General features: G+C 57.8%; 51 protein-coding genes, 1 pseudogene and 1 riboswitch (1 of these 53 cut by a window edge). Of the genes and pseudogenes, 27 read left to right on the top strand and 25 right to left on the bottom strand.

Annotation, left to right across the window (positions count from 1 at the left end; translation table 11 throughout):
* The first annotated feature begins 85 nt into the window (after positions 1 to 85).
* From pstB to ON16_RS03085, 4 genes are all read left to right on the top strand, one after another.
* On the top strand, positions 86 to 841 hold the full coding sequence (pstB, locus tag ON16_RS03100; protein WP_040659297.1) for a phosphate ABC transporter ATP-binding protein PstB: 756 nt from the start codon (positions 86 to 88) through the stop codon (positions 839 to 841).
* 17 nt (positions 842 to 858) lie between these two features.
* Complete coding sequence (phoU, locus tag ON16_RS03095) at positions 859 to 1,506, top strand: phosphate signaling complex protein PhoU (protein ID WP_040659295.1); 648 nt, start codon at positions 859 to 861, stop codon at positions 1,504 to 1,506.
* A gap of 96 nt (positions 1,507 to 1,602) precedes the next feature.
* A complete protein-coding gene (locus ON16_RS03090; protein WP_040659292.1) occupies positions 1,603 to 2,271 on the top strand; it encodes a response regulator transcription factor in 669 nt (222 codons plus the stop codon).
* On the top strand, positions 2,268 to 3,935 hold the full coding sequence (locus ON16_RS03085; RefSeq protein WP_040659287.1) for a sensor histidine kinase: 1,668 nt from the start codon (positions 2,268 to 2,270) through the stop codon (positions 3,933 to 3,935). The genes ON16_RS03090 and ON16_RS03085 overlap by 4 nt, the downstream gene beginning before the upstream one ends.
* 264 nt (positions 3,936 to 4,199) lie before the next feature.
* Here the strand turns inward: ON16_RS03085 and proS are convergent, their stop codons facing one another.
* Complete coding sequence (proS, locus tag ON16_RS03080) at positions 4,200 to 5,639, bottom strand: proline--tRNA ligase (RefSeq protein WP_040659284.1); 1,440 nt, start codon at positions 5,637 to 5,639, stop codon at positions 4,200 to 4,202.
* Positions 5,640 to 5,743: 104 nt separating this feature from the next.
* Entirely contained in the window at positions 5,744 to 7,099 is a 1,356-nt protein-coding gene (locus ON16_RS03075) for an MATE family efflux transporter (RefSeq protein ID WP_040659282.1), read from the bottom strand.
* Positions 7,100 to 7,404: 305 nt separating this feature from the next.
* On the opposite strand from ON16_RS03075, the gene ON16_RS03070 reads away from it, so the two are divergent.
* The 3 genes from ON16_RS03070 (at position 7,405) to ON16_RS03060 (ending at position 9,406) form a co-directional block, all read left to right on the top strand.
* On the top strand, positions 7,405 to 7,734 hold the full coding sequence (locus ON16_RS03070; protein WP_144032038.1) for a hypothetical protein: 330 nt from the start codon (positions 7,405 to 7,407) through the stop codon (positions 7,732 to 7,734).
* A 126-nt stretch (positions 7,735 to 7,860) separates the two neighbouring features.
* Positions 7,861 to 8,070 carry a hypothetical protein gene (locus ON16_RS03065; protein ID WP_040659278.1) on the top strand — a complete coding sequence of 70 codons (210 nt, stop codon included), beginning with the start codon at positions 7,861 to 7,863 and terminating at the stop codon, positions 8,068 to 8,070.
* 280 nt (positions 8,071 to 8,350) lie between these two features.
* Positions 8,351 to 9,406 carry a hypothetical protein gene (locus ON16_RS03060; protein WP_040659276.1) on the top strand — a complete coding sequence of 352 codons (1,056 nt, stop codon included), beginning with the start codon at positions 8,351 to 8,353 and terminating at the stop codon, positions 9,404 to 9,406.
* A 202-nt stretch (positions 9,407 to 9,608) separates the two neighbouring features.
* Here the strand turns inward: ON16_RS03060 and ON16_RS03055 are convergent, their stop codons facing one another.
* Positions 9,609 to 10,574, bottom strand: coding sequence for a LysR family transcriptional regulator (locus ON16_RS03055; RefSeq protein WP_040659274.1), 966 nt, complete (start codon positions 10,572 to 10,574; stop codon positions 9,609 to 9,611).
* A 306-nt stretch (positions 10,575 to 10,880) separates the two neighbouring features.
* Between ON16_RS03055 and megL the strand changes: the two genes are divergently transcribed.
* A complete protein-coding gene (megL, locus tag ON16_RS03050) occupies positions 10,881 to 12,077 on the top strand; it encodes a methionine gamma-lyase (protein WP_040659272.1) in 1,197 nt (398 codons plus the stop codon).
* 69 nt (positions 12,078 to 12,146) lie between these two features.
* Here the strand turns inward: megL and ON16_RS03045 are convergent, their stop codons facing one another.
* The 4 genes and pseudogenes from ON16_RS03045 to ON16_RS03030 all read right to left on the bottom strand — a co-directional run bounded on the left by ON16_RS03045 (position 12,147) and on the right by ON16_RS03030 (position 16,960).
* Positions 12,147 to 13,097: an L-lactate dehydrogenase gene (locus tag ON16_RS03045; RefSeq protein ID WP_040659270.1), complete on the bottom strand. Its 951-nt coding sequence runs from the start codon at positions 13,095 to 13,097 to the stop codon at positions 12,147 to 12,149.
* Between the two features lie 170 nt (positions 13,098 to 13,267).
* Positions 13,268 to 15,010 (bottom strand): L-lactate permease, encoded by a 1,743-nt coding sequence (locus tag ON16_RS03040; RefSeq protein WP_040659268.1) that lies wholly within the window; start codon positions 15,008 to 15,010, stop codon positions 13,268 to 13,270.
* 108 nt (positions 15,011 to 15,118) lie between these two features.
* The gene (locus ON16_RS03035) at positions 15,119 to 15,367 is read right to left on the bottom strand and encodes a hypothetical protein (RefSeq protein ID WP_040659266.1); all 249 of its coding nucleotides are present in this window, start codon (positions 15,365 to 15,367) and stop codon (positions 15,119 to 15,121) included.
* A 377-nt stretch (positions 15,368 to 15,744) separates the two neighbouring features.
* Positions 15,745 to 16,960: pseudogene (locus tag ON16_RS03030) on the bottom strand (IS110 family RNA-guided transposase).
* A 288-nt stretch (positions 16,961 to 17,248) separates the two neighbouring features.
* On the opposite strand from ON16_RS03030, the gene ON16_RS03025 reads away from it, so the two are divergent.
* Entirely contained in the window at positions 17,249 to 17,641 is a 393-nt protein-coding gene (locus ON16_RS03025; protein ID WP_040659265.1) for a hypothetical protein, read from the top strand.
* Between the two features lie 60 nt (positions 17,642 to 17,701).
* On the opposite strand, the gene ON16_RS03020 is transcribed toward ON16_RS03025, so the two are convergent.
* Entirely contained in the window at positions 17,702 to 18,337 is a 636-nt protein-coding gene (locus tag ON16_RS03020) for a flavin reductase (RefSeq protein ID WP_040659263.1), read from the bottom strand.
* 227 nt (positions 18,338 to 18,564) lie between these two features.
* Between ON16_RS03020 and ade the strand changes: the two genes are divergently transcribed.
* The 5 genes from ade (at position 18,565) to ON16_RS02995 (ending at position 25,188) form a co-directional block, all read left to right on the top strand.
* Complete coding sequence (gene ade, locus ON16_RS03015; RefSeq protein ID WP_040659261.1) at positions 18,565 to 20,289, top strand: adenine deaminase; 1,725 nt, start codon at positions 18,565 to 18,567, stop codon at positions 20,287 to 20,289.
* A gap of 242 nt (positions 20,290 to 20,531) precedes the next feature.
* Positions 20,532 to 22,787 carry a hydratase gene (locus ON16_RS03010; RefSeq protein WP_040659259.1) on the top strand — a complete coding sequence of 752 codons (2,256 nt, stop codon included), beginning with the start codon at positions 20,532 to 20,534 and terminating at the stop codon, positions 22,785 to 22,787.
* Positions 22,769 to 23,998, top strand: coding sequence for an NADP-dependent isocitrate dehydrogenase (locus ON16_RS03005; protein WP_040659257.1), 1,230 nt, complete (start codon positions 22,769 to 22,771; stop codon positions 23,996 to 23,998). Before ON16_RS03010 ends, ON16_RS03005 begins: the two co-directional genes overlap by 19 nt.
* 178 nt (positions 23,999 to 24,176) lie before the next feature.
* On the top strand, positions 24,177 to 24,506 hold the full coding sequence (locus tag ON16_RS03000) for a PadR family transcriptional regulator (RefSeq protein ID WP_040659255.1): 330 nt from the start codon (positions 24,177 to 24,179) through the stop codon (positions 24,504 to 24,506).
* Complete coding sequence (locus tag ON16_RS02995; RefSeq protein WP_051131498.1) at positions 24,499 to 25,188, top strand: hypothetical protein; 690 nt, start codon at positions 24,499 to 24,501, stop codon at positions 25,186 to 25,188. The genes ON16_RS03000 and ON16_RS02995 overlap by 8 nt, the downstream gene beginning before the upstream one ends.
* Positions 25,189 to 25,283: 95 nt before the next feature.
* Here the strand turns inward: ON16_RS02995 and ON16_RS02990 are convergent, their stop codons facing one another.
* The 9 genes from ON16_RS02990 to metK form a co-directional block, all read right to left on the bottom strand.
* Entirely contained in the window at positions 25,284 to 26,078 is a 795-nt protein-coding gene (locus ON16_RS02990) for a TIGR04255 family protein (protein ID WP_040659252.1), read from the bottom strand.
* 62 nt (positions 26,079 to 26,140) lie between these two features.
* The gene (locus ON16_RS02985) at positions 26,141 to 26,938 is read right to left on the bottom strand and encodes a cell wall hydrolase (RefSeq protein ID WP_040659250.1); all 798 of its coding nucleotides are present in this window, start codon (positions 26,936 to 26,938) and stop codon (positions 26,141 to 26,143) included.
* 236 nt (positions 26,939 to 27,174) lie between these two features.
* The gene (gene cysK, locus ON16_RS02980; RefSeq protein WP_040659848.1) at positions 27,175 to 28,104 is read right to left on the bottom strand and encodes a cysteine synthase A; all 930 of its coding nucleotides are present in this window, start codon (positions 28,102 to 28,104) and stop codon (positions 27,175 to 27,177) included.
* A gap of 492 nt (positions 28,105 to 28,596) precedes the next feature.
* Entirely contained in the window at positions 28,597 to 29,364 is a 768-nt protein-coding gene (locus tag ON16_RS02975) for a sulfite exporter TauE/SafE family protein (RefSeq protein WP_040659248.1), read from the bottom strand.
* Positions 29,361 to 30,896, bottom strand: a complete 1,536-nt coding sequence (locus ON16_RS02970) for an O-antigen ligase family protein (RefSeq protein ID WP_040659246.1) — start codon at positions 30,894 to 30,896, stop codon at positions 29,361 to 29,363. Before ON16_RS02970 ends, ON16_RS02975 begins: the two co-directional genes overlap by 4 nt.
* Positions 30,897 to 30,917: 21 nt before the next feature.
* The gene (locus ON16_RS02965; protein WP_040659244.1) at positions 30,918 to 31,934 is read right to left on the bottom strand and encodes a glycosyltransferase family 2 protein; all 1,017 of its coding nucleotides are present in this window, start codon (positions 31,932 to 31,934) and stop codon (positions 30,918 to 30,920) included.
* A gap of 100 nt (positions 31,935 to 32,034) precedes the next feature.
* Positions 32,035 to 32,685, bottom strand: coding sequence for an HAD family hydrolase (locus ON16_RS02960; RefSeq protein ID WP_040659242.1), 651 nt, complete (start codon positions 32,683 to 32,685; stop codon positions 32,035 to 32,037).
* Positions 32,686 to 32,694: 9 nt separating this feature from the next.
* The gene (locus ON16_RS02955; protein ID WP_051131497.1) at positions 32,695 to 33,387 is read right to left on the bottom strand and encodes a DUF6198 family protein; all 693 of its coding nucleotides are present in this window, start codon (positions 33,385 to 33,387) and stop codon (positions 32,695 to 32,697) included.
* Positions 33,388 to 33,510: 123 nt separating this feature from the next.
* Positions 33,511 to 34,695: a methionine adenosyltransferase gene (gene metK, locus ON16_RS02950; RefSeq protein WP_040659240.1), complete on the bottom strand. Its 1,185-nt coding sequence runs from the start codon at positions 34,693 to 34,695 to the stop codon at positions 33,511 to 33,513.
* A 101-nt stretch (positions 34,696 to 34,796) separates the two neighbouring features.
* Positions 34,797 to 34,891: riboswitch (SAM riboswitch) on the bottom strand.
* A 184-nt stretch (positions 34,892 to 35,075) separates the two neighbouring features.
* On the opposite strand from metK, the gene ON16_RS02945 reads away from it, so the two are divergent.
* The 5 genes from ON16_RS02945 (at position 35,076) to ON16_RS02925 (ending at position 43,953) form a co-directional block, all read left to right on the top strand.
* Positions 35,076 to 35,945: a rhomboid family intramembrane serine protease gene (locus tag ON16_RS02945; RefSeq protein WP_051131496.1), complete on the top strand. Its 870-nt coding sequence runs from the start codon at positions 35,076 to 35,078 to the stop codon at positions 35,943 to 35,945.
* 254 nt (positions 35,946 to 36,199) lie between these two features.
* On the top strand, positions 36,200 to 41,020 hold the full coding sequence (locus tag ON16_RS02940) for a nicotinate-nicotinamide nucleotide adenylyltransferase (protein WP_051131495.1): 4,821 nt from the start codon (positions 36,200 to 36,202) through the stop codon (positions 41,018 to 41,020).
* Between the two features lie 4 nt (positions 41,021 to 41,024).
* A complete protein-coding gene (locus ON16_RS02935; RefSeq protein WP_144032037.1) occupies positions 41,025 to 41,648 on the top strand; it encodes a hypothetical protein in 624 nt (207 codons plus the stop codon).
* 4 nt (positions 41,649 to 41,652) lie between these two features.
* Entirely contained in the window at positions 41,653 to 42,900 is a 1,248-nt protein-coding gene (locus ON16_RS02930) for a lactate dehydrogenase (RefSeq protein ID WP_040659236.1), read from the top strand.
* A gap of 12 nt (positions 42,901 to 42,912) precedes the next feature.
* Positions 42,913 to 43,953, top strand: a complete 1,041-nt coding sequence (locus ON16_RS02925) for an NAD(P)H-dependent oxidoreductase (protein ID WP_040659234.1) — start codon at positions 42,913 to 42,915, stop codon at positions 43,951 to 43,953.
* Positions 43,954 to 44,038: 85 nt separating this feature from the next.
* Here ON16_RS02925 and ON16_RS02920 read toward each other — a convergent pair whose 3' ends face one another.
* The 5 genes from ON16_RS02920 to ON16_RS02900 all read right to left on the bottom strand — a co-directional run bounded on the left by ON16_RS02920 (position 44,039) and on the right by ON16_RS02900 (position 48,091).
* Complete coding sequence (locus ON16_RS02920; RefSeq protein WP_040659232.1) at positions 44,039 to 44,740, bottom strand: hypothetical protein; 702 nt, start codon at positions 44,738 to 44,740, stop codon at positions 44,039 to 44,041.
* Positions 44,737 to 45,480, bottom strand: a complete 744-nt coding sequence (locus ON16_RS02915) for a permease prefix domain 1-containing protein (RefSeq protein WP_040659230.1) — start codon at positions 45,478 to 45,480, stop codon at positions 44,737 to 44,739. Before ON16_RS02915 ends, ON16_RS02920 begins: the two co-directional genes overlap by 4 nt.
* 10 nt (positions 45,481 to 45,490) lie before the next feature.
* Positions 45,491 to 45,832, bottom strand: coding sequence for a PadR family transcriptional regulator (locus ON16_RS02910; RefSeq protein WP_040659228.1), 342 nt, complete (start codon positions 45,830 to 45,832; stop codon positions 45,491 to 45,493).
* Between the two features lie 126 nt (positions 45,833 to 45,958).
* Positions 45,959 to 46,867, bottom strand: a complete 909-nt coding sequence (locus ON16_RS02905; protein ID WP_040659226.1) for a DUF3298 and DUF4163 domain-containing protein — start codon at positions 46,865 to 46,867, stop codon at positions 45,959 to 45,961.
* A 15-nt stretch (positions 46,868 to 46,882) separates the two neighbouring features.
* Complete coding sequence (locus tag ON16_RS02900; protein WP_040659224.1) at positions 46,883 to 48,091, bottom strand: tRNA(Met) cytidine acetate ligase; 1,209 nt, start codon at positions 48,089 to 48,091, stop codon at positions 46,883 to 46,885.
* A gap of 173 nt (positions 48,092 to 48,264) precedes the next feature.
* On the opposite strand from ON16_RS02900, the gene ON16_RS02895 reads away from it, so the two are divergent.
* The 7 genes from ON16_RS02895 to obgE all read left to right on the top strand — a co-directional run bounded on the left by ON16_RS02895 (position 48,265) and on the right by obgE (position 53,522).
* Positions 48,265 to 49,464 (top strand): acetate/propionate family kinase, encoded by a 1,200-nt coding sequence (locus ON16_RS02895; RefSeq protein ID WP_040659222.1) that lies wholly within the window; start codon positions 48,265 to 48,267, stop codon positions 49,462 to 49,464.
* Positions 49,465 to 49,682: 218 nt separating this feature from the next.
* On the top strand, positions 49,683 to 50,366 hold the full coding sequence (mtnN, locus tag ON16_RS02890; protein WP_040659220.1) for a 5'-methylthioadenosine/S-adenosylhomocysteine nucleosidase: 684 nt from the start codon (positions 49,683 to 49,685) through the stop codon (positions 50,364 to 50,366).
* An 11-nt stretch (positions 50,367 to 50,377) separates the two neighbouring features.
* Positions 50,378 to 50,968 (top strand): DUF3841 domain-containing protein, encoded by a 591-nt coding sequence (locus ON16_RS02885; RefSeq protein WP_040659219.1) that lies wholly within the window; start codon positions 50,378 to 50,380, stop codon positions 50,966 to 50,968.
* A gap of 146 nt (positions 50,969 to 51,114) precedes the next feature.
* Complete coding sequence (gene rplU, locus ON16_RS02880) at positions 51,115 to 51,426, top strand: 50S ribosomal protein L21 (RefSeq protein WP_040659216.1); 312 nt, start codon at positions 51,115 to 51,117, stop codon at positions 51,424 to 51,426.
* Positions 51,427 to 51,429: 3 nt separating this feature from the next.
* Complete coding sequence (locus tag ON16_RS02875; RefSeq protein ID WP_040659214.1) at positions 51,430 to 51,759, top strand: ribosomal-processing cysteine protease Prp; 330 nt, start codon at positions 51,430 to 51,432, stop codon at positions 51,757 to 51,759.
* A gap of 44 nt (positions 51,760 to 51,803) precedes the next feature.
* The gene (rpmA, locus tag ON16_RS02870) at positions 51,804 to 52,085 is read left to right on the top strand and encodes a 50S ribosomal protein L27 (RefSeq protein WP_040659212.1); all 282 of its coding nucleotides are present in this window, start codon (positions 51,804 to 51,806) and stop codon (positions 52,083 to 52,085) included.
* Between the two features lie 153 nt (positions 52,086 to 52,238).
* A complete protein-coding gene (gene obgE, locus ON16_RS02865; RefSeq protein ID WP_040659210.1) occupies positions 52,239 to 53,522 on the top strand; it encodes a GTPase ObgE in 1,284 nt (427 codons plus the stop codon).
* 118 nt (positions 53,523 to 53,640) lie between these two features.
* On the opposite strand, the gene ON16_RS15735 is transcribed toward obgE, so the two are convergent.
* Both ON16_RS15735 and ON16_RS02860 read right to left on the bottom strand, forming a co-directional pair.
* Positions 53,641 to 53,814 carry a hypothetical protein gene (locus tag ON16_RS15735; RefSeq protein WP_158441601.1) on the bottom strand — a complete coding sequence of 58 codons (174 nt, stop codon included), beginning with the start codon at positions 53,812 to 53,814 and terminating at the stop codon, positions 53,641 to 53,643.
* A 60-nt stretch (positions 53,815 to 53,874) separates the two neighbouring features.
* Positions 53,875 to 54,309 carry a hypothetical protein gene (locus ON16_RS02860; protein ID WP_040659208.1) on the bottom strand — a complete coding sequence of 145 codons (435 nt, stop codon included), beginning with the start codon at positions 54,307 to 54,309 and terminating at the stop codon, positions 53,875 to 53,877.
* 131 nt (positions 54,310 to 54,440) lie between these two features.
* Between ON16_RS02860 and ON16_RS02855 the strand changes: the two genes are divergently transcribed.
* Positions 54,441 to 54,977, top strand: coding sequence for a DUF5662 family protein (locus ON16_RS02855; RefSeq protein ID WP_040659844.1), 537 nt, complete (start codon positions 54,441 to 54,443; stop codon positions 54,975 to 54,977).
* Positions 54,978 to 55,027: 50 nt separating this feature from the next.
* On the opposite strand, the gene ON16_RS02850 is transcribed toward ON16_RS02855, so the two are convergent.
* Positions 55,028 to 57,671: the 3' portion of a diguanylate cyclase domain-containing protein gene (locus ON16_RS02850; protein WP_051131494.1), read on the bottom strand. It continues 782 nt past the right edge of the window; 2,644 of the gene's 3,426 nt are visible here — the last part of the coding sequence; the start codon falls outside the window, past its right edge; its stop codon occupies positions 55,028 to 55,030.

The raw sequence follows: 57,671 nt of genomic DNA, 5'->3' as shown, positions 1-57,671 counted from the left end.
TGCACACCGCATATCCAGCCTACCCAACCCCGCCGACATTTTCAAGACTGCCCAGGCAGTCTGAACCAGACAAGGAAGTGAAGCCATGGACCCCATTCTCTCTGTTAAAGATTTAAACCTGTGGTATGGCGACCATCAGGCGCTGCGCTCCATCAACGTGAACATCCCCGCCAACCAGATCACGGCCCTGATCGGCCCGTCCGGCTGCGGAAAGTCCACCTTTCTGAAAACGCTGAACCGCATGAATGATCTGATTCCAAGTGTGCGCATCACCGGAGAGGTCAATTTTCGGGATCAGAATATCTATGACCCGTCGGTGGATGTGACGGGCCTGCGCCGCCAGATCGGCATGGTTTTTCAAAAGGCCAATCCCTTTCCCATGAGCATCTATGACAACGTGGCCTATGGTCCCCGGACCCACGGCGTCCGCAACCGGGCAAAGCTGGACGAGATCGTGGAGACTTCCCTGCAGTCCGCCGCCATCTGGGACGAGGTGAAGGACCGGCTGAAAACCTCTGCTCTGGGTCTTTCCGGCGGGCAGCAGCAGCGGCTATGCATCGCCCGGGCGCTGGCGGTGGAGCCGGAGGTACTTCTGATGGACGAATCCACCAGCGCGCTGGACCCCATTTCCACATCCAAGATAGAAGATCTTGCAGCAGAGCTGAAAAGCAGGTATACTGTGGTCATGGTGACCCACAACATGCAGCAGGCCGCCCGTATCTCTGACAAGACCGCCTTTTTCCTTTTGGGTGAACTGGTGGAATTCGGAGGCACGGAGCAGATGTTCTCCGATCCCACAGACAAGCGGACAGAGGACTATATCACCGGCAGATTTGGTTGAGAAAGGGAGCGGATAACATGAGAACACAGTTTGACGAACAGCTGGAACGGCTTCATCTGGAGTTGATCCGCATGGGCGCTTTGTGCGAAGACGCGATCTCCGCCGCCGCCAAAGCCCTTTTGGAGCAGGACGCGGCTCTGGCGGACAAAGCCCGTGAGGCTGAGGAGGAAATCGACCGGGCGGAGAGCGACGTGGAGCGGCTGTGCTTGCAGCTATTGCTGCGCCAGCAGCCTGTTGCAAAGGACCTGCGGGAAATTTCCTCGGCACTGAAAATGATCTCCGATTTGGAACGCATTGGCGATCAGGCGGCAGACATCGCAGAGTTGAGCGGCTACGTAGCCGATGCGTCCGATGCCGGGCGAACTCACATCGGAGATATGGCCCGCGCCACCATCTCCATGGTGACAGACAGCGTGGATTCCTTTGTAAAGCGTGATTTGGAGCTGGCCCGCGCCGTGTGCGCGGCGGACGACAAGGTGGACGCTTTATTTCAGGACGTGAAAAAGGAAATCGTCGGCATGATCTCCACCGACAGCAGTAAGGGCGAGCTGGCGCTGGACCTTTTGATGGTGGCGAAGTATTTCGAGCGGATCGGCGACCACGCCACCAATGTCGCCGAATGGGTGGAGTATTCCCTGACGGGTGTCCATTCGAACAACAATTAAGGCAACGCCGCATGATTTTTGGCGCTGAGCGCCAATTACGCGGTGCTGTCTTGGCCGGTTGAAACCGGCAGTTCATTTTTTCGGGAGGGGCCAAGGATGATCTATCTGCTGGAAGACGACGACAGTATCCGGGATTTTGTAATCTACACGCTGAACAGTCAGGGCATGGAGGCGAAGGGTTTTGAACGGCCCTCCGCATTTTGGGATGCCTGCGCCGAGGCGCTGCCTTCGCTGCTGCTGCTGGACGTGATGCTTCCGGAGGAGGACGGCCTCACCATTTTGAAAAAACTGCGGGCGGACGGAAAAACCGCCCGCCTGCCCATTATCCTTTTGACCGCAAAATCCACGGAGTACGACAAGGTGCTGGGTCTGGACGGCGGGGCGGACGACTATGTGGCCAAGCCTTTTGGCATGATGGAGCTTCTCTCCCGCATTCGGGCGCTGCTGCGCCGAACGGAGACGACAGAAGAGCAGTTCCGGGCGGGGGACCTGACGGTAATCCCCGCCAAGCACATCGTCCGCGTGGGCGAGCGGGATGTGGCATTGACCCAGAAGGAGTACGAAATGCTCTGCCTTCTGATCCGCAGCAAGGGAAAGGTCTTCTCCCGGGAACAGCTCATTGAAAGTGTTTGGGGCTATGCCTTCACCGGCGAGACGCGGACTGTGGACGTTCACGTCCGCACCCTGCGCCAAAAGCTGGGAGACGCGGGAGAGTGCATTGAGACAGTCCGGGGCTACGGCTATAAAATTGGAGAGACAGTATGACAAAACGAATTTTTCGCTCCATCCTCGTCGTGTCGCTGGCGGCGCTGTTGGCGGCGCTGGCTCTGGTCGTGGGTGTGCTGCACGGGTACTTTGAAAGCCGAACGGAAGCGGATTTGAATCAGCAGGCCGTCACCATCGCCCGGGGCACGGCTTTGGGCGGCATCGATTATTTTGAAGGGCTGAATATTTCCAGCCGCGTGACTTGGGTGGGACAGGACGGAACTGTCCTTTATGACAACTGGCAGAACGCCTCCACCATGGAAAACCACGCCTCCCGCGAGGAAATTCAAGAAGCCATGTCGCTGGGCAAGGGCACCGCCGTCCGCTGGTCCGACACACTGGGCCAAACCGCGATCTACTGCGCCGTTCGGCTGGACGACGGAACCGTCGTCCGGGCGGCCAGCACCCAGTATTCCGTCTGGGCGCTGGTTCTGCAATCGGTGCAGCCCATTTTGGTGGTGGTCATCGCGGCGATGATTCTGGCGGCAATGCTGGCCTCCCGTCTGTCCAAGAGCATTGTCCGCCCCATCAACGAGTTGGATTTAAATAATCCCGGCGGGACTTCCGAGGATTTTTACGAAGAGCTGACCCCCCTTTTGACCCGCCTGCGGATGCAAAACCACGAGATTCGTCAGCAGATGGATCAGCTTCGCCGCCGTCAGGAAGAATTTTCCGCCATCACAGAGAACATGAGCGAGGGCTTTTTGGTGCTGGATATCCGCACCCGGGTTCTGAGCAACAACTCTGCGGCGCTGCGCCTGCTGGAAACGGACTGCGTTCCGGTTCCGGGCGAAACCAGCGCTTTCGTTCTCAGCCGGGAGGAAGGCTTCCGCCGCTGCGTGGAAGAGGCGCTGGCCGGTCGGCGCAGCGAACGGATGGTACGCCGGGAAACCCTCTGCCGCCAGATCATTGCCAGCCCCGTCATGCAGGATGGGCACTTAGGCGGCGCGGTGGTGGTGATTCTGGATGTGACGGAACGCGAACAACGAGAGAGTTTGCGGCGGGAGTTCACCGCCAACGTCTCTCACGAGCTGAAAACGCCTCTCACCGCCATTTCCGGCACGGCGGAGATTTTGGAAAACGGTATGGTGAAGCCGGAGGACGTGGGCCATTTTGCGGGCAATATCCACCGGGAAGCCGGACGTCTCATTGAGCTGGTAAACGACATCATCAAACTCTCCCGTCTGGACGAGGGCGGCGCGGACGGTCCTTGGGAAGAGATGGATCTGTACCGTCTGTCAAAGAATGTGCTGGAGCAGGTGCGCCCCGCCGCGGAAAAACGGAATCTGACCCTCTCTCTGAAGGGTGGCCCGGCAATGGCCTGTGGCGTTCCTCAGATTCTTGAGGAGATCGTCTACAATCTCTGCGACAACGCCGTGGCCTATAACCGAGATGGCGGCAGTGTCACCGTAACCGTTGAGGACACAGGCAAGGGCGCGCGTCTCACCGTGGAAGATACCGGCGTTGGGATTCCCGCCGAGGCCCGGGATCGGGTGTTTGAACGGTTCTACCGGGTCGATAAAAGTCATTCCCGAGGCGGAACCGGACTGGGCCTTTCCATCGTAAAGCACGGCGCGGCCTATCTGGGGGCCACCGTGGTTTTGCGCAGCGAGGTTGGAACCGGCAGCACCTTCATCTTGAATTTTCCACCTGCGGAGCACTGAGCAGCAAGCACTCCGCCGAAAGTGCGGCAATTTCAACATTTGAACTGTGGAACCCATCCATTTTTACCTACCCGTGAACAAAGCAGGAGGCCGTCCCTATCCGGACGGCCTCCTGTTTCCTTGCTTGCCACGATATCGGTCCCCATGGTCCGCACAAAAAAACCGGGCTGAGAGCAGCAATGCTCTCAGCCCGGTTTGATGGTTCACAGTCCGTGAAATAATTTGGTCTGGTCTTTTCCGCAAAGCGGACGCTCCGTCAGGTGCTTAATAGGCCACGCCCCAATAGATGTCGGTCTTGCAGGGCTTGCCGCACACGGGGCACACGCCCTCGGTGCCGCTCTGCTCCAGCGGCATGCAGCGGGAGGTAACGCCCGCCTGCTCCTTCATTGCCATCTCGCACTCCAGCGCACCGCACCACTTGGAGCGGAGGAAACCGCCCTTGCCCTCGGCAATGGCCTTAGCCTCGGCGGGGGACTTGATATCAAAGGTGTTGTCCTCCCGGTTCTTCAGCGCCATGGCATACATGTTGTCGTGAACTGCGTCCAGCAGCTCCTTGATTTTGCTCTCCAGCTCTGCCAGAGGCACGAATACCTTCTCACCGGTGTCCCGCCGCGCCACGACGCACTGCTCTTTCTCGATATCCTTCGGTCCGATCTCCACCCGCAAAGGCACGCCCTTCATCTCGTACTCGGCGAACTTCCAGCCGGGGGAATTGTCGGAATCGTCCAGCTTCGCCCGCAGGCCCGCATCCAGCAAGCGCTTTTTCAGGCCGTCCGCCGCATCGAGAACGCCGTCCTTGTGCATCGCCACAGGAATGACCACCACCTGCACAGGGGCGATCCGGGGCGGCAGAACCAAACCGTTGTCGTCGCCGTGGGTCATGATGATGCCGCCGATAATCCGGGTGGAAAGGCCCCAGGAAGTCTCGTAGGGATGAGTCTGCTGGTTGTTTTTATCGGTAAAGGTAATGTCAAACGCCGTGGGGAAGCCGTTGCCGAAATAGTGGCTGGTGCCGCCCTGAAGCGCCTTGTGGTCGTGCATCATGCACTCAATGGTATAGGTGGCCTCCGCTCCGGCGAACTTTTCCTTTTCGGTCTTCCTGCCCCGGACGACGGGCATGGCCAACACATTTTCGCAGAAAGAAGCATAGCACTCCAGCTGCTGCTCCGTCTCGGCGATGGCCTCCTCAGGTGTGGCGTGGATGGTGTGACCCTCCTGCCACAAAAACTCCCGGTGACGCAGGAAGGGGCGGGAGGTCTTCTCCCACCGCAGCACGCTGCACCACTGGTTATAAAGCATGGGCAGGTCCCGCCAAGAGTGAACCACCCGGCTCCAATGGTCGCAGAACAGCGTCTCAGAGGTGGGGCGGACGCACAGCGGCTCCTCCAGCTTCTCACTGCCGCCCATGGTGACCCAAGCGCACTCCGGCGCAAAGCCGGAAACGTGGTCCTTCTCCTTCTGGAGCAGGGATTCGGGAATCAGCATGGGCATGGACACGTTGGTGTGGCCTGTCTTCTTAAAGTCGGCGTCCAGAATGTTCTGGATGTTCTCCCAAATGGCGTAGCCGTATGGCCGCAGGACAAACATCCCCTTCGTGCTGGTGTAATCAATCAGTTCCGCCTTTTTGCACACGTCTGTGTACCACTGGGCGAAATCGGTATCCCGGGACGTGATGGCGTCCACTTGTCTTTTGTCCTGTGCCATATTCTTCATTCCTTTATATTTAATAGGTTCTACTTATTTTCTGTTTTCACTGAACTCTTATTGTATCCAGTCCGGGCGAAATTGTCAACTGCTTCGCGGCTGCGTCAGTTTTTTCCGGTTTCCCGCATTTTCCCCAGCGCCCGCAGCATCAGCGGCACCGCCACGGCAAACGCCAGAATGTCCGATACCGGCTGCGCCAGAATCACGCCCCACAAATTGAACAGCCGCGGCAGGATCAGCACCGCCGGAATAAAGAACACACCTTGCCGCGCGGCGGCAAGAAACGTGGCGGGGCCGGTATCTCCAATGGTTTGCAGGGTCATATTGCTGATGACCACCCAGCCTGAAAGCGCAAAGCCCACGCACTGACACCGCATGGCCAGCGCACCCACCCGGATCACCTCCGGGTCGTTGCGAAACAGCGCCACCAGCTCCGGCGCGAAGACCGCGCCCAACGCGCACACCACCAACAAAAACGCAGTGCCCCACTTGACGCAAAACCAAAAGCCCTGCCGCACGCGATGATAGAGTTTTGCCCCATAATTAAAACCGCACACCGGCTGAAATCCCTGCCCAAAGCCGATCAGCGCGGAACCACCGAACATCATCACCCTTGTCACCACCGCCATAGCGGCGATCACCGTGTCGCCGTATCCCCGGGCAGAGCGGTTCAGGCAGATGGTGGCAAGACTGGCGAGGCCCTGCCGGGCCAGAGACGGCAGTCCTCCCCGGGCAATCTCCTGACAATAGAAGCGCTTGATCTGCGCGTCCTTCAAATGGGGCCGCAGATTTCCGCCCCGGCCGCACTGCCACAACAGCAGGCAGAAGCTGGCGAACTGACTCAGCACGGTTGCCAGTGCGGCGCCGGCAACGCCCATTTTCAGGGCAAAAATGAACACCGGGTCCAGTGCGATGTTCAGCACTGCTCCGGCGGAAATACCCACCATGCCATAGGCCGCACTGCCCTGAAACCGCAGCTGGTTGTTCAGCACCAAAGACGCCGTCATCCACGGTGCGCCAATCAAAATGATGCGCATATAGTCTCTGGCGTAAGGCAGAATGGTGGGCGTGGCGCCCAGCAGATTCGCAAGAGGCGTTAAAAAAATCTCCCCCAGCACACACAGCACCGCGCCCGCCAGCAGCGCCAGCGTAAACCCGGTGGAGGACATCCGCCGGGCCTCGGCTCCGTCCTGCTCGCCCAGCTTGCGGGAGATATAGTTGCCGGATCCGTGTCCAAAGAAAAACCCGATGGCTTGTATCACCGCCATCAGGGAAAATACCACACCCACCGCGCCGGTGGCGCTGTTGCTATCCAGCTTTCCGACAAAATAGGTGTCCGCCATATTGTAAATGGACGTTACCAGCATACTAATGATACACGGCACAGCCAGTTCGCAGATCAGCCGCCCCACCGGCTCTGTGGTCATCCGAATATATTTTTCTTCCTGACGGCCTTCCACCCCGCACCTCACTCCTCTTTTTTACAAGATCTAAACATGTTCTTATAATGTATCATAATCAGCACACTTTCTCAAGAGGTCCGCATTTTGTTTCTTCCAACGGGGCGGCAGCGGGAAATCATTGCCGTCTCGAAATGTCAAAGCGGCTTTCGCAGAATCATTCCATACTGGCTCTAACCGGCTGCGGAAAGCAGAACACAAATCCCCAGACTCCGCCCGCAAATGCCTCTGGCTCTTCCAACTTCTCCGGCTCCTCCGTGTCCGGCGGAGCAAGTTCGGCTCCCGGAGAGACAGGCGGCCAAACGGTGCCGAGCGGCTCTCTGACGGCGGTTGCGGATCTGTTGGGAAAATCGGACGCAGACGTGAAGGATCTCTTCAACGGCGGAACCGAGAACCCGACGGAGGACGGCTCCACCCTGCTGGGCCGCTCCTATACGACCTCACTGGACGGAACCCCCGTGACGTTGGAACCTGTTTATGCGGAGGATCAGACCGTGAGTTCCGTTTCTGCTTCTTTCACCGATAAAACCCCGGAGGAAGTGAAGTCCATCATGACCGCCGTCTTTGGCGAGCCTCGGGTTGCCGACGAGACGCAGGCGATGGACTCCAAGACCCTCACATGGACAAAGGATTAGGTTTCCATTATTATGAACGAAAGCTACGGAATGTCTATCGTGGAATTCATGTCGGTCGGCAGATGATGATATAAAACAAAACGGCGGCGTGTCATCAGGCGTGCCGCCGTTAAATTAGGAGATTTTATGAAAAAAATTGCAAGTCTTTTGATCGGCGTTTTGCTGATTGCTTTAACCGGCTGCGGCGCACAAACGCAGCCTGCACCGGAAAGCAATCTGTTGGATTACAACTTGGGGGAAGGCACACTGACCGACTCCAACGGCAGAGAGATTGCTTATGAAATGCAGGGTCTGGTTGGAATCCCGGCAAAAAAAGCTGCCCGGTGGTGGTGCTGATTCATGGCTCGCACCCCATTGAAAAAGCCTCCGAGTCCCGCTATGACACCGGCTTTGACTATCTTGCGCGAGCCTTGAGCGAGCAAGGCAATCTGGTCGTCAGCCTGAACGTGGCCATCAACTATTCCTTTGAAGACGGCGAACCCAACGGAAACGAACGCACCCGGCAAGTCGTGGCACAGCAGCTGGCCCTTCTCAAGAAGGCAGTGGACGGCGACAAAAAGGTGTTTGGCTACGACCTCTCCGGTCCTGTGTTGGTGACTTCAGCAAGATCGTGCTCATGGGACACTCACGCGGCGGCATGGACGTGCTGGAATGCGCGAAAAGTCTTCCGGATGGGATGCAGCTGGCAGGCGCAGTCTGTGTTGCCCCCGCCACCTATAAGGAGTGGGAAATCCCGTTCCCAAATGTGCCGGTGGGCATCATCATTCCCCAGATGGACGGCGATGTGATCTCGCTGGACGGCAGCGACATATATGAAGACCTGATCGCGGACACGCAGTATACCAGCACTGCGGAGCTGATCTGTCTAAAAAACGCCAATCATGCCTATTTCAACACCCAACTAACTCAGCCCGATCTGAACCACGAGGAGGCCAATTTGGCAAAGCTGATGCCCGCCCAGCAGCAGCGCGATTTTCTGGCGGGCTATCTTACCGACTTTGTAAAAAGCGCCGTCACAACGGGACAGTCGGTTTTTGCGTCAGCTTCTCCGCTGGAGAGTTCTGCCTACGGCTGTGACGTTCTGCTGCGGGTCCACTCCGGCACGGCAAAGATGCTCTATACGGCGGAAAGTGACGATTTGCTTACCTGCGCTGGGAGCGCGGCCGCCACCAGAGAGATTGCCAGCTATCTGCCGGATCAGAACACGGTGGAAACCTTCAAACTGCCCGATGGGTCCAGTCTGGGACGTTATGACTTGCAGCGCATTGTCTGGAGCGGGACGGATTCACATGTGACAATTCCGGCGGCGGGCGATATTACAGTCTGCCGTTTTCTGGATATTGACATGGCGCTTGACAGTACAGACTCCCAAAACAGCGGCGGACAGCCCCTGACGCTGCTCTTGACGGACGCGGACGGAAAAACCGCCCAATCCGCTATTGACCCCAGCGCTGCCGCCCTCCTCTGGCAGGAGGGCGAGCTGACGGAAAAAACCGGCTGGGACGGCAATCCCACTCAGGAATATTCCACCTTTACCCCGCTGGTCACGATGCGTCTTGATCTGAGCAAGCTGGACAGTATTGATCTAAGTCGTCTTGCAAACCTGCAAATGTCCTTTGGCAGTTCCGGAGGCGACAGCATGATGCTCCGCAGCATCAGCGCCGCCGCATGACAGCGATGGGCCGCAGCCTTTTTTCCACAAAAATATAAAATTGTGGAAAAGTGTCCACAGAACGGTTCCCCCACGGGAAACCATCCATAGCAACACAAACAGGAGGCGGGCAAAAAATGCCCGCCTCCTGTTTACATCTGCCTTTTCAAGCGGGCGGGAAGATTCGGGCCGCATCCCGCCCCCTTCTAATTTCGACCCACGATCATCCCCGGTGGACGATCTGCCGCTTTTGAACGGTGCGGGTATAGGCCGCAGCCTCCGCTGCGGCCTCCGCCAGCAAACGGAGGAATTGCTCCGCCTGCGGCGAGGTCTTCTTGCTTTTCGCCCGAATCCAGCCCAGCCGCACATTGCCCCGTCCCTCCAGCGGAATGGAGATCACCCGTTCGTCGCTCAGCCCCGCAGTCAAAAGGCCGCTGCCGGTGGTAAACGCATTCGAGGCCGCCAGCACCTCCATCATCGCCGTGCGGCTGTTCACGCAGATGGTCTTGGCCGGCTTTCGCTCGGGCAGCAGGCGGTATTCCTCCGAGAAATCCGCCGCAGCGCCCTGGTCGTGTTCAAAACAGGCATAGGGATATTCCGCCAGTTTCGCCTCCGTTAAAGACGCGCACGCCGTCAACGGGTGATCCCGGCGGAGGTAAACACAGGGGGGCACCGCTTCCAGCTCATGGAATTCCACATCCTGCGCGTCCATCCGGCGGCGGATAATTTTCTCCGTCAGATCGGAAAGAAAAATCACGCCCACATCCGCCCGATGCTCGCATACGTCCTGAATCACCGCGTCCATTCCCGTCTCCCGAATAGACAAATTGTACCCCGGTGCGTCCACCTCTTTTAAAAGACGCAAAAATGCGTCCTCCGCAAAGGGATAGCGCTGGGTGGAAACGGCAAAGCGCACCGGAGTCGGAGCAGAGCGGGCGCTGGTATACAGGCTCTCAATCCTGCTCTTTTGCTCCAAAAGTGAAACGGCGTAGGACACAAATTCCTCGCCCTCGGGGGTAAATTCCACGCCCCGGTTGCTGCGGTTAAAAAAGTGAACGCCAAGCTCGTCCTCTAAATCCCGGATCGCAGTGGAAATTCCGGACTGGGACAGGAACAGGTTGTGCGCCGCCTTGTTAATGGAGCCGCATTTACTGACCTCCACCACATAAGTAAGCTGTTGGAATGTCATCCGACCCCTCCTTCCGAATCTGTTCTTTGAACTTATTATAAAAATTTTCGGGAACGTTGTCAATTTATTATCTGAATTTTAGGCAACTGATTTCCGAAAACACATGCTAACGCCCGCTTAAAAATCATGCTATATTGTTAATAGATCATATAAATTACATTTTTGCTTCCTATTTATATGTGGTTATTGCACAATTTCGTTTTAACAAATTGTCCCTGTTTCCAATCCGAAAGAAACCGGATTGGCCCTGTCATCCACCGTTAAAAATTTGCCCGCCCTGCGCGGGCCTGATGAAAGGATGGTACCATGAAAAACGAAAAGCAGCTGGGCTTCTCTACCCGCCAGATCCATGCCGGAAAGGAAGCCAATTCCGCCGGTTCCCTGTGCACACCCATCTACCAGACCTCCACCTTTGAATTTGCCTCGGTGGAGCAGGGCGGCGCCCGCTTTGCGGGGGAAGAGGGCGGCTATATCTATACCCGCCTTGGCAACCCCTCCCTGACCCAGGCAGAAGCAAAGCTGGCCTCTTTGGAAAATGGCGAAGCCGCGCTGGCCGCCGCCTCCGGCATGGGCGCCATCTCCTCCGCCCTGTGGACATCCGTGGTGGCGGGGGACGAGATTCTGGCAGACGAAACGCTGTACGGCTGCACCTATGCCCTGCTGGTCCATGGGATGGGCAAGTTCGGCGTCCATGTGATCCTCACCGACCTGAGCAATCCCGAAAATCTGAAAAAGCACTTGAGTAGCAAGACCAAGGTGGTCTATTTTGAAACGCCCTGCAACCCCACCATGAAGGTGATCGACATCGCCGTTACCTCCCAGATGGCCCACGATTTCAACCCCGCCATCCGGGTCATTGTGGACAACACCTTCTGCTCGCCCTACCTCCAGCGGCCTTTGGATCTGGGCGCGGATGTGGTGGTCCACAGCGCCACCAAGTACATCAATGGCCACGGGGACGTGATTGCCGGCTTCGTGGTGGGCAAGGCGGACTTCATTGGTCAGTGCCGGATGTTTGGTCTGAAAGATATGACCGGCGCGGTCATGAGTCCCTTTGACGCATTTTTGATTGCCCGGGGTCTGAAAACCCTCAGCATCCGCATGGACCGCCACTGCTCCAACGCCCAAAAGGTGGCGGAATTCCTCCACGGTCATCCCGCCGTCGCCAAGGTCTACTATCCCGGTCTGGCGGATTTTGAGGGCCGGGAAATTGCCCAAAAGCAGATGTCGCAGCCCGGCGGCATGATGTCCATTGAGCTGAAATCCGACCGCGCCGCCACCGCCGCCGCGCTGAACAAGCTGGAACTGTGCACCATCGCCGTATCTCTGGGCGACGCGGAGACGCTGGTGGAACACCCCGCCTCCATGACTCACTCTACCTATACACCGGAGGAGCTGAAAGCCTCCGGAATCAGCGAGGGGCTGGTGCGCATCAGCGTGGGTCTGGAGGACCCGGAGGACATCATCGCGGACCTCAAGGCCGTTCTGGACACCCTGATTTGATTTCAAATCGTATAAAAAGGCTCGTGGATAACTAAAAGTTATCCACGAGCCTTTCTTTTTCAGGGGAAATCAAATTTCCTTCAGATGCTCCATATTGTGCCGCACTTCCTCACAGCAGTTGTGGAACGCAGCCTTTTCCTCGGCGGAAAGAGGCAGTTCCACCACTTCCTCCACGCCGTCTTTTCCGATGACGCAGGGAACGCCCACATAAATGCCGCTCTCGCCATACTCCCCGCACAGCTCTGCGGAAGCGGGCATGATCTGCTTTTCGTCGTGCAGAACGATGTGTACCATTCGGGCGGCGGTTGTGGCAATTGCGTACTCCGTGCAGAATTTTCCGGTAAACGTGGCCCAGCCCGCGCCGATGGACTCCTTCTGAAGCGCCTCCCGGTCAAACTGGAAGCGGGGATCGCCGGTGGCAGCCCAATCATCCAGACTGCGGCCCCGGAAGGACACGGCGGACCAAGCCGCGATCTGGGCGTTACCGTGCTCGCCCAGCATATAGGCGGTAATGGACTTGTGGTCAATCCCGGTCTGGCGGGCCAGCGTGGAAATGAGCCGGGCGGTGTCAAGCCCCGTACCGGTGCCGAAGACCCGGCCCTTGGGAAGGCCCAGACCCATAGCCAGCTCCCTCGTCACAATGTCGCAGGGGTTCGTGATGTTCACCAACACGCCGGAAAAGCCGCTGGCCTTGATTTTTTCCACATAGCCCCGAACGGCGGGGATGGTGAAGTCCATCTCCGTGACCCGGTTATGATTGCCCCGGAGCAGGTCGATCTTTCCGGTAGAGTTGACGATCACGTCGCAGTCTCCCAAATCCGGAAAATCGCCCACGCTGACCTTCACCCGATGGGGCAGGTACGCCACGGCGTCAAACAGGTCCTGACACTCGCTTTTGACCTTGGCCTCGTTTTGATCCACCAAAACAATCTCGTCCGCAATGCCCTGCACCGCCAGAGAATACATTACATGTGCGCCCACGTGGCCCAGGCCGATAACTCCGACTTTTCTTGTTTTCATAGTTTGTTTCCTCCTGTTGTTCACGCGATTTTTTCAATTGGTTCAGGCCGCGGCGTGTACGTGGTCTGAACGCCCCCGCCAGCGTCCGCATGCGGACGCTGGCGGATATTGCACTTCCGGCAACGCCGGAAGCATGTATCTAGGGGGGACTTTGTCCCCCCTAGAGCCGGTTACATCCCAAAATTAGGGAACATCACCAGCGTATACACCATGGAAAGCACCATGTACAGCGCCACCAAAATGCCGCAGGCGGGAAGGGTTTTGCGCATAACCTTGGATTCGTTGCCCACTTGGCCAACGGTGGCACAGGCGGCCACGGTATTGTTGGCGCAGATTAGATTTCCCAGAGACGCGCCAGCGTTCTGTCCGGCAAACACCGTGATGGGATTCATGCCCAGCGTTGTGGCCGCCTGCGTGTGCATGCCCGCGAACATAATGTTGGAACCGAGGCCCGTGCCGGTGATAAAGGAGCCCATGGTGCCGATAAACACGGCGGCGGCGGGATAGAACGTCCCCGCAAGATCGGAGATGTCGCCCGCGATGAGGCTCATCATGCCGGTGGTGGAGGACTGCATGATATAAGCAAGAACCAGAAGACTTCCCATCGTCACCAAAACAGGGCAGACAGAACCGATTGTGGTTTTGCAGACAGAGCCAAACTCACTGCGGCGCAAAGCTTTTCCCACCGCGACCGGGAAGTTTTTCACACAGGCTGAGGCGTCGGAGAAGAAGGTATGGCCCTCCATGGCCCGGGCCTGCGCCACGCTGACCTGCTCATAGACAGTCTCCCCATTTTTGCCCGCGCGAGCCACAGTGACGGAGCCGCCCCCGGTAATCCCGCTGAACGCGCCGCCGAAATCCTCGGCCCGCATCCCCAGCGTGATGGCGCCCAACACGGCGCAGAGGAAAATCACCACATCCACCCAGACGATATAGCCGAAGGTACACATGAGTGCAAAGCCGTTTTCAACAAAGGCGGGCACACCGTACCGCACGGCGGGGAGCAGGATCAGCATGTAGAGATAAGGAGACATGGCGCGCCATGCGCTGTATTTCCGCTCCACCTTTTCGGGGGCCTTGTAACGGAATTCCTCCGGTGTCTTGATGGGAACCAGCTTCACATAGGCCACGGAAAACAGCATGGATAAGATGCCGGTGCCCATGGAGGTGATCTCCGGGCCGACAAAGTTGCTGAGGAAGAACATGGTGGCCCCGGTGGTAACGCCTGTATAGCAAAGGTAGGGAACGATGTTTTTAAAGCCCTTGCGGCCAAACGCGATCGCCACCATGATGAAGGGAATGACCATCACGCCGAACATATGGATGCGGCCCACCATGGCGGAGTTCAGCGCTGCGGTGGAAATGCCTGCATCTACCAAGGCCGCGCCGCCGGAGATGGTGGTCAGGCCCGCTCCGCCCCAAGAGCAGGGAGTCGCATCGCCCAGCAGAGCTACCGCAATGGCCACGATCGGGTCAAAGCCCAGCGCCACCAGAAACGGAGCCGCAATGGCTGCGGGAGCGCCCGCACCCGCAGCGCCCTCCAGAAAAATGGGAACCATCAGACCCACCACGATCAGCTGCACCCGGCGGTCATTGCCGGAAATGCGGGCCACGGTGTTTTTCACGTCTTCAATCGCGCCGGTCTTTTTCAGAGTGTTGAGAATCACGAACGCTCCGAATACCATGGCGACGATTTTGCCGCCCTCCTTGATCCCTTTCCAGAGCAGCGCGTCATAGGCCGCCACATTCTCCTTAAAGGTAAGACCGGTCACGTTGAAATAGGTAAACGCCAAAACCAGCGTCCAAATCAGCGCCAGTGGAGCGACCTTCATCGCCGGTTTCTTAAATGCCAGAATCCCCACTAAAACAAATGCGATGGGGCTGGCTGCCAACACAAACTCAAATACTCCCATAATCGATCTTCCTCTCTTTTTTGCCAAACTGAAAATATAAAAAGAGAAGCGGCCCCGCCTGAAAGCGGAGCCGCTTCTGATTTCTCCCAAATGGGTTTCAGACGCGTATCACCGTTTCAAGCGCACGGGCATGCACAAAATAACCAGCAGGCCCAGCAGGCTAATCAGCGTAATCAGGGTAATGCCCAGCAGAGATACCAGCACCAGAGAAACCGCCAGCAGGACAACAAAAATGGACGCTGCAAACGCAGCGTCCAGAATCAGAGCAACCGTATTGAATGCGGCGCAGAAGAAAGCCTCCGCGGCAAAAGCTGCCGTGGAAGTCATGGCGGTATTGGTACGCATACGCATCGTCATGGCTTTCTCCCCTCTCGGCGCTCCATGGCACCAGTGTTTTTTCCTACGATAACGGCTGGGTGAAAAAAAGTCAACAGGAAGTTGCATGCAGTTCGTCAAATTCGTGAAATTGTTCCTTGTTCTTTGTCTGCATTTTACTTTTCCTGTTTGTTTTATACAAAGAAATGTGTCTTACTGCTGATTCGTTGTCTGATTTCTCAAAAGGGCCGCTTGTTTTTTTCCACCGGACTTGTTATACTTTTTTAAGTTTAGAAAGTCTGCAAATAAAAAGTCAATAGAAAATCCAGAGAAATTGCAGGCACAAAAGCGAGGCTGAAAATCGTAACACAAAAAGGCCACCGCAAAAGCGCTGACCTGAGCTGTGAAAATAACAATAGTTAATCGGCTGCTTCCAACGACGCAAGATATTCCTTTACCCGCCCGTAGTAGATGCGAAGAAACTTGTTGGCGCCGGCAGTCATGTAGACCAGATAAGGCTTGCCTTCGGCGCGTTTCTTATCCATGAATTGGTACACCGGGTCGTCCTGCGGCATGGTTTTCAGCAAGCAGTCCATGACAAGGAAAAGAGCTTTTCGCAGTTCTGGAGGGCCGCTTTTGGACGTGCGTGTACTCTTGGCTTCAAATGCACCAGACTGGTTTGCACCGGGGTCAACACCGGCAAAAGATGTAATGGAGCCTCTGTGAGCAAAGCGGGTCACATCCCCAATCTCTGCCATGAGCTGCGGGCCAAGAGAATCTCCCACACCGTGCATTGCCATGACAACAGGATATTCGGGAAGCTGTGCGGCCAGTGTGCGCATTTCAGACTTAAGCTGTTCCACCGATTTGGAGATTGCATTCAGGGAATCAATCGCCTGCCGCACCAGCAGCTTAGTCAAAGCATCTTTGGGAAGCATAGCAATCAAATTCTGCGCTCCAGCATGAATTTCAGCAGCTTTGCTTTCGCTGAAATTATAACTGTGCCGTTTACACCACTTGCTGTAACGCTCGGTGAAAGCGGAAAGACTCAGGTTCCGCACAGAGTCTACGAGCCAAAAGGCCGCAGCAAAATCCACCCACTTCTGGCTGCCGTCCTCACGGGCGGGGCTGTCAAACAGGGCGTTGACGCCGGGATTGGTCTGGTCCAAAAGAGCGATGAGATTGTTTTTCATCATCGTCTTGGTTTTGGAGTACAGCCCCTGCTGCCGGTTCAGCGTTTTCAGTTGGTAACGAATCGTATCCATGGGAGTATGTTGCCGCAGTTCCACCCAGTTGTCAAGACCGTAGCGGGCAATTTTCCGTGAATCCGCTGCATCTGTCTTGACCTTGCGCAGAGAATTGTTGCCGTAATGCCTTAATGAGTTTTGGATTCACCGCGCTGACAAAGATTCCCTCATCGTAGAGGAACTGGGCTACCGACTCATAGTATCGCCCGGTATGCTCCATAACCACCCGCGTCTCGCCGTCCAGACTTTTCAAGTAGTCTGCCAGCTCCTTGAGTTCGCTGCTGGTGTGACGCACAGTAAACGATTTTGCTACAACTTCTCCAAAGGGTCGAAGAACGGAAACCATACTTTTCCCCTTGGAAACATCAACGCCAGCCACATTGTTCATAGAAAGCACTCCTCATTGTAGATTGGTCATTTGGCGACCAGCCCTTCCATCATTGCCGATTCAATCTATCTGATGACACGGACGCACCGGCGTGGCGGCTCTACCTCCATAAATCGAACGCTGCGAATGAGAGGCTGGCTGACGGACTTTCTAGCGGACGTGATAGTCCTTGGAGGCACACGTCAGGCCATGACCCCATCATTCTAACAGCTTAGGCAACGATACGGAAAAAGACACGGCTGGCTGCCGTGCCTTAACCCGTAAATATATTGTAATAGGAGGTACACCATGCTGAAACGGGAGGACATTTTATCTCAGCTTCACACGCTTCCTCTGGATCTGGACCGCTGCTGGCTGAATGCGGGTGGGGCCTTGGTGCTGTATGGCCTGCGGGATGAAACTGCGGACATTGATCTGGGCGCGGAGCCGTCTCTGATGGATGAACTGGTGGCTGCGGGCTTTTCCGCCACGCAGAAGGAAGACGGCAATCGGAAGATTCATCTGCCGCCGGTTACCGATCTATTTGAAAACTGGGCTTCCGACGAAACGGAGACAATGGATGGCATTCGGGTCATCTCACCCGCAGGCATTCTGGATCTGAAAGAACAGCTGAACCGCCCCAAGGATCAGGCGGACATTGTACGTCTGCGTGAATTTTTAAAAAACCACGCTGCAAGGTAAACAAAGGGAGGCGTCCGCCAATAGCGGACGCCTCCCCCATCATTTTATCTGTGCAGACACTCAGTCGTTGGGAACGAATTTGCTGGCGGGCGCATGGCAGACCGGGCAGATATAATCCGGGGGCAGCGTCTCGCTCTCGTAGATATAACCGCAAACGGTGCAGCGGAAACCGCTGCCCACCATCTCCCGCACCACGGTGGCAGTGGGGGGTGTGCTCTTGCCCCGGTTTGTGAACGCGCCCAGCGTAAGCATCTGGCCGCCTGCCAAAACCTCCGCTTCCGTGGCTTCGCCCACGAAGAGGATGTAGCTGCCGATTTCCAGCTTCTCCACCACGCGGCAGCTAACACGGGACACCATGTGCTCCGTCAGGTACGGACAACCAGCCTCATCCGCCTTTGCTTCAAATCCGGTGAACTTGTCCCCCACCCGGCCCGATTTGTAGCCGAAGGTGTTGACAACTTCCTCGGGACAGTCCGCCGCCAGCAGCGTCACGGAAAAAACACCGGAGGCCAAAACCGCGTCGGTCGTGGCATGGTCCTTATTTAAGGTGACTGTAAAACGAGGCGGACGGGACGAAGTCACCTGCGCAAACGAGGTGGCAATACAGCCCTGCCGCTTGCCGTTTGCGGAGGTGGAGACCAGATACATACCGTAATCCATGGCCTCATAGGCTTTTGCGTTGAAGGTTCCACTCATAAAAGAGCTCCTTTCCTGTGCCGTTTCCGGCAGTCCATTCGTATATTTTATAATTCTAATATACCAGAGGTTTCCATAATTTCAAGTGATTTATGCAACAAATAAATTTTTCATGGTTTCACTCTGGACAAACACATTTTTTGCGCGTATACTTTCCTCAAATCAATCGTTATTATTTCTCTTACTTTTAAGCATAAGAAAATTTAATATTAAGAAGGAGTGATTCCATGTCTGAGAGCTATGCGGGCAAGATCAATCGGAAGCTGTTGAAAAAGCGGCGCATCATCGCCGCTGCCTCCGGTCGGGAAAAAGCGGATCTGGTGCTGAAAAACGCCACCTATGTCAATGTGTTTTCCAACGAGCTGTGTCAGGCCGATATCGCCGTGGCCGAGGGTCTGATCGTGGGCATGGGCCGGTATGAAGGCGAGACGGAGCAGGACTGCACCGGCAAGATCGTTCTGCCCGGTTTTTTGGACGCCCACATCCACTTGGAAAGCTCCCTCGTCTCTCCCAAGGAGTTTGTGAAGGCCGTTTTGCCTCACGGCACCACCACCGTCATCACCGATCCCCATGAGATCGCCAACGTCATGGGGAGCGATGGCATCGAGTACATGCTGCAAGCCACAGAGGGGCTGCCGGTGGACGTGCGGTTTATGCTGCCCTCCTGCGTCCCGGCAACGCCGCTGGACGAGTCCGGCGCGATTCTGGACTACCGGGCCATCGACTCCTTCTACGATCATCCCCGTGTGCAGGGCCTTGCGGAGATGATGAACTTTGTGGGCGTGATCAACGGCGACGAGCAGGCCGTTGAGAAAATCGTGGCGGCGCAGGCCCATCATAAGAAGATCGACGGCCACGCGCCGGACCTTGTGGACAACGATTTGAACACCTACATCGCCGCCGGGGTGTACTCCGACCATGAATGCCACGATTTGAACGACGCCATCGCAAAGCTCCAGCGCGGCCAGTTCATCATGATCCGGGAAGGGACCGCCGCCCGGAATCTGGAGGCGCTGACGCCGCTTCTGTGCGACAAATACTCCGAACGCTGCATGTTCTGCACGGACGACAAGCACCCCAACGACCTTTTGGAAAAGGGCCACATCGACTACATCGTAAAGCAGGCCATCGCCCTTGGCGCGGACCCCATCACGGCGGTGAAGGTGGCCTGCCACAACGCGGCGCGGTATTTCCTGCTGAATAACCGGGGTGCCATCGCGCCGGGATATCTGGGGGACTTTGTCATCATCGACAACTTTGAAAACTTCCACATTGAAAAGGTCTACAAACGGGGCGAGCTTTTGGTGGAAAACGGCGTAGTGAAGGAGTTTCCCGTACCGGAGATTGAGCCGTATCTGGTGGAGCGTGCTCACAGCACCTTCCATTTGGGAACACTGAGCGCGGAGGATTTTGTGGAAAAACGCCCCCGTGGCATCATTGGCATGGTTCCCGGCGAAATCACCACCGTGGACGCGGGATACTCCGACCGCATCGACGTAGAATACGATGTGCTGAAGCTGGCGGTGGTGGAGCGCCACAAAAACACCCACCACATCGGCATCGGCTATATTCAGGGCTACGGCCTGAAATCCGGCGCGGTGGCCACCTCCATCTCCCACGACTCTCACAATATTATTGTGGTGGGAACCAACGAAGCGGACATGGCGGCGGCGGTAAACCGGGTGGTAGCGCTAAACGGCGGCATCGTGGTGCTGGACAAGGGAACTTCCGTGGCGGAGGTCCCGCTGGCCATCGCGGGCATCATGAGTGAAGAGCCGCTGACAGACGTGAACCGGGAGTTGGAAAACGCCAAGGCCAAAGCCCGTGTTTTGGGCGTCTCGGCAGGCATTGACCCGTTCATGACCCTGAGCTTTATGGCGCTTCCAGTAATCCCCTCCCTGCGCATCACCACCCGCGGCGTGTTCGACGTGAACCATCAGATCTACGTATAATTTGAAATTCACCGCGCGGACAGGGCAGAGCCTTTTGTCCGCGCGGTTTTCTTTTCGGAGTGCCGCGTCAAAGTTGCCCCCCTGCGGCTTTACAATCCTTGTTATTTTGACGAAAATGCAGGATCATATTTTATTTCCTTCATTTTGCCTTTTCATATCCACATTTATGTGGTACATTAGAATCACTATTACATTAAGAAGAAATTCGGCTGCAAAAGCAACAGCCTCAGGAGGGATCTCATATGATCGCGCTGCATTCTTCCGGCGTGTTCCTTTCCAATGGCGTTCCCTGCGAAACTGCGCCTGTCTCCCGGTTGGAGGGGCGGAAACGCACGCTGGCCTGGTCCGTTTTGCAAAGTCACAATATCTCCGGCGACGACAAACAGCTCCACATCCGCTTTGACGCCATGGTTTCTCACGACATCACCTATGTGGGCATCATCCAGCAGGCCCGTGCCTCCGGTATGCGGGAGTTTCCCCTGCCCTATGCGCTGACCAACTGCCACAACAGCCTGTGCGCCGTGGGCGGCACCATCAATGAGGACGACCACGCCTTCGGGCTTTCCGCCGCGAAGAAATACGGCGGTATTTATGTTCCCGCCAACCAAAGCGTCATCCATTCTTACGCCCGGGAGCAGCTGGCGGGCTGCGGACGCATGATCCTCGGCTCCGACTCCCACACCCGGTACGGGGCGCTGGGAACCATGGGTGTAGGCGAGGGCGGTCCGGAGCTTTGCAAGCAGCTGCTGAAAAACACTTGGGACTTGGATTACCCGGAGGTGGTGCTGGTGTATCTCACCGGCGCGCCGCACATGGGCGTGGGGCCTCACGACGTGGCTCTGGCGCTGGTGAAGGCCACTTTTGAAAGCGGCTTTGTCCGCAACCGGATTCTGGAATTTGCGGGACCGGGTATCGCCTCCCTTCCCATGGACTATCGCAACGGCATCGACGTGATGACCACGGAAACCGCCTGCCTCAGCTCCATCTGGGAGACGGACGAGACGGTGGCGCAGTTTTATGAGGCCCACGGCCACGGCGCGAACTATCAGACCCTCCGCCCCGGTGAAAACGCCTATTACGACCGAATGGTGTCCATTGATCTTTCCGCCGTTGAACCGATGATCGCCCTGCCATTTCATCCCTCCAACGCTTATCCTATCCGGGAGTTTCTGGAAAACGCGGAAGACCTTTTGGCGGCGGTTGAGAAAGACGTGAAGCAGCGCTGGCCCAAGGCCAATCCTCACCTTGTGGATAAAATCCACGACGGCGGCGTTTGGGCGGATCAGGGCATTGTGGCGGGCTGCGCGGGCGGATTGTTCGACAACATCACCGCCGCCGCGGACATTCTGCGCCACGGAAGCGTTGGAAACGAAGGATTTTCTCTCAGCATCTACCCCACCAGCGTGCCGGTGAGTCTGGCGTTGACCCGGGCGGGCGTTGCCGCCGAGCTGCTGGAAAGCGGCGCGGTGCTCAAACCCAGCTTTTGCGGCCCCTGCTTCGGCGCGGGCGATGTGCCGGCGAACAATGCTTTAAGCCTGCGGCACACCACCCGCAACTTTCCCAACCGGGAGGGCAGCAAGCCGGGTGAAGGCCAGTTTTCCGGCGTGTGCCTGATGGACGCACGATCCATCGCCGCCACCGCCCGAAACGGCGGAAGAATCACCTCTGCCACGCAGACGGACTGCGACATCCATCCTCTCCCCTACCACTTCGACGCCACCCCCTACGAAAAGCGGGTATATAATGGCGTAGGCCATCCCCGTCCGGAAACGGAGCTGGTGATGGGACCGAACATCACAGACTGGCCGGAAATTCCGCCTCTGGCGGAAAATCTTCTGGTGGAGCTGGCGGCAGTTCTCCACGACGAGGTCACCACCACCGACGAGCTGATCCCCTCCGGTGAAACCTCCTCTTACCGTTCCAACCCGCTTCGGCTGGCGGAATTTACCCTATCCCGCCGGGAGCCGCAGTACGTCCCCCGCGCCAAGGCCGTTGCCGCCATGGAGGCGGAGCGCCTTGCCGGGACAGCCCCGGCAGCGCTGACCGCACTGCTCGCCCGCGTGGGCGACGGAAATGAACTGGCAAAAACCACCCGGTTTGGCTCCGCCATTTACGCCAATAAGCCCGGCGACGGGTCCGCCCGGGAACAGGCGGCCTCCTGCCAGCGGGTGCTGGGGGGCTGCGCCAATCTGTGCCACGACTTTGCTACCAAGCGCTACCGCTCCAACTGCATCAACTGGGGCATTCTGCCTCTGACGCTGGAAGGGGACTTTACCGGAGAAAACGGCGACTGCGTTTTTATCCCCGGCGTTCGGGCGGCAATTACCGCCGGCGAGGAAACGCTTTCCGCCTCGCTGCTGCGCAAGGACGGCGGAAAAGAGGCCTTGACGCTTCATTTGCAGGGATTAACTGCGGAAGACAGAGAAATTTTACTGGACGGGTGTCTGATGAATTATTATAAAAAAAAGGAACGGTTGAGATGGAAAAAATCAAAATGACCACGCCCTTGGTGGAGATGGACGGAGATGAAATGACCCGGATTCTCTGGCGCACCATCAAGGAGGACTTGATTCTGCCCTATGTGGACCTGAAAACGGAGTATTACGATCTGGGTCTGCCCCACCGGGACGAGACGCGGGATCAGGTAACTGTGGACGCGGCCAACGCCACGGAGCGGCTGGGCGTGGCCGTCAAGTGCGCCACCATCACTGCCAACCGTCAGCGGCAGGAAGAGTATCACCTGTCTGAAATCTGGCCCTCCCCCAACGGCACCATCCGCGCCGTTCTGGACGGAACGGCGTTCCGCGCCCCCATCCTGCTCCCTTTTCTCCGCCCGGCGGTGCCGGGATGGGAAAAGCCTATCACCGTGGCCCGCCATGCTTATGGCGACATGTACAAGGCCGTGGAGCTGGTGACGAACGAGCCGGGCATTGCCAAGCTGAATTTCAAGGGGCAAAGCGGCAAGGATGAAACGCTTGTGATCGCCAAAACCAAAGGAAACGCCGTATTTCAGGGCCAGCACAACACAGAGACTTCCATCCGCGCCTTTGTCCACTCCTGCTTCCAGTACGCACTGGACACAAAGCAGGACCTTTGGTTCTCCGCCAAGGACACCATCTCCAAGGAATACGACGGCGAGTTCCGCCGTGCGTTTGACGAGGCATTCGCCAACACCTATCAGGCGAAATTCGACGAGATGAACCTCCACTATTTCTACACGTTGATTGACGATGCGGTGTCCCGCGTCATGCGCTCCAAGGGCGGCTTTATCTGGGCGCTTAAAAATTACGACGGCGACGTGATGAGCGACATGGTTGCCGCCGCCTTCGGCTCTTTGGCCATGATGACCTCCGTGCTCGTTTCACCGGACGGGTCTATGGAGTTCGAAGCGTCCCACGGCACCGTCACCCGCCACTTTTACCGCTATCGCGCCGGAGAAAAGCCCTCCACCAACTCCACAGCCACCATCTTCGCCTGGACCGGCGCTCTGCGCCGCCGTGGCCAGCTGGACGGACTTCCCGACTTGATTTCCTTTGCCGGGAAGCTGGAGAACGCCTGTCTTGAAACTATGAAGGACGGCCTGCTTACCGGAGATCTTGGCGTTTTGGTGGACGAAGGCCACCGATGCCAGATTTTAAACTTTGAGGAATCTCTTGAGGCCATCGCAAAGCGGTTGGCAACAAAGATGCACCCCATCTCGGAGCGGTGAGGTTCCTTCCCTCTTTGTGCTGTGCGCTTTTTATGTTTCTTTACCGCAAAACAGCCCGTGCTGTCCGCACGGGCTGTTTTTTTGCGCACCGCTTGACAAAGCACGTATCTTGCATTACAATGTTCCAGTACCTTGCAATACATGATAAATGTATCCCGCATCAAAAGGAGGTCGTGGCGTGATTCCATCACAGATGCTGAAAGGGACGCTGGAGGGCTGCATTCTGAAAGTCATCGGACAGAGCGAGACTTACGGATATGAGATCTCTCAGCGGCTCAAGACATACGGATTTTCCGACATTGCAGAGGGAACCATCTATCCCCTGCTTTTGCGTCTTGAAAAAAGCGGACTAATCGAGGCGGTCTATCGCCAGTCCACTTCCGGACCGAATCGAAAATATTTTCACCTGACAAAAGAGGGACAAAAAGAGCTTCTTCGGTTTTCGGAAAATTGGAGCGAATTAAAAACCGCAGTGGATGCGGTACTGGGAGGGTTACAGCATGAATGAGCTGAAGCGGCTGAACCGGGAAAACAACGAATTGGATAAGCAACTGGACGGCGCGTATGAGTCCGTTATGACAGACATGGTCTGTTATCTGCGCGGCGCGGATATCTCCGATTATTACGTCGAGGCCGTCCGCCGCGACCTTCTTTCCATGTTTCTTGCCGCAAAGGAACGGGGCGAGGATGTACAAACTCTGATTGGCGGAGACTTCCGCCAATTCTGCGACAGCATTCTGGAAAATGTGCCCCACAAGACCCGGCGGCAGCGCATGGCAGAGCTTCTTTCCATCGTATTGAATTGCTTTGGGATTTTGGTGGGCATCCATCTTTTGATTTCTCAGGTCGGCGACCTCTTGATCTTCGCTCTGAAAAAAGGGCCGCAGCCCAGTCTGTCCGTCCCTGTATCCCTGGGCGATCTCATCTTTTTTGTTGCCATTACCGTGTTTTCCATCTTCTTTGTGCAGCACATCTGCAAGACCGCGCTGGCACAAAAGCGCCCCAGCTCTAAGAAAGCGAATGTGATCTCCTTCCTTCTTCTGTGGGCGTTTCTCGCCGCAGTCCTCTGCTGCAAGCTGTTTTTGAAAGACTACGTTCTGTTTTCCATTCCCTTTTTTGTGGGAATGGCACTGGTTGCCGCCAGCCTTCTGCTATCCAAGCTGTTGAGCCGTGCCGACAACTGTCTGTGACCGTCAAGAACAGACATACAAACCCCCTGCAAAAGCCAAGGAGCTTTTGCAGGGGGCATTTTGTCTGATTTCAAAAAGCGCTGTGAGGGCTGCGGTTATTCCGGTTGCATCGCCGTGCGCAAAGCGTCCGTAATCGCGCCCTCGAACAGCTTTGTTGCGTGGGCATGAAGCGTTTCCAGCCCGCCGGCAGAGAGATTGCAGCTCACCTGTCCGCCCATGGACAAATCCATATCCAAAATAAACTTGACCTCCGTGTCCTGCGGCGCGTCGGGCCGATTCTGCCGCAGACGGCCCGGTCCGGCGTGGACCTTTGCCGCGCAGCTGGAGTCCAGCTTGCACTGAATATCCACCGCGCTGTTCAGCACATCTTCCTCCCGCACGTCCTCCTCCGCCATGGCGCCGAGGTACGCCGGAGCGATCAGCTCTTTCCACGCGCTGTCCCGCAGACTCAGCTTCTCCCGGGAGATGATGTTCACATACCGCAGTCCCACCCGTTCAAAATAGGCGGGCTTATAAATGCGGATGAACTCCGCAAGGGGCTTGTCCAACTCGCTGGCAAATTCCTCCCACCCGGTATAGCGCAGGGTGGACAGGGCGATAAAGTTCTGGGTCAGGTTGATCTTCCACAGGTTGTCGGCAGAGACAAAATGATAGTTGGTCACCGGCTTTTGCTGCTTGATCTGCGGATTCGGGCCGCCCATCCCCGCCATCTGCGGGGGGACCACATCCTCGCGCCGAATGAACTGAGGAAAATCCTCACGGATCGCATCTTGAAACGCCGCAGGCTCCGTGTCGTTGATCGAGAGGATCGTGGGAAAGCGGAACTGGCAGATCACCTCGTGGGCGGGGGCATTGGCGTAAACCGTTCTGGGGTGTTTTGAAAACAGCATGGCACAAAGGCTCCTTTTTATAATATTGCTTTTATCATAGTCCCCAAGCGGAAAAAAGTCAATTAGAGGTAGAATCGGTGACAGCCGATGGTGGTGAAATAATTTCGATTGGCGTTCACCCACAGACCTTTCGACAGGGCGGGCGCATAAAAATACAAACAGGAGCCCACTGTCTCCGCCCCGTCCAGCACCATTTTTGCCGCCTTCACAGCGGAGTCCGTCGGATCGTTATAGACCGTTCCGTTGCTCACCGGTTCAAACTGGACGCCATCCTTGGCGTCAAACACCACCTCCCGAATGGAATTCGGGAACTCGGCGGAATCCACCCGGTTCAGCACCACATTGCCCACGGCAATCTGGCCCTCCAGCGGTTCGCCCTGACTCTCGGCGCTGATGATGCGGGACAACCAGTACAAATCCTCCGCATCATACGCAGCATCAGGAGATGTTACCGCCGCGCCGCCCAGCACTCTGTCCCACACCACGCCTGCGCCGCAGACCGTGGCGGCGAGCCGCAGAGGCACATAGGTCCGCCCGGACCGCACGCTCACGTTTCCGTTGTATGTATGCCCGTTCACCGTGATGGTGTCGGCGGTTGGGTCCGCCGACAAACGGGTTGTTCCGGCAACGGCCACAGCTGCTTTCGTCTCCGAGTCCCAACGGACTTCCCAGCCGCCGAAAGCATCCAGCAGCGCTCGTAGGGGCACATAAGTCACGCCGCTGTCCAGATAATTAACCGTGTCCAGCACTGCGCCGTCCACCTGTACCGGCACCGTCCGCTCCGCTGCGGCAGCAGGGACGACTGCGCCCAGCGTCAGTGCCGCCGCCAGCAGCCCGGTCGTGATTCCACGTTTTCTCATCCTTTTCGTCCTTTCTGTATCAGGCCCAAAAGCGGAAACTCCCACTTTTGGACACGTTTCTCTATTTCCATGGGAATTCCTACAAAAAGCATACAGGAAGTTACAAAAAGTTACAACCCGCAAAAGATGGAAGTGCTGGAACACTCTGGGGAAAAGCCCAAAAAGCGGTCCCACTCACCTTGGAGCGGGACCGCTTCTTTGCCTGAACAAACACATCGGGGACAATTCACAGTGACTCAGCTCTGAAACATGGGTGTGGAGAGATACCGCTCGCCAGAGTCCGGCAGCAGCGCCACAATGGTCTTGCCTCGGTTTTCCGGGCGCTTGGCAAGCTCAATTGCAGCCCAAACCGCCGCACCGGAGGTAATGCCCACCAGCAATCCCTCGCTTCCTGCCAGCTCCCGGCCCAAAGTGTAGGCGTCCTCATCTCCCACCGGCAGAATCTCGTCCAGCAGTGCCCGATCCAGATTCCCCGGCACAAAGTTCGCGCCGATCCCCTGCAAACCGTGAGGTCCCGCGTGGCCTTCGCTCAACAGCGGGGACCGGGCCGGTTCCACAGCCACCACCTGCACATTCGGGTTTTGTTCCTTGAGATATTTCCCAGCTCCGCTGATGGTTCCTCCGGTACCAACCCCCGCCACAAACACGTCCACCTGCCCGTCGGTGTCCGCCCAGATCTCGGGGCCGGTGGTACAATAGTGGGCTTCGGGATTGGCCGGATTATCGAACTGACCGCCCAAAATACTGCCCGGCATGGTTTTTTGCAGCTCCTCCGCTTTTTTCACCGCTCCGGACATGCCTTCGCCTCCGGGAGTTAAGACGATCTCCGCGCCATAGGCCCGGATCAGCGCCTGCCGTTCCACGCTCATTGTCTCCGGCATGGTCAAAATCACATGATAGCCCTTTGCCGCGCCCACTGCGGCAAGACCGATGCCGGTGTTGCCGGAGGTAGGCTCGATAATGGTACCTCCGGAAGCCAATTTTCCGGACTGCTCCGCCGTCCGGATAATCTGCACCGCCACTCGATCCTTTGCGCTCCCTGCCGGATTGGACCGCTCCAGCTTTGCCAGCAGCACCACATCCAGACCGTATCGGGATTCTACGCTGTGCAGCCGTACCAGCGGCGTACCGCCGATCAGTTCCTCCACGCTGTTGTAGATTTTCATAAAAATCACCCATTCCGCCGCTTCGCGCCGGCACAGATTTTAATGGAAGTACGCACCTCATCACGCGAAGCAGAGAAATGATAAGGTGATTTTTTGTGCATTGGGACGGTACTGAGCAACGTGAACGAATCGCCCTGCATATTACCCCACAAGGGTTCGCGTAAAATTTTTTCACGCTGTCTCTTCTCCGCGTATGCGCGCCGCAGACGCAGCGGTGATGATAAACTGGTTACCCTGTATCCATATGCCGCAACTCTGTGTGGAATCGCAGTTTTTTCGCATCCCCCATCCGTTTCGGAGGGAGTTATCCATGGAGCGGCGCAAGGCTTTCATTCCCCGTTTCTCCACGAAAAAAGTGGTTCTGCGAGAGAGGATGAGCCGCCCGCAGGAATCGGAGTCCTCGCCGCAGGGGGGAGCACGTCTCCCACGGACGGCAATGCGTCAAGCGCCGCGGTCCGTTGTGCGGGCCGCGGCGCTCCGGTTCTTTCGTCGTCACCCCAGAATCTGAAGCAGCTCTCGAACAAAAAAGATGGTCAGCACAATTAAAATCACAGGTTTTACAGACTTTGCTCCCTTACTGGAGAAGAATCGCGCGCCAATGTAGTTTCCGGCAATACTGAATACGCCCGCCGTCAGCCCCAGCGGAAGCAGCACCTTTCCGTTCAGCAGATAGACCGCCAGCGCCGCAACGTTGGTTGCCAGATTGATGGCCTTGGTAACGCCGTTGGCCTTGCGCAGGTCCATGTGGGCCGCACCGGTGAGAATCAGGATGAGGAACGTGCCGGTCCCGGGACCGTAAAATCCGTCGTACACGCCGATCAGCAGCGCCGCCGCCATCACGATGACAAGCGTCTTGCGCATCGGATAGGCCTCGCGCTCCTCCGCCTCCTGCAAGGCCTTGCCCCGCAGGACGTACATTGCCGTGAGCGGCAGGACCACCAGCATAACGATGCGAAAGATGCCGTCATTCAGCATCAGTGCCAGCTTGGCCCCCAATGTAGAGCCAACCAGAGCGAAAACAATCCCGGCGGATGCCTCCCGCCAGGGGATGTAGCCGCTGCGGGCATACCGCAGCGTGGCAATGGCGGTGCCCATCGCGGAGGAGGTCTTGTTGGTGGCGATGGCGTTATGAACCGGAAGCCCTGTGATGAGATAGGCCGGCAGGGAGATCAGTCCCCCACCCCCGGCAATCGCATCCACAAATCCTGCCAGAAACACCAGCGGGCAGACGATTAGAAACTGCAAAAGCTGCTCTGTCACCGGCTTTCCTCCTCTTGTTCAGACTGGCGGCACAGCTTCGTTCCGGCAATGCACAGCGCAAAGACAAACCAGAAGATGCTCATGACTCTGGGATAGTTCCAAGGGTAGTCCGCAAGACCGCAGACCAGCATTCCGCAAAGAGCGGACGCGGCGGCGCAGGTAAGCGTGCGGGCGGCGGAATCGCCGCAGTGACGCACGGCCCGGGCCGCGTTTTTAATATTCAGCAGCATTGCCCCCACAAAGGACACAATCCCCAGCAGTCCCGCCTCAATCCAAATCTGCAAATAAATATTGTGGGCATGGACAAAGGGGGCCTTCGCGTGGTAGAGGTTGTTCTCCTTGATAAACGCCTGCACAGCGGCAGTGCCCAGTCCCGCGCCGGTGACGGGGGCCCGTTCAATCGTGGCAACGGCCGCCTGATAGAGGGGAACACGGCTGGAGGTGGAACTGTCCGAGGTATTGGTAATGGACAAAACGCGGTTGAGAATGCTGCTTGGCAGCAGAGGAATCGCCAGCAGACACCCGATGATGAACAGCGGGATCATCTTCGGTTTCCACAAAAACACCGCCACGGCCATGGCGCAGGCAATGCCCACCCAGCTGGCCCGGGAATAGGTCATGCCCAGCGCTCCGGCGCCCACGACAAAAATACCGGCAGCAATCAGCTTGAAAATTGGCCGCTTCGCGCACAGCATCAGGCCCAGCACGATGGGCAGCAACAAAATCAGCACTTGGGCAAAGGTGTTGGGGTTATCGAAAAAGGACTCCACCCGCCCCGGCATTCCGGCGTTCGCGTCCAAATCCACATAGGACTTGTTGATCTCCACGCCCTGAATGCGCTGATACACCGCGTACAGCGACGAAACCAGAACCACCACGCTTCCTCCGGCGGCAAGGCGCTTGAGATCGTCCGCGTTCCGAACGGCGCTCACCGTCACCAATACGCACAGAAGGCACACAGTATGATACATTAAAAAACGGGCAGAGAGACTGGGATACGCGGACAGGACCACGCCCAGCACCACTGCCAGAAACATGCCCGCCGCATAGGGACCCACGGACTTCACATCCAGCCGGAACGTCTCGTATCGGCGCATGGACCCAGCGTAAAACAACAGCAGCAGAGCCGCGAAGCCCAGCAGATTATAGGCGTTGTTCCACCGCTCAAAAGGGATGACCCACAGAGCCATGATAACCCAAGATTCTCCGATGGCTGTCTCATGCCCCATGGCAAACGCCAGAGACGCAAACATGCTCTGATCGAACTGCCGCGAAAACGCAGTATATAATCGGTGGAGCAGATTTCCGGGCAGGTTGACCAAAAAGCTCAGTCCCCGGCAGGTGAGACTTCCGTCCCACGCCCGGGCCACGGCCCCCTCCCGGCACAAAACGGCCAGAATCCGGGACGAATCAATCTGCCGGTTGCACCAGCGGCCCGCCGCCGCCAAAAAGCGGTGGAGCGCACTTTCCTCATAGACCGCGCACAGCGCTGTCCAGAAAGCAAAAAGAGTACTTTCTTGAATGGAAAACATGGATAAACTTTCCCCGTTTCTTCAGATGCCGTTTTTCAGACGGTACATTTGGGTCAGCGTGAAGAAATGCTTTCCCTTCACCAGCTTGACCACCAGCTGCTTGTTGGACGACACGCCCTCGGGCGTCAGCGTTTCAATGGCCTTCGCCATCTCGGGGCGCTGGCATAGGGCCTGCACCGCCCGCTGCTTTTGCCGGACGGGCTTCTCGTTTCCACGGGCGTACTCATTGCCGATGGCGATCAAAAGACCTGCCCAGTTGGAATTCTCCCGCCACTGAGGACGTAGGGATTCCAGCCCGTTTCGCTTCACCAGCTCCTCTTTCCGCTCCATAAAACGCCCGAAGACCTGCATAAAGTCCGCCATGTACTTGTGGGTGGCGGAGGAAGGGTTGTGGAAATAGCGATAGAGGGGCTGTTCCGTCACGGCAAGTTTTTGGGCGTGGCAGAAATACTCCATCAAAAACAACTCGTCCTCCAGATACGCACCCTCAAAGGTGATATGGGCCTTACGCAGAATTTCCCGAGAAAACAGGAACCGCCAGATAAAGCCGTTGAACACCGGCTGCGTGAGCCGGTCGCCCAGCAGAGGACCCACAATGCCCTCTTGGATGCCCGCCGCGTCATATACACCGGCGGGAAGCGTCAGCTCCGCCTGCTTCGTCCCGTCACTCCACAGGTTCAGATGGGCGCAGGCCGCGCTGTCGGCGTCCGATTGGAGCCGCAGGTTCCACATAATCTCCAGACATTGGCTCTCATACCGGTCGTCCACGTCCAAAAACGCGATGTAGTCGCCTTTGGCCTCCTCCAGCGCCAGATTACGCGCAGCGCTGACGCCGCCGTTCTTTTTCTTATGGAACACCCGGATACGGCCATCCCCGGCGGCGCACTGGTCGCACAAAAGCGACGAGCCGTCTGTGCAGCCATCGTCCACCAGCAGCAGCTCCCAGTCGGAAAACGTCTGGTTTTTGACACTTTCCACACATTTTTCAACATATTTTTTTGCCTGATACACAGGGACGATTACAGAGATACCCGGCATGATACCACTCCTTAAATATGCAATTGATGCAACATGCACACTATATCCTATTTTTCACCATCGGTCAACCGAAACCGGCATGGGGCAGTAAGCGTCGTGCTTATCTCAGCAGCAGCTCTGCCAGCTCTTCCCCAGTCTCCGCCAACAGTTCCGCGCCGGCCCGGGCCAGCTCCTCCCGGCCCCGGAAGCCCCAGATCACGCCGCAGACCTTTAGTCCTGCATTGTGCCCGGTTAACACGTCCACGTCGCTGTCGCCCACGTAAACGGTGCTCGCCTTCTCCGCTCCCAGTTCCTCCATCAGCGCATAGACTCCTGTGGGGTCCGGCTTGGCGGGTACGCCGTCCCGCTTGCCCCGGACGATATCGAATACATCGCCGAAATAATGCCGCACCAGCGCGGGGCAAAGCGCATCTGCCTTATTGGAGAAAACCGCAGTCTTTATGCCCGCGCCACGCAGAGCCGCCACGGCCTCCGCCACGCCGGGATACGGGGCCGTTCGGTCCATTTTGTGAATATCATAATAGGCCATGAACTGTTCCATCGACCTTGCCAAGCACTCCGGCGTCCGCTGGTTTTCCGGCGTAAACCGCTCCACCAGTTTTGCATTGCCGTTGCCCACCATGTGGCGGATTTGCTCCTCTGTAAAGGTGGGCCAGCCGTTTTGTGCGCAGATATAATTGCTGGCGTCCGTCAGATCGCCCAGCGTATTCAAAAGAGTTCCGTCCAAGTCAAAAATAGCCGTTTTAAACATCAGTCTGCCTCATTCCATTTCAGTTGATTCAATTTCTTCGCGTGGCCGCGCCGCATCGGAAAGTCCCGCCAAGCGGCGCAGGTGCGCGTGTAAAAAATGATTAAACACCGCGATGACGCGTCCAATCAGGATCGCGCAGCACACCGTCCCGATCTGGACGCCCACCACCCGTCCAAGCGTCACAAGTCCGATGGTACAGGTCAATGCCACCGCCAGCGCGTCCAGCACGTTCTTGCCAAAACCAAAGCCCCTGTCCAGCGCCTTTCCGATCACATCCGCCAGCGCATCGGCGGGATTGGGAACCAGCGCCATATCCACGATCATAGCCCCGCCCACGCCGGTGAGCAGAATCGCCAGCGCCAGCAGGGCAAACCGCCCCGCCGCCGTCTGCGGGGCAAACGGCAGAGCCGCGCTGAGCCAGCCGATCAAGCTGCTGGTCAGCAGCGCCATGGGAATTTGCAGGGCCAAAATCAGCGGCTTGCTGAAGCGCCACCCGATCAGCGCCTGCAAAGCGACGCAGGCGCAGTAATAGCAAAACGTCACCACGCCCAACGGGATTCCCCAGATGACGGAAATGCTGTACGGCACGGAGACAATGGCGGAAACGCCAAGGCCCGTGAACGTATTCGTGGTTACACCCACCGCCAGAATCACGATTCCCGCCAGATAAATGGCTCCGCGGGCAAGCTGGTTTTTCTTCATAAACGTTCCTTTTCCCCTCGTGATGACATTTGGCATCTTACCACAATCCCCCGCCTACGGCAAGTCTGCAAAAGCGCTCCGAGGATAGAAACATCCCCGGAGCGCCTTATAGTTCGATAGTTCTTACTGAATGGCGGTCTTCAGAGCGTCCGCCCGGTCGGTGTCCTCCCACTTTACGCCGAGGTCCGTGCGGCCCATGTGGCCATACGCCGCCAGCTTGCGGTAGATGGGCTTGCGCAGGTCGAGGTCGCGGATGATGGCTGTGGGGCGCAGGTCAAAGACCTTGCGCACAGCCGTCTCCAGCTTGTCGTCGCCCACCGTTCCGGTGCCGAAGGTATCCACCAGAATGCTGACGGGCTGGGCCACGCCGATGGCATAGGCCAGCTCCACCTGGCAGCGCTTTGCAAGCCCCGCCGCCACGATGTTTTTCGCCACATAACGCGCGGCGTAGGCCGCGGAGCGGTCCACCTTGGTAGGGTCCTTGCCGGAGAAGCAGCCGCCGCCATGGGGAGCGCTGCCGCCGTAGGTATCCACGATGATCTTCCGTCCGGTCAGGCCCGCGTCCGCCGCCGGGCCGCCCTTGACGAAACGACCAGTGGGGTTCACATAGTATTTCGTGTCGCCGTCCAGCATGTCGGCGGGGATGACGGCTTTGATGACCTGCTCGATCATATCCTTGCGGATGGTGTCCAGAGACACGTCCGGGTCGTGCTGGGTGGAAACCACCACGGTGTCCACCCGGACGGGGCGGTTGTTCTCGTCGTATTCCACGGTGACCTGGCTCTTGCCGTCAGGGCGGAGATACTTAAGCTGTCCGCTCTTGCGCACCGCCGTCAAGCGCATCGCCAGCTTCTGCGCCAGAGACAGGGGCAGGGGCATCAGCTCCGGCGTCTCGTCGCAGGCATAGCCGAACATCATGCCCTGATCGCCCGCGCCGTTGGAAAGCTCACTGTCGCCGGTTTCCTTGCTCTCCAGTGACTTGTCCACGCCCAGCGCGATATCGTCGGACTGTTCGTCGATAGAGGTGACCACGGCGCAGGTGTCGCAGTCAAAGCCATACTTGCCCCGGTCATAACCAATCTCCCGGACGACTTCCCGGGCAATCTTGGGGATGTCCACATAGCAGCTGGTGGTGATCTCTCCCATGACGTGGATCAATCCGGTGCAGGCCGTGGTTTCGCAGGCCACGCGGCCCTGTGGGTCCTGCTCCAGAATCGCGTCCAGAACCGCGTCGGAAATCTGGTCGCAGATTTTGTCGGGGTGACCCTCGGTCACGGATTCAGAGGTAAAGAGATAGTGTCTTGCCATAATGATCTTCCTTTCTTTTGGCCCCGCCGCAATGCGGCGGCACGTTGAAGCATAAAAAACGCGCACTTTCCGACATAGAAAGTACGCAAAAGTTCTTTTGCTCCTCATCTGTCGGATTCCGTCGGATTTGGCACCTTGTCAAAGACAGGTTGCCGTGGTTTCATCGGGCCGTTCCCTCCGCCACTCTTGATAAGGTATTTAATTGTGTATAATAGCATATAGAATCTTTCCCGGATTGTCAATAGATATTTCCGAGAAATTGTCGTTTTTGCGAAAAAACCGGAAAAAAGCAGAAATTCAAAAATTATACATGACTTTTCCCCGGAATCTGGTTATAATATTTACCATTGATTTTACCTGTATGCTTGGAGGGTCCTTCATTGAAAAAACTCAACGAAGCCGTGGACCGGTTTGCTTACTCCCATCCCCGGTTTGGCATTCCCAATCTGATGAAATTCATCGTGGTGGGCAACCTGATCGCGTTTCTCCTGCTCCGCTTCAGCAACTACGGGGCAATCGCCTTTCTCGGTTTTGATCCCGGCGCGGTGCTTCACGGGGAGATTTGGCGGCTGGTAACATTCATCTTTGTTCCGGGCAGCACCAATCTCTTCACGCTGGCCATCTCCCTATATTTCTACTTCTGGATTGGCAGTATGCTGGAACGGGAATGGGGCACACCGAAATTCACGTTGTACTATCTCTGCGGCATGGTACTGACGGTTCTGACAGGCTTTATCGTCTATCTGACCGGGGGCAACGGCACCGTTTGGGGCACCTACTACATCAACATGTCCATGTTCTTCGCCTTTGCAGCGCTCTATCCGGACATGCAGGTGCTTTTGTTCTTTATTATACCTATCAAAGTCAAGTGGCTGGCATGGCTGGACGGAGCACTATTCGCCGTGGACATTCTGGGGGCAGCGTTCCGACTGAACCTGATTGGCGCACTGCTGCCGGTGGTGGCACTGCTGAACTTCTTCGTCTTCTTCTGGTCGGAAATTTCCGATGCAGTGGCCCGCCATCGGGGCTATGCCGCTCACCGCAATTCCCACCAGACCATTCAGTTCAAGGACGCCGCCAAGCAGCAGGCAAAAAAGGCCCGGGAACAGGGCTATCACCACAAGTGCAGCGTCTGCGGACGGACGGATACGGACTATCCCAACCTCCAGTTCCGGTATTGCTCCCGCTGTGCGGGGTATCACTGCTTCTGCGAGGACCACATTTTCAACCACGAGCATTTTACTTCATAGCGGAGAATAAAAGACTGCGGGCGTAAGCCCGCAGTCTTTTATTCTCCGTATATTTGATCTGCATATTGTAATTTCCCCTAAAAATCCGGTTGAAATTCAGATAGTCCGCCAAAGCTAAAGAAATAGCGGCGGCGTCCTTTTTTGCCGGGAAAAAGCGCTGTATAATAGAATTACTTATTACGGGTAAATCGGCTGCCCCATGCGGCTACCGCGCCGAAAACGCGCGCTTTTGCGCGCGAAACGGAGGAACGATCATGGACACTGTTAAATCGCTGACCGAGGCCCTGTTGGGCGCTTTTGAGGCGCAGACCTTTCTGCGCAAGCTGGCTATGAGCGGGGCGGACGCCGCCGCGCTGGTGATACCGCAGGAGTGGGAAGGACCGCTGAACGTTCTGCTGCCCTTTGAGCAGCGGCTGACCTGCGATCAGGTATTGGAGATGGCCCTGCCGCTTTTGAACCGGCTGACGCCTCCGCCCAAGGAGGGCTGGATGGTCTATGCCTATCATGTGGCAGTTTCCCTGCTCTATGACGAGGCGGACGTGGAGCACACCGCCAAGCAGCGGGATGCGGCCCTTTGCTACCTGAACATTTTACAGGTACTGTTTGACGCGGAGCGGGAGGCGCTCCCCTTCGATCCGCAGTTCGACTTTGCCTTTTGTACGGAAGAGGAGCTGGCCCACAGCAGCACTGCCGAGGAATACCGGCAGTTTCTGGTGCGCTTTCGGGGGGAATACGTTTACGAGGCCATGCGCCTTGGCCGTGAAGTGACCCCTTTCCGCACACTGGAACACATCGCGGGAGTCCATCATGTCGCCATGAGCGTTATGCGGCCCTATTACGCCACAGGCGGGTGCGTGGACCTGCCTCTGCTCTCCGGCGCAGCGGCGGGACACGACATTGGAAAATTCGGCTGCAAGCCCGGCGAACGCGTCCCCTATCTCCACTACCACTATACGGATCAGTGGTTCACCCAGCGGGGCCTTGAAACCATCGGTCATATTGCGGCCAATCACTCCGTATGGGATTTGGAACTGGAGAACCTGTCCTCGGAGTCTTTGGCGCTGGTCTACGCGGATTTTCGGGTGAAGCAGTCCCGGGACGAGAGCGGGCAGGAGATCGCCCGGATTTACTCCCTTCAGGAGGCCTTCGACGTCATTCTGAGCAAGCTGGACAACGTAAACTATGTGAAAGAGCTGCGCTACCGCCATGTTTATGCAAAACTGGTGGACTTCGAGGACTATATCTGCTCCTTTGGTGCGGATGCAACTCTCTCCGGAGCCAACACGCCGCCCCCGCCCAAAACGGACCCGGCGCTGATGCGCCCCCAGCAGGTGGTAACAGCTCTGCGGCTGACGGCGGTGGATCACAACCTGCGGCTGATGCACCGGCTGGGTCACGAGCAGCTGTTCGCCAACATTCTGGAATCCGCCCGCAGCGAGCAAAACGCCGCGCGGCTGGGTGCGTATCTCGGCATCTTTGAGGAATACTTCACCTATTGGTCCGCGTCCCAAAAGGAGCAGACGCTGGAATTTCTCTATGATCTGCTGCTGATTCCCGACGGGGGCGTGCGCCGTCAGGCGGCGGCGCTGATGGGCCGGGTGCTGGCGGGGTTTAACTCCGGCTATAAAAAGGAACTGCCCTCTGGGGCGGAGCCGGACCCGGCGGACCGGCGGCCCTTCGCTTTATGGAAGGAGTATCTGGCCCGGCTGATCTACCCCGACCGGCGGCTCACGCCCGTGCAGGTCAGCAGGATTCGCTATGCCGCAAAGCTGGCGGTGGACTCCCTGCTGTCCCACGCTTCCCGGGCAGATGGCGAGATTTTTGCGGCGGAGCTGTTCCGCCACTATGCTGATCCCCGCGCCGTGGAAGACGGCGCCGCTTTCGCCCTGCTGGACACCGTGGTTAACTTCCCTCTCTCCCAATGCAGCGAGGAAAACTTAAAGACCTTTGCAGACTTTGCCATCTACTGGCTGGCAAACGGCGGCGAGGCGCAGAAGGCCGCCGCCATGCGTCTGCTGCGTCATCTGCTGGAGGCGCTGCCCGAGGACGCGCCAGAGCGGGAGAGCATCTGTACTGCCGCCGCGGAAGCGGAATGCGGCATCAGCATTCCCCTGCTGTTTTTGCAAACCCAGCTGTGCCGCCGGTTCGGACTGGACATGGCGGAGCAGGAGGCGTTTTTGCGCCGTCAAAGCGCCATCAGCAATGTGTTTCTGGACAACCTGAAAACTGCCACTCCTTGGCTTTTAAAGGCCGTGGGCGTGGAGTATCTGCTGGAGCAGGTGGAACAGGGAGGTCATCAGAACGTGCTGCACATCGCCACCCACTTCTCCAACCTGATGAAGGTCAGTGAAAACGTGGTGGTGCGGCAGGTGGCGGGCGCGTCTCTTTTGAGCCTTGCCTCCCTCCTCACGCCGGACCGGCGGAACGAGATCGCCGTGGAGCTTTCCAAATCTCTGGAAACAGGAGACGTGGACAGCTCCAAGTATATCCCCGAATATCTGGGCCGGTTCTCCCTGTGGCTCCACCCCAGAGAGCTGGATGAGGTCATCGGCCAAATGGAATTTCTCCTCTCCTCCCCCAACGCGGGAGTGGTGTCCGCCGCCCTGCGGACCATCGGCTCCATGCTGGAATATTACGCGGTGTACGCCGCGCGGTTTCAGGAGGACGATTACGCCGTCGTTCAGCGGCGCACCCGTCTGGCGGGGCTTTTGCTGCGGGGGCTGGCCTCCTGCCGTGAATCCGTCCGCCAGACCACGCTCCACATTTTGGGCGACGGTCTGTTTGCCTCCGGCGCGCTGGAATTTGAGGACAAGGATGCTCTGTTCGTCCTGATGGCGAAAAAAATCCTATTCCTGATGAATGAGAGCGATGAACGGGAGCTGACATTTTTCTATACTGCCGCCACGCTCTCCCACATCTACCGTTTCATTTTGTCCCACCTGCTGGACGACGGGCCATTCCATTTCCCCCAGCCGCCTGCGGCGGCGTTTTTCCCAGGCACCTTCGACCCCTTCTCGCTGTCCCACAAGGGCATTGTGCAGGCCATCCGGGACCGGGGATTCGAGGTGTATCTCGCCATTGACGAATTCTCTTGGTCGAAAAAAGCCCAGCCATCTCTCATCCGGCGGCAGATCGTGTCCATGTCCGTGGCGGACCAGTTCGGCGTATACCTTTTCCCCCACGACATTCCCGTGAATCTGGCGGATTCACGGAGCCTGAACCGATTGCGGGAGGTCTTCGCAGGACGGGAGTTGTATCTGGCCGTGGGGTCTGACGTAGTGGCCAACGCCTCGTCCTATCGCGCGGCCCCCACGGAGGGGTCCGTGCAGTTTCTCAACCACATCGTGTTTCGCCGTTCCAGCGACGCAGAGGGCCACGAAATTGACCCCGACCTGCGGTGCATCAAGGGTAAGGTCCTGCAATTGGAGCTGCCCACCCATTTGGAGGATATCAGCTCCACCCGCATTCGGGAAAACATTGATCTGGGCCGGGACATCTCCAATCTGGTGGACCCCACCGTGCAGGACTATATCTACCGCAACAGCCTGTACCTGAGGGAGCCGCAGTATAAGCAGCTCTTGCGGGCCAGCGATCTGGATTTCTCCTTTGTGGAGCGGCCGGACCGGGCCTTGATGGAGGATCTTTCCGCCGCAGTCAGCGAAGGCCGCTCCCTGCCGCCCCGGTTGGAACCGGGAGATTCCTTCATGGTTCTCCGGGCACAAGGACCCCGCCCCAGAATTCTGGGTTTTCTGACGCTGCGGACAGTGAACACCGCCACGCTTTACGACGCGCTGGGAGACGCGAATCTCGCCAATTACGTCCGGGAGCGGACTGCCGGACGCATCGCCCTTTTGACGGGACTGTACACCGCGAAAGGCTCCGGCGGGACCTACGATGTGGGCCAGCTTTTGCTGACGGAGGCGTTGAGCCGGTCTATGGCGTCCGACTGCGGATACGCTGTATGGTATCCCACCGCAGACCAATCCGATCCAGAAACGCTGGACCTGCTCCAGCGGCAGGGTTTTCGCCCCGGACCGCCCAGTGGAACGAGTCCGCTGTTGCTGGTCGACATGCGCTCTCCCTCTGTACTGATTCAGAACATCCCCACCACTCTGAAAGAGCCGTTTGCCTCCAATCCGGCGGTTCTTGCCGCCGTGCGAAAGGGCCACGAGAATTTTCAACGGGCCATCTGTGATCTCTATCCCGGCGTATTGGTGCTGTCACTGAACGCGGAGGTAATCTACCACCGGCTGGTGGGCCGCATCGTGGAACTGAACAACGTTCCCTCGGAACCCACCCACCCCCGGGTATTGGGCGAGAAAATGTGCGTTCCTTTCGGAAAAATTCTCCGTGGCAACGCCATTCCCAACACCGTCACCAAAACCATTCACACCGACAAAGTGTTTGCGCCGGATCTCAATTCCTTCACCATCGAGGCGTTTCCCCGGTACGCGCCGCTCCCCAGTCAGATTCGGACCCTGAAGTCCTTTCACCGCCCCGTGATTCTGGTGGACGACCTGCTTCATTCCGGCAACCGCATCAGCGCGCTGGACCCGCTGTTCCGGGCGGAGGACGTGGAGATTGACCGGGTGCTGGTGGGCCTTCTTTCCGGGCGGGGCCGGGATTTGATTGTGTCCAAGGGACGGAATGTGGACTGCGTGTATTTCGTCCCCAACATGCGCGCCTGGTTTGTGGAGTCCACCATGTATCCCTTCATCGGCGGAGACACCGTGGCCCGCTCCTCGGGTGACCAACCCCAGTTGACGCCGTCGGTCAACATGATTCTGCCCTACGTTTACCCCAGATTTTATCGCAGCTGCACCCAAAAGGCGGTGTTCAACTTCTCCCGTGTCTGCATCGAAAACGCCCGTGACATCCTGCTGACGCTGGAGACAGAGTATCGCCGCACCTTTGCCCGGAACCTGACGCTCTCCCGGCTCAGCGAGGCGGTGATCCTGCCGCTGGCGCCTGATAAGGGTGTGTGCTTGGGCTATGATATGAACCTGTCCGCCTCCCAGTGCCTTGAAAACGACCTGAAAATGCTGCTGCGGATGCGGGAGCTGGAAAGGGCGTGAAACCGTGAGGAAACGACGGCTTGTGATCTGCCTGCTGGCGGGAGCCGCAGTGATCCTGCTGGCGATCCTTTTCATCAACCGGGACAGCGCGTTTTTCTATCATGTCGAGCACTCCGAACACATTGGGGGTATACACTATTGCCCAAACTATATGAGCGGCCGTGTCTTTGTCGCCGGTTTTGAATGGGACGGAAAGGCATCCGAGATCTCTGTTGTCATTCCGGACACCGTGAAACTTTCCCATTCTTCCAGAACCCTCCGCATCACAAAGCTGGGTGGTTTTTTTAGCAGAGATGTACCCAGCGGCTTCGGCCCCTTGCTGCCAATGGGCGGAGGAGGAGGACAGTCCAGTGGCTTTGATCTGCTGGAGCAGATACAGGAGCAGTATCCCACCGCACCGGTGCGGGACTTGACCGTCAGTCTCCATCTGGGAGCATGCCTGTCCTCCATTCCCACGGCGGCAGCGAACACGCTCTATCGAGAGCAGTCGGGCGCCGGCGCCATCTGGCGCGTGCATTATCGGGTGGACTGCGACGCGGATAACGAAACCTTTTATTCCAAGGACGGAAGGCTGTATACCCGGGCGGATGACGCGCCGGTTGAGCTACTTCCTTACGGAGAGGATTGATTGCATGTATTACTACACCTACCAAAACAAAAAATACGCGGCGTTGGAAAGCCTCGCGCTGCTCTCCTGCTCACCGCCGCGAACGGATGAGGAGGTGACGTTTCTCATCAACCGTCCGCCGGAAAACCGCCGGGCCAGCTTTCTGGTCACAGACCCCCGCCATCTCACCGCCAAAACGGACGGCGTGGAATGGCTGGACAGCCGCCGTATCGAAGCGCCTGTTCCCGACCTGCCGGAAGACATCCGTCACCGGCTGGAGGCTGGAGAACTGCGGGCCATCAACTTCCGCCATCCCCGCTGGGAAGAGATTGCGGCAAACGCGAATCGGCGGCGGCCCATCAGAAAGCGGGTAAACCTGCTGGCGGTGGGCGATGTGGGCGGCATCCTGCTGACGGCGCTGAAGCTGCTGGGCGGCGAGTGCATCGGCTCCATCGGCATCTGTGATCTGAACGAGAACACGGTGGCCCGGTGGGTGGCGGAGATGAGCCAGATTTCGTGGCCGTGGGAATACGAGTCGCTGCCGAAGGTGGAGGCTGTGCTTCCCGAGCGGCTTTTCGACTGCGATGTGTTCTTATTTGCCGCTGCGAAATCCGTTCCGGCGGTGGGAAGTTCGGTGCAGGACGTACGGATGGCCCAGTTCGCCGCCAACCGCCCGCTGGTGGAATCCTATGCCCGGCAGGCCCGCAAGGCCAAGTTTGACGGGCTGTTCGCGGTGCTGTCCGACCCAGTGGACCCACTGTGCAAAGCGGCATATTTCGCCTCCAACGCCGGAGAGGATGGACAGTGGGACGGAAAGGGACTGCTGGCCGAGCAGGTGCAGGGTTTTGGACTGGGCGTGATGAACGCCAGAGCCGCGGCTCTGGCCCAGACCGATCTCCGCTATCTCACTTTTCTTACGGACGGGCGCAGCTTCGGCCCCCACGGGAATGGGCTGGTGATTGCAAATTCCATCAAAAAATATGACGACCAAATCTCTCAGGAGCTGACAAAGCAGGTGAAAACCGCTAACCTCCGCATCCGGGAGCTGGGGTTCAAGCCCTTTGTCGCCCCCGCCGTCTCCTCCGGGGCCATGCAGCTGCTGCTCACATTACGAGGGGAGTGGCATTGCGGGTCCGTGTGCCTTGGGGGCGTTTGGTTCGGCGTGAGGAATCGTTATACTGCCAACGGATTGGAGACGGAATCTCTGAACCTGCCGGACGAACTGTTTCAGCGCTTGAAAGAGACGGAAACAACACTGAAAGCAATTTTATAAGGAGATGGGCGTATGCTGACCCTGATTTGTCCTGGCAAAACCGCATCGCAGCGGTACGCGCTGGCGCTGCGGGCGGGTCTGAACGGCATTCCCTGTGAAATCCTGACTCGGCTGGACGGGCCGTTGGAAAACCGGGCAATTTTATTCGCCGTACCGCTGGACGAGAGCGGCGTGAATCATGAATACTATGACCTGCTGGCCTTTTTGCGTACCCATCCGGGTTGTCTGTACGGATGCGTGGGCGGCGTGATGGTGGACGGGCCGGGGGACCTTTACACGAAAGCCGCGGCCCGAGAACTGGTGCTGGCGGCCAACATGGCGGGCTGCACCTTTCCGGGCCGTCCACTGGTGGAGGCCATTGGGTCCCTCGCCAACTTTGCCGTTCAGGCGAAGTTGGCGGACTGCGATCTGGAGACGGCCTACCATCTGGCTGTTCGGAATCTGGCGGGACGGATTTTAGACTTCTCTCCGCCAAGGCTGGAAAAGCCGAATCTCTTGGTACTTCACGCCTCCAACCACGCCACATCCAACACGCTGGCACTCTGGGGCGCTGTCCGAAAACGGCTGGGAGACGCCTGCACCGTCACGGAGATCGGCCTTCGCAACGGCACGCTGGAGGACTGCCGAGGCTGTCCCTACACTGCCTGCCTCCACTTCGGGGAAAAGGGCGGGTGCTTTTACGGCGGCGTGATCGTGGAGAATGTGTACCCCGCCGTCCGGCAGGCGGACGGTGTGATTCTCCTCTGTCCCAATTACAACGATGCGGTGTCCGCCAACCTGACGGCGGCGATCAACCGGCTGACGGCGCTGTATCGCACCACCAGTTTTTCCGGCAAAGCGCTGTTTGGCATCGTGGTGTCCGGATACTCCGGGGGAGATATCGTGGCGCGGCAGCTGGTGGGCGCGCTTTGCATGAACAAGGGATTCTATCTGCCGCCCGGCTTTTGTATGCTGGAAACCGCCAACGACGCAGGCGCGGCAATGAAACTGCCGGGCATCGAGGAGCGGCTGGACAAGTTTGCCGAAAACCTTCTGCATCAGCTGAAAGGATAACCAAGCGGCTCGGAGCAATGCTCCGCGCACAGCAAAACCGGAGGACACCGCAAATGCGGCCCTCCGGTTTTGTGCGCCTATACGGTCAGCCGAGTGCCGACGAACCGATGCCCGTCTCCTCATGGGACTGGGTATAAAGGACACGACCCTCGGCGTCCAACGCGTCGGAAAAGTAATACATCGACGAGTGGTAAGTATCCTGAAACGGTTTCCAGTCCCCATCGTACTGACAGACAAAATACCGCTTTCCATCCTTCTGTGTCCAATCTTCCGCAGCTGTTGCAACGATGAACGCCGTGTTGTAAACTTCTTCTTCAACGTTGAAGTCCCGCCAGCAGACCCGTACATTGATGGAAGACACCGCTGGATCGTCGATTCGGCCAAAGAGGTATTGCACCCCCTTGTCGTTCTCGTTTCCCATCCGGGAGACACTCCACGCGCCCACATGGATGGGCGCGTCTTTGGCACAGTCCACAAACCCACCGCCAGCGTCCACCCAGCCGTACAGCGGATAGAATCGCACAGCGCTGACCAATAGAGCATGTTCGTTCTCGGTCAGATAAAAGAGCGCGGTCCCCAGTTTCAATTCCTTCGGCGGCAGCAGACGCTTCACCACCTGCGTCCGTCCGATATTGTAGGTTTCCTCTGTATAGCGGACCGCCCTCGCAGGAAATGCACGGCCATAGCTGAACAGTCCGCCGAGCGCCAATAACGCCAGAAAAACAGCGGTGCGGCGGAGCGCTTTGCGCTTTCGTGTGGGGATGGTCTGTTCCTTTGCTTTTTTCATGACAGCATCCCCTCCCAATCCAGCGGCACTTCCAACCGGGCCGTCTCTCCGAAGCGGTCGTAGCACACCGCCAGATATTCGTCTGTCCGGCTGACATCAATTCCATCCGCCACCCAGTACTGCGCGCCGGAACCGCCTCCGCCGCTGCCGCCTGCCGGCATCAGTTCTCCGCCGGATTCCGTCTCATAGGTCGTATTGTCGATTAAAATCTGGGATGCGGCCCCGAACACATTCTGATCGTAATTGCACAGCGCCACGCTGGCAACTCCGGTTTGCCCATCTGGCCGCAGCGTCAGCCCCAGCTGAAAAACCCGCAGAACGTCGTTGCCCACATCGGCCCGCAGATCCACTGAGTAAATATACGTCCCGGTGACAGAACCGCTGCGCAGCCCTGCCGCAGGGTTGGTACGAGCCTCCACACTGTCCCGCAGCTCCGCCACACTGTGCAGAGAAGTAACAAGGGAAACCGCCAGCAAAATCGAAAAAATCAAACTCACCCGGCTGAGGATCAGCCAGCCCAGCGGATACTGCTTATCCAGCGCTCCGCCGATCTCCTCCGGATTGCCCATCACCTCCGCCGCCCGCGCCATGGCCGCCTCATGGTCATACCCGGCTTTCGTTAACGCTTCGGCGCGATCCTCTATGTGGCCCTCCAGCTCCGCCCGGACAGCGGCTTTTTCCGTCCGCGTCGCGTGGCGGAGCCGCGCCAGCACCCGGTCGCAGAATTCTCTCTCGTCCATGGCCCGTCCCTCACGCGGGGGCAAGGCCCGCGCCGGAACGCAGCACCGCGTTCACCGCGCCGGAATAGGTCTGCCACTTCTCCTCCTCAGCTTTCAGCAATGCGCCGCCCTTTTTCGTCAGGTGGTAATACTTCCGCATTCGGCCCGTGGGCGCTTCCTGCATGTAGGCCTCCACCGCCCCATCCCGCTCCAGCCCATGGAGAACGGGATACAGCGTCCCTTCCTTCATCTCAAAGGTGCGGTTTGAGCGGCGTGAAAGCTCCTCAATCATCTGATATCCGTATAGATCCTTTCCCGCCAGCAAGGACAGCACCAACAGCCGGGTATGTTCTATATTCTGCTTCTTTTCCATATAGCGCCTCCTGTTTAAACGCAATCATCCGTGCAAATTACCTCGAGTGTCTATGCTCAATATACCTCGTATCTCTAGGTGTGTCAAGCAAAAAATCCGCCGCCAAAAAACGGCGGCGGATGCTTGTTATTCCTCTGGGATGCCCAGCAGGGCGCGCCCGTCCTCGCTCAGATAAGGCTTCAAAAAGTCGAGGTCAATCTCAAAGGTCTGGGGTCCTGCGGCGTAGGACGCCATCTCATAGGCGGAAAACGTCACCGTCATCCCCCCATCCGAAAAGGCCACCGCATAATCGGGCCACCGCGCGGCAATATCCTGATAATCCTCCCAGTACATCTCCGTGGGTGCGTATCCGCCCTCTATGGCCCTCTGGTCGGCTTGACGGATGATCTCCGCTGTTACCGCCGTTTGCAATTCCTCAGAATCCGCGCCCAGCACCGCCGGATGGATAAACCGGCCTGTCTGCAAGTCAAAGTTCCAGCCCAGCAGCACCGTGTTGGGATGTACGCCACCTGTGTAGCTGTAGTATTCTCCCGCCACGCTGATAAGCCGATCTGAACGCCAGAAGGTATAGGTGAATTCCTCGTCATAAGGCGTTTCCCAGCTTTGCCCCTCCTCCTTGCGCAGTGCGTAGTCTTCCTGCGCCCAATTAAAAAAGCCCGAAAAGTCCGTACTTTCCACCCAGTTGGTAAAATTCTCGTTAAAGGCGGTGGCTACATCCAGCGCCTGCTTCTGCGCCGCAGTAGCGGCAGTCTTCAGGATTTGGCCGTCCTGCGTTTCCACCCGCAGGACCGGAATCGTGTACTGATACGCGGCAAGCGCTATGCCGTCGTCCGTGGTGTATTGGTCGGACTTCTCTTCGCTCTTGAGCACAAAGTCCAGCTCCTCCGCCGCCGAGGCCACCACATTGGCGGCACCCAGCGCGCCGGTGGAACCTCCGACCGGCGACATCGCAGCTCTGGCAGCAGCCGCTGCATCGGCACAGCCGCTGAGAAGCGCCAGCGAAAGTGCCAGCGCGGGCAGAATCCGTTTCTGCATAAATTTTCTCCTTTTTTAGAGGATTGCCGGCCCCTCTCTCCACTCCCGTCCGCCGGGAGGAATCTGGGGCAGGCACAGGCCGTACAAATCCGTACACCGGACTTCGATGTCAAAAATCTGCCGACATATCCCGTCAAGTTCCCGCACATGGGCGGGTTTCGTCAAAACAGGCAGGGCTGCGGTCTGCTTCATGATCCGCAGAATATCCCGCCCCCGCTGACCCACCGCCAGCACCCGCAGGTATGGCGGCCGCTCCGGCCGGTCCTTTGCCCGCAGGCCCAGAAAGGCCCACAGTACCAGCCGCCGCAGCCGGGCATGGGGATAACGCTTTGTTTTGGCCAGTTCGTAAAATTCTTCCAGTGTCCGGGCATCTCGTCCCGCGCGGGTCAAACGGTCCGGAAGTCCCTCCGCCGAAGCGCTGTCAGGCAGCGCCGCCCAGTCCGACGGGGTCATAGTCCGCAGTCGGGCCAAAAAGGCCCGCTCCGCTCCATTGGAAAACGGAGGCAGCGCCAAATCCGCTGCTTGTAACAGTTCCTTCTCGCCGGGGACCAGATATGGTTCAACTGCCGCCCATTCCCCATCGGACAGCCAGCGCCGGATCTGCGTGGCGGAGACGAATCTTGTCCCATCCGCCGCAGAACAGTCGTGATACCCCGCGCCCTCCCGCCGGACGGTCACAGGGGAAACTTCCGCGTGCAGGCGGCGCAGCGCCCGCAGGTATTCAATCCCGAGGTTGTTGTTGGGGGTTTCCAAAAGCGCCCCCGCCTCGCCGCCTAAAAGACCGGTAACCACAGCCTGACGGCAGGCGGCAAAAGGCATTCCCTCATCCAGAAAGCGGCGAAGCCCAGCGGCATACTCCTCAGAGTCCAGACACGCCGCCACGGACTGCAGCGCCCCGATCTCTCCGCACTCGCTGCCAAAGCAGAGATGCGTCACCACGCCGGTGGCTGCCAACAAACTGACGCCCCCCAGCGCAAATGTCTCTGCCGAGGACACGGCCCAAGGCGTTGGCAGCTCGATCACCAGATCCGCTCCACTCAGCACCGCCAGCCGCGCCCGCACCCACTTGTCGGCCACGGCGGGGGCCGCGCTCTGAACCCAGCAGCCGCTCATGCAGCACACAATCCCGCTTTCCGGGCCCAAAATCCGCCGCGTCTGGGCAATTTGGTTAGCGTGGCCGGAATGAACCGGATTGTATTCTACTATGATACCAGCGGTCTTCATGGATTTCACCTCGATTTCATTACAAAAAAGTGACAATTCGGTTAAATTGGCAGTTGTATCCTGGGAATTCTTTGTTATAATAATATAGAGTGTGCCCTTTCGTGGAAAGAGCAGATCTATTTTACATTATTTTGGGGTCGCCTGCAAGAGCGCCCACAGAAAGAGGAGTTACCATGAAAGTTCTCGTCATCAACGCCGGAAGTTCTTCCCTGAAGTATCAGCTGATGGACCCGGATACCGGCGTCGTGCTGGCCAAGGGCCTGTGCGAGCGCATTGGCATCGACGGCAAGTTCACCTACAAGCCCCAGATTGAGGGAAAAGAGACGCTGAAGGCCGTGGATGTGGCCATGCCCACCCATTCCGAAGCCATTCAGGCTGTTTTGAACGCTTTGGTGGACCCCAAAAACGGCGTCATCGGCTCTATGAAGGAGATCGACGCGGTGGGTCACCGTGTGGTGCATGGTGGCGAGGCCTTCAACAAGTCCGTCCGCATCGACGACAAGGTGATGGCCGCGATTGAGGAGTGCGTCCCTCTGGCCCCTCTCCACAATCCCGCCAACATCACCGGCATTCGCGCCTGCGAGAAGGTCATGCCCAACGTGCCGATGGTTGCCGTGTTCGACACCGCCTTCCATCAGACCATGCCCGCCAAGGCATTTACCTATGCCCTGCCCTACGAGTACTACAAGAACGACAAGGTGCGGCGGTACGGTTTCCACGGCACGAGCCACAAGTATGTCACCGAGCGGGCCGCCGCCATGCTGGGCAAGCCTGCCGCAGAGCTGAAGATCATCACCTGCCATCTGGGCAACGGCTCTTCCGTCACCGCTGTGGACGGCGGCAAGAGTGTGGATACCTCCATGGGCTTCACTCCGCTGGCCGGTCTTCCCATGGGCACCCGTTCCGGCGATCTGGACGCGGGCATTCTCCAGTTCCTGATGAACAAGTACAAACTGAGCATTGACGAGATGCTGAACATTCTGAATAAGAAGTCCGGCGTGCAGGGCATTTCCGAGGTTTCCTCCGATTTCCGTGATCTGGAAGAAGCCGCCAAGGCCGGCAACCAGCAGGCGCAGCTGGCGCTGGATACCTTCCAGTACGGCGTGAAAAAGCTGATTGGCTCTTACGCCGCCGCCATGGGCGGGGTGGATGCCATCGTGTTTACCGCCGGCGTGGGCGAGAACGACGCTGCCACCCGCATGGCCGTGGCCTCCGATCTGGATTTCATGGGCGTGAAGATGGACGCCGCCGCCAACAACGTCCGCGGCAAGGAAACGGTCATCTCCACCGCCGACTCCAAGGTGAAGGTTCTGCTGATCCCCACCGACGAAGAACTGATGATTGCCAAGGACACCGCGGCTCTGTGCAAGTAAGTTTTCCCGCTTCCCCGCACCTGTAAACCACATAAAACCCGGAGGGTACGCCCTCCGGGTTTTTTCGGTTGCCCCGGTAAAAGGGGTGTGCTACAATATATAATATGAATTAATTCCAATCTGCGGTCTTGGGCTGTCAATCAGGTACATTACCGTCCTGCTGATCTTCCCTGCCAGCCGCGGAACGCACCCCGCCACATTAGAAATGGAGGAACCTCATGAAAGTCGCCCTGCAATTTGCCATGCCCTTTGAATTCCACGCCCTGCCTGGCGCAAAGGATTTAAAGCCTTTTGAAACCATCTCCGGCGTGCCGTTTTTTGAGGCCGCGCCGGGAATTCTCGCCTGCGCGGGCGGCGTGGGCAAGGTAAACGCCGCCATCACCGCCGAAATCCTCTGTCAGAGATTTGGCGTGGACTTAATTTTAAACGCGGGCGTGGCCGGTTGCTGCACAGACCTGCCCACCGGATCTTTGGTTCTGGCGGACACGCTGGTACAGCACGATGTGGACACCACCGCCGTGGGCGATCCCATCGGCCTTGTGTCCACCGTGAACGTGACGGAGTTTTCCGCTTGGGAGCCGGAGACATGCTTGTCCCTTCTGCGGGGTCAGGGTGTTGACGCCGCAAAGGGCCGGGTCGCCACCGGAGACTGGTTCGCCGTGAAGGGCGACCGCGCCCGGTGGATCGTGGACACCTTTCACCCTCTGGTGGTGGAAATGGAGGCCTGCGCCGTGGCGCAAGTCTGCCTGCGCAACGGCGCGAAATTTGCGGCGCTGAAATCCGTGTCCGATCACCTGTTTGCGGATAATCAAACGGCGGAGTATTTTGACTTTGGGCAGGCGGTCCAACATCTGGGAAAAGTCGTCCTGCCTCTGGCTCAGGCACTGTCTGAATTAAAATAAGGAGGGCGCATATGGGTACCATCCGTCTTTATACCCGCCAGAGCGACAAAACTCTGCTGATGCTGGAGCACGGCGGACGTATTGTCAACCAGCGTGTCTACGTCCAGCTCCATTTTGGCGACATGTCCAAGCACTATCTGGAGTGCTACGACTGGTTTGCGGCGCAGGCCGCCCGGCGAGTCCCAAAACCGGAGGGGGCGGAGCTGTCCATCTGGTGTACACCAAACGTGAAAAACTGTCTGCCTCCCATTGAAGGTACGGTGGTATACGCGGTGGACGCACCGGAGGAGCAGGTGGTGTTTTTTGACGACGCGAAGTGGGACTATGTGCTGAACCACCGGTATCTCCCCGCAAACGACGCGGACGAGGCCGCCTACCGCAAGCACCTGCAGGATATCGGCGCTGCAAATTCCTTTGAATTTTTTGAGGGGCGGTACGCCGGGAAATACCCGGAGGAAACCCAGCGGGTCCGGGACAGCTGGATGCGAGTGTTCGACCCGGTGGAGCGAACCTGTCCCACCGTCTGCGGCAACATCTGGGAGATCAGACAGGAGCAAATCGTTCGTATTTTCCGCCCCGGTGAGACGGTAAGTGCTGTATAATCAGAAAATATGCAAAAAAACGGTCAAATCTGCTTGACAACGGCGGATTTGGCCGTTATACTTAATAAGCCGCTTTGAATGGGCAGAAGTGCGCGCATTTGTGCGCCGCCCCCGACAGCGAGCCCGTATTGAAGGAGTTGAAACATATGCATGCAATTATTGAGACTGGCGGAAAGCAGTACAAGGTCGCAGAGGGCGACGTGGTCTTCATCGAGAAGCTGGACAACGAAGCCGGCGACACCGTGAAGTTCGATCAGGTTCTGGCGATCCTTGACGGGGACAAGGCCACCTTTGGCGCTCCCGTTGTGGCGGGCGCTTCTGTGGAGGCTACCATCGTTAAGAACGGCAAGGGCAAGAAGGTTCGTATCTTCAAGTACAATGCCAAGAAGGGTTATCGTAAGCGTCAGGGCCATCGTCAGCCCTATACCAAGGTTGAGATCGGCAAGATCTCCGTCTAAGGTATGACTACCGTTACGTTCCATATGGAGGGCGACCGCATCTGCGGGTTCGCCGTTTGCGGACACAGCGGATATGCTGAGGCCGGGTACGATATCGTCTGCGCCGCCGTCACCAGTGCTGTGCGTCTGGTCGATGCCACGGTGAACGACGTGTTGGGCCTTGCGGCCTCTGTGAAGGTGGACGAAGACGCCGCAAAGATCAGCTTTCGTCTCCCCGGCGGACTGTCCGCCGAGGCAGAGAGCTGCTGTCAGTCCATGCTGACGGGTCTGATGGTCTATTTCGCCCAGCTCCACGACGAGTATTCCGAAAACATTGAAGTTTTGGAGGGTTGATCCCCTCCCCATCTAAAATTTTAAAGGAAAGGATGGTTTTCCTTATGCTGAACATTGGTTTGCAATTTTTTGCTCATAAAAAGGGCGGCGGCTCTACGAAGAACGGCCGTGATTCCAACGCCAAGCGTCTGGGCGTGAAGCGCGCGGACGGGCAGGAGGTCCTGGCGGGCAACATTTTGGTGCGTCAGCGCGGTACCCACATCCACCCCGGTGTGAACGTGGGCAAGGGCAGCGATGACACGCTGTTTGCCACCGCCAACGGCGTGGTCCGTTTCGAGCATCTCGGCAAGGACCGCAAGCAGGTCTCTGTCTACGAGGCGCAGTAACTGAAGCACGATGGAAGGGCCTCGAACGCAAGCGTTCGAGGCCCTTTTTCTCCCCGAATGGGACATACTAGGAAACAAGGCTGATCTGCTCCCGACGATCGGTGCGCGCCGGGCGCGGGGAGCATACCAGCCAACGAGAAAGCGAGGTACACGATGGCAAATTCATTTATTGACAAGGCCCGCATTACCGTGCGTGCGGGCAACGGCGGAAACGGCGTAGTCTCTTTTCACCGGGAAAAATACGTGGCGGCGGGCGGTCCGGACGGCGGCGACGGCGGCAAAGGCGGCTCCGTCATTTTGCAGGTGGACGACAATCTCTCCACCCTGATGGATTTCCGCTACAAGCGGAAATATTCCGCCCCCAACGGCATGGACGGTCAGGGCGGCCGCAGATCCGGGCGGGACGGAGAAAACCTGATCATCAAGGTTCCCCGGGGCACGTTGGTCCGGGACACGGAGTCCGGCGAGATCATTCAAGATATGTCGAGCGGCGAACCCTATGTTTTGTGTAAGGGCGGCCGGGGCGGCTGGGGCAACTCCCACTTTGCCACTCCCACCCGGCAGGTTCCCCGGTTCGCCAAGGGCGGTCTTCCCGGCGAGAGCCACGACGTGGTGCTGGAGTTAAAGCTGCTGGCAGACGTGGGTCTGGTGGGCTTCCCCAATGTGGGGAAATCCACGCTCTTGAGCGTGGTGACCCGTGCGCAGCCGAAAATCGCCAACTATCACTTCACCACCCTCTCCCCCAATTTGGGCGTGGTATACGCCGGAGAAGGCCGCTCCTTCGTTTTGGCGGACATTCCCGGCATCATCGAGGGAGCCAGCGAAGGCGCAGGCCTTGGTCACGATTTCCTGCGGCACATCGACCGCTGCCGTCTGCTGATCCATGTGGTGGATGTCTCCGGCAGCGAGGGGCGGGACCCGGTGCAGGATTTCGACGCCATCAACGCCGAACTGAGCCAGTACAGCGCGGATCTTGAAAAGCGGCCCCAGATTGTGGCCGCCAACAAGTCGGATATTCTGGAGGACCCGGAAAATCTGGAACGGCTGCGGGCCCATGTGGAAAAGCTGGGTTATCCGCTCTTTGAGATTTCCGCCGCGGCGCACAAGGGTGTGGAACAGCTGATGAACAAGGTCAGTGAGACGCTTTCCACCCTGCCGCCCATCGTTGTTTACGAGCCGGAATACGTTCCCAAGCCGCCGGTTATCGACTATTCTCAGCCTCTGGACATTCAGCGGCTGGACGACGGTACTTGGGTCGTGGACGGCCCGTGGCTCCAGCGGCTGATCGGCAACGTGAATCTAAACGACTACGAGAGCCGGATGTACTTCGACAAGACCCTGCGGGACTCGGGTCTGTATCAGCAGTTGGAGGACATGGGTATTCAGGACGGCGATACCGTTTCGCTCTACGACTTCGAGTTTGAGTATCAGCGGTAATTCCTCCTTTTTATCCCGCCGCGCGGAATCCCTCTACGGGAATGTCTGCGTTTCAACACAGTTAAAAACCCGGCGAAAGCGTTTTAAAACGCTTTCGCCGGGTTTTTTATGCTGTCTTTTATTCCGCTTTCTTTTTTCCGCCGCCCAACGGTTTTCCGGTGAGGATGCAGATTCCGGTCTTATCGCACTTTCCGCAGCCTATGCACCGGCCCGGTCCTCGGCGGTCCCGATTCACCAGTGCCCAGAGGGCGGCGGTGGCCGCAACCACGGGAATTAAAATCAAATATTCCATCGCCGTACCTTCTTTCTTTTTCTATTGTTAGCACAGCTGCACCGCCCCTGTCAGTGGTATTTACAACAAAAGGCCCAGTCCGATTACGGCCAGCAGGTCCTCAGTGGGGCACTCCAACGGTCCAAGCGGCAGCTCCTGCGGCTCCACCTGTCCCCCGTCCGGCCTTCCCAGCGCCCGCTGGACGCAGACCACCGCGCCGCTGTCCCCCAAGCTGGAAAAGGTCAGGCTGTCCCGGGAGGAAAACCCGCAGCTCACAGCGCGTTCAGCCCGTATCTGCCGCGCTGTCAGGCGGCTCCAATCACCCGGCAGCAGGACGGTCCCACAGGCGCATACCGCCTCCGGCTTATTCGCCAAGCATTGGCAGCCCTCTGCCGACAGGGCCAGAACTTCCCACCGCTTTTCCGTCAGCTCCCGGACGGTTTCAGGCTGCTCCACTCCCGCCGGAAGCGGCACGGGCGGAGCCGCGCCTCCCCCAAAAAACGCCGCATCCACCATATCTGCGCCTCCCTTCTTGTAAGAGTGTTTGCCGAGGCGGCAGGTTTATGCGAAAATTTCCCTCGTTTTTTTCAGAGAATCGTGTTAAACTGAGGATAACAATTTGTCTTCAGAATTCCGAGGTGACTGCTTTGCACTTTTTCGCCCACTTACATACCGTAAATCATCACCGCGCCCTTGTCTGCAAATATTGTTTTCGTCTGGGCCTTTACTGGCAGGGGCTGACGCACGATCTTTCCAAATATGCGCCTCAGGAATTTTGGGTGGGCGCTCAATATTTTCAGGGCGACCGCAGCCCCAACGACGCGGAGCGAAAAAGCAAGGGGTATTCCTCCGCGTGGCTCCATCACAAGGGGCACAACCGCCACCATTTGGAATACTGGACGGACTATGGGCAAAAGCCTGACGGGTCCTCTGGAATCGTGGGCGTTGAGATGCCCGTCAAGTATGTGGCGGAGATGTTTTGCGACCGATACGCCGCCAGCCGGGTCTATCGGGGCAAGGCATTTGAAAACGCGGACCCTTGGAAATTCTTTCAGCATTCCAAAACTCACACCATCTTGAATGAAAAGACCTCTGCGCTTTTGGAATCCATGCTGGTCAAGCTGCGGGATGAGGGAGAGGACGCCGCCTTTTCCTATATTCGCCAAGAAGTCCTGAAAAAATAGATTAAAAACCCACGGGCCGCCTGAGCAGCGGCCCGTGGGTCTTCTGTCTTCTATTCTATCCTCAGCTTCTCCGGTGCATTCCCGGCATTTTCTGCTCGTCCCCTTATCAGGAGCATGAACGTGATCTTTGTGACAAAGCTGATTGCTTCCACCTGCGTCTGCGTCCAAAAGCGGTGGATTTCGCAGTCGTCAAACCCCATAAAGCCCACAAACCGGCCGTTGTCCGTTACCGCGCACTGGAGAACGGAAAGCGTCCTGCGTCCCGTCATCAGCTTTCGCTGCGCGGGCGTCAGCGCCTCCACATCCTGACACAGGAAAACACCCTGCCGGTCGAAATTCGCATGGTAGTCCGTGCCCAAGTCCCGGTAGCAGATGTTCTGCTGCGCCGCGTGCTGGGGGATGATGTTGTCCCCGCACCACTCAAAGGTGTTGCTGCAGCGCTCGCCGTCCGGCGAGTCCTCAAAGATGTACACCCGGCTCACATGGAACAGCTGCCCAATTTTCTCCAGCATCCCGTTGATTTCCCGCTCAAAGTCCTGTTCGGAGGAAAATCCTCGCAGCATTTCACTGATGATTCGGGACAGCGCCAGCTGAAAATCAACCTCGGGATCAATTTTCGTCTGCTGGCGGTCACGCCGTTCCGCAAGCTCGGCCAGCGTTTTCGCCTCGCTATATACAACATACCCGCCCTTACCTGCCTCCTTTGCCTGACAGAGCGCATGACTGCATCGCTGGAACAGCGTCTCGCAGTCGCGGCCATGGAGCGGGGCAAGCACAGCGCCCACGCTGCACGAGATTTCCCGTCCCGATCCCCTTGTGACGCTTTTGCAGCCCTCCAGCAGCTGGCAGACACGGTTAACGGCAGCGGACTCCGAAGAAACCACCGACATAAAAACAAGAAATTCGTCGCCGCCCACGCGGGCGACCACGCCGCCCTCTTGAAAAATCCTTCTGATAATGTCAGACAACTCCACCAATACCGCATCGCCGAACATATGCCCGAACTGATCGTTCACGGTCCGGAAATCATCTACATCCACCAACAGCATGGCGGAAAGCTCGTTTTCTCCCATCTGGCTCAGATAGAAATCAATGCGCTCCTGTGCCGCCGCCTTGTGGTAAAGTCCGGTGAGGCTGTCTCGCTGGGCCTTATCCATCAGGCCCTCGATGGCCCGCTTCTCCACCTCGACGTCCGCAATCACACCGATCACCCGATAGGGCTTTCCGTCGCCGCCCAGCTGCACCGTCATTCTCGCCCTCTGCCAGCGGTACTGTCCCTCGGCGGCGAGAACGCGGAACTCCGTCTCCTCGCGCAAAGCCCCGCTGCAAACGGCCCGGATTGCCCGCTGGATGCTTTTGAGGTCCATGGGATAAATGTGGGTTCCCGTCTCCAGCGCCTTTGTGAGATAACCCAGCGGCTGATATCCAAACTTCAGCTCCCAGTTGCCGGAAACCCAGAAGCGATCTGAGGCAACCTCCCACTCGAAGATCACCTCTCCCTCCTGCTGAACCGCGATGCGATAGCGTTCCAGATCCTGACGCAGATCTTCCTGCACGCGCTTTTGGGCGGTAACGTCCGTCAGAACACACTGAAAATATTCGTGTCCGTCGCTCTCCCTGCGCAAAATGCTGTTTTCCAAAACCCAGACCGTGCGCCCATCTCCGGTTTCGATGCGGTATTCCAGCTGCAACTCCCGCCCCACAGCCATCTGCCTGCGGCTTTTGGACAGCGTCCGCTCCCGATCCATGGGCACCAGCAGAGCGGCCAGGCGGTTATGGAATCGGCTCTCCAGCTCTTCCTCCGTGTATCCCACCAAGCGCAGAAATTCCCCGTTCATCTGGATGATGGTGAGGTCCCGGTCATTTCCGTGCCGCAAAACCGCAACAGGAAGGCGGTTGCAGAACATACAAAAGTCCTCGCGCAGAATGGATGGCTCACGCTCCACCGTTTCAGGTTCGGGAATATCCCGTTCCCTGTGCCAGACAGCCAGCGCGCGGCAGTGCCGCGGGTCCTCCGACTCCAAGCGCAAAACGGTGTTCCGATACCATGCGTACTGTCCGGAGTTCCCGTCCTTAATCCGGTAGCGATTGGAAATCTCCAAAGAGCCATCGGCAAAAAAGCGCTCATACACCCCATCCAGCCGCTCCAGCGCACGGGCCTGATCGTCTGGGTGGATACGGGTCCGCACGAAGAGCTTTTCCGCGTCCTCCACCGTTTTTTTCTGCTGGAAAACAGAAAAGTTGCGATCCGCCTGATACAGCAGATGATAGGTTCCCGCATTCCGGTCAAATTCCAGCACCGTGGCATCCAGATAGCGCAGCAGGGCAAACAGCTTATCCTGTCCCTGTGCCGTTCGCTTCTCCTCATAGGCATGCGCAGGCCGAACCTCGATCTGCGTTCGGTCCTCCGATGGACGCAGGCCGTCGGCATATTCCCGGGACAGCTCAAAAAATTCCGGCTGTACATTTTTAAAGCATTCCAAAAGGTCGCCGGAAAACGCGCCGCACTCTCCTTGCAGGATCATGTTATACGCTTCATTCTGTGGAATTGCTTTTTTGTACACCCGGTCGGTGGTCAGCGCGTCAAAACAGTCCGCCACAGAAACCACCTGCGCATAGATGGGAATGTTATTCTCCCGCAAGCCCTCGGGATAGCCCTTGCCGTCCCAGCGTTCATGGTGGTAGCGGCAGATA

This window comes from Oscillibacter ruminantium GH1, assembly GCF_000307265.1.
GTDB lineage: Bacteria > Bacillota > Clostridia > Oscillospirales > Oscillospiraceae > Oscillibacter > Oscillibacter ruminantium.
This window is presented reverse-complemented; position numbering and strand designations above follow the sequence as displayed.

What these genes read in the sequence shown, in the direction of transcription:
- pstB (WP_040659297.1), top strand. Translation starts at nt 86, where the DNA reads ATGGACCCCATTCTCTCTGTTAAAGATTTAAACCTGTGGTATGGCGAC.
- phoU (WP_040659295.1), top strand. Translation starts at nt 859, where the DNA reads ATGAGAACACAGTTTGACGAACAGCTGGAACGGCTTCATCTGGAGTTG.
- ON16_RS03090 (WP_040659292.1), top strand. Translation starts at nt 1,603, where the DNA reads ATGATCTATCTGCTGGAAGACGACGACAGTATCCGGGATTTTGTAATC.
- ON16_RS03085 (WP_040659287.1), top strand. Translation starts at nt 2,268, where the DNA reads ATGACAAAACGAATTTTTCGCTCCATCCTCGTCGTGTCGCTGGCGGCG.
- proS (WP_040659284.1), bottom strand. Translation starts at nt 5,639, where the DNA reads ATGGCACAGGACAAAAGACAAGTGGACGCCATCACGTCCCGGGATACC.
- ON16_RS03065 (WP_040659278.1), top strand. Translation starts at nt 7,861, where the DNA reads ATGAAAAAAATTGCAAGTCTTTTGATCGGCGTTTTGCTGATTGCTTTA.
- ON16_RS03060 (WP_040659276.1), top strand. Translation starts at nt 8,351, where the DNA reads ATGGGACACTCACGCGGCGGCATGGACGTGCTGGAATGCGCGAAAAGT.
- ON16_RS03055 (WP_040659274.1), bottom strand. Translation starts at nt 10,574, where the DNA reads ATGACATTCCAACAGCTTACTTATGTGGTGGAGGTCAGTAAATGCGGC.
- megL (WP_040659272.1), top strand. Translation starts at nt 10,881, where the DNA reads ATGAAAAACGAAAAGCAGCTGGGCTTCTCTACCCGCCAGATCCATGCC.
- ON16_RS03045 (WP_040659270.1), bottom strand. Translation starts at nt 13,097, where the DNA reads ATGAAAACAAGAAAAGTCGGAGTTATCGGCCTGGGCCACGTGGGCGCA.
- ON16_RS03040 (WP_040659268.1), bottom strand. Translation starts at nt 15,010, where the DNA reads ATGGGAGTATTTGAGTTTGTGTTGGCAGCCAGCCCCATCGCATTTGTT.
- ON16_RS03035 (WP_040659266.1), bottom strand. Translation starts at nt 15,367, where the DNA reads ATGACGATGCGTATGCGTACCAATACCGCCATGACTTCCACGGCAGCT.
- ON16_RS03025 (WP_040659265.1), top strand. Translation starts at nt 17,249, where the DNA reads ATGCTGAAACGGGAGGACATTTTATCTCAGCTTCACACGCTTCCTCTG.
- ON16_RS03020 (WP_040659263.1), bottom strand. Translation starts at nt 18,337, where the DNA reads ATGAGTGGAACCTTCAACGCAAAAGCCTATGAGGCCATGGATTACGGT.
- ade (WP_040659261.1), top strand. Translation starts at nt 18,565, where the DNA reads ATGTCTGAGAGCTATGCGGGCAAGATCAATCGGAAGCTGTTGAAAAAG.
- ON16_RS03010 (WP_040659259.1), top strand. Translation starts at nt 20,532, where the DNA reads ATGATCGCGCTGCATTCTTCCGGCGTGTTCCTTTCCAATGGCGTTCCC.
- ON16_RS03005 (WP_040659257.1), top strand. Translation starts at nt 22,769, where the DNA reads ATGGAAAAAATCAAAATGACCACGCCCTTGGTGGAGATGGACGGAGAT.
- ON16_RS02995 (WP_051131498.1), top strand. Translation starts at nt 24,499, where the DNA reads ATGAATGAGCTGAAGCGGCTGAACCGGGAAAACAACGAATTGGATAAG.
- ON16_RS02990 (WP_040659252.1), bottom strand. Translation starts at nt 26,078, where the DNA reads ATGCTGTTTTCAAAACACCCCAGAACGGTTTACGCCAATGCCCCCGCC.
- ON16_RS02985 (WP_040659250.1), bottom strand. Translation starts at nt 26,938, where the DNA reads ATGAGAAAACGTGGAATCACGACCGGGCTGCTGGCGGCGGCACTGACG.
- cysK (WP_040659848.1), bottom strand. Translation starts at nt 28,104, where the DNA reads ATGAAAATCTACAACAGCGTGGAGGAACTGATCGGCGGTACGCCGCTG.
- ON16_RS02970 (WP_040659246.1), bottom strand. Translation starts at nt 30,896, where the DNA reads ATGTTTTCCATTCAAGAAAGTACTCTTTTTGCTTTCTGGACAGCGCTG.
- ON16_RS02965 (WP_040659244.1), bottom strand. Translation starts at nt 31,934, where the DNA reads ATGCCGGGTATCTCTGTAATCGTCCCTGTGTATCAGGCAAAAAAATAT.
- ON16_RS02960 (WP_040659242.1), bottom strand. Translation starts at nt 32,685, where the DNA reads ATGTTTAAAACGGCTATTTTTGACTTGGACGGAACTCTTTTGAATACG.
- ON16_RS02955 (WP_051131497.1), bottom strand. Translation starts at nt 33,387, where the DNA reads ATGAAGAAAAACCAGCTTGCCCGCGGAGCCATTTATCTGGCGGGAATC.
- metK (WP_040659240.1), bottom strand. Translation starts at nt 34,695, where the DNA reads ATGGCAAGACACTATCTCTTTACCTCTGAATCCGTGACCGAGGGTCAC.
- ON16_RS02940 (WP_051131495.1), top strand. Translation starts at nt 36,200, where the DNA reads ATGGACACTGTTAAATCGCTGACCGAGGCCCTGTTGGGCGCTTTTGAG.
- ON16_RS02930 (WP_040659236.1), top strand. Translation starts at nt 41,653, where the DNA reads ATGTATTACTACACCTACCAAAACAAAAAATACGCGGCGTTGGAAAGC.
- ON16_RS02925 (WP_040659234.1), top strand. Translation starts at nt 42,913, where the DNA reads ATGCTGACCCTGATTTGTCCTGGCAAAACCGCATCGCAGCGGTACGCG.
- ON16_RS02920 (WP_040659232.1), bottom strand. Translation starts at nt 44,740, where the DNA reads ATGAAAAAAGCAAAGGAACAGACCATCCCCACACGAAAGCGCAAAGCG.
- ON16_RS02915 (WP_040659230.1), bottom strand. Translation starts at nt 45,480, where the DNA reads ATGGACGAGAGAGAATTCTGCGACCGGGTGCTGGCGCGGCTCCGCCAC.
- ON16_RS02910 (WP_040659228.1), bottom strand. Translation starts at nt 45,832, where the DNA reads ATGGAAAAGAAGCAGAATATAGAACATACCCGGCTGTTGGTGCTGTCC.
- ON16_RS02905 (WP_040659226.1), bottom strand. Translation starts at nt 46,867, where the DNA reads ATGCAGAAACGGATTCTGCCCGCGCTGGCACTTTCGCTGGCGCTTCTC.
- ON16_RS02900 (WP_040659224.1), bottom strand. Translation starts at nt 48,091, where the DNA reads ATGAAGACCGCTGGTATCATAGTAGAATACAATCCGGTTCATTCCGGC.
- ON16_RS02895 (WP_040659222.1), top strand. Translation starts at nt 48,265, where the DNA reads ATGAAAGTTCTCGTCATCAACGCCGGAAGTTCTTCCCTGAAGTATCAG.
- mtnN (WP_040659220.1), top strand. Translation starts at nt 49,683, where the DNA reads ATGAAAGTCGCCCTGCAATTTGCCATGCCCTTTGAATTCCACGCCCTG.
- ON16_RS02885 (WP_040659219.1), top strand. Translation starts at nt 50,378, where the DNA reads ATGGGTACCATCCGTCTTTATACCCGCCAGAGCGACAAAACTCTGCTG.
- rplU (WP_040659216.1), top strand. Translation starts at nt 51,115, where the DNA reads ATGCATGCAATTATTGAGACTGGCGGAAAGCAGTACAAGGTCGCAGAG.
- ON16_RS02875 (WP_040659214.1), top strand. Translation starts at nt 51,430, where the DNA reads ATGACTACCGTTACGTTCCATATGGAGGGCGACCGCATCTGCGGGTTC.
- rpmA (WP_040659212.1), top strand. Translation starts at nt 51,804, where the DNA reads ATGCTGAACATTGGTTTGCAATTTTTTGCTCATAAAAAGGGCGGCGGC.
- obgE (WP_040659210.1), top strand. Translation starts at nt 52,239, where the DNA reads ATGGCAAATTCATTTATTGACAAGGCCCGCATTACCGTGCGTGCGGGC.
- ON16_RS15735 (WP_158441601.1), bottom strand. Translation starts at nt 53,814, where the DNA reads ATGGAATATTTGATTTTAATTCCCGTGGTTGCGGCCACCGCCGCCCTC.
- ON16_RS02860 (WP_040659208.1), bottom strand. Translation starts at nt 54,309, where the DNA reads ATGGTGGATGCGGCGTTTTTTGGGGGAGGCGCGGCTCCGCCCGTGCCG.